The sequence below is a fragment of the Mogibacterium sp. CM50 genome (genome assembly GCF_000293155.1).
Lineage (GTDB): Bacteria > Bacillota > Clostridia > Peptostreptococcales > Anaerovoracaceae > Mogibacterium > Mogibacterium timidum.
The window spans coordinates 1-57,671 of the sequence record NZ_ALNL01000044.1 but is presented as its reverse complement, the minus strand read 5'-3'; the positions used below and the strand labels follow the sequence as shown (position 1 = coordinate 57,671).

Here is a 57,671-nt window from a genome sequence, read left to right as displayed (position 1 = left end):
GGACCGCGAATCTTAGGTATCGCACAAAAGGCGCAGGTGTTGTTACATCCCTCCGCAATTTTGAGCACTCCGGAATATGATTTACCAGGTAGCACCCTCTCCTTATATGGTAACACTTTACCGACTCTACCCTTTACGCTATCAGCCATGACCTTATTGTCGGACAACAGCAAATCCGGAAGCTCATCGTAGTCATTTACACCTGTAAAAATATCAACTTCCGGAATTTCATTCACCAAATCCTCGTGATATCTCTCAGAAAGACAACCTGTAACTACCAGCTTCTTGGTCTTACCCTTGAGCGATGCCATGCTGAATATATGCTCTATCGACTCAATCTTAGCTGATTCGATAAAGCCACAGGTATTCACTATCAAGATGTCCGCAGCCTCCGGTGCTTCGGTCAAAGTGCAGCCGCGCTGCATCAGCAGAGCGGCGAGCACCTGAGAGTCATAGTCATTCTTGGCACACCCAAGAGTATCTATATAGAACGTCTTGTTCGTCTTATTCATCAAACATTGTCTCCATCATTATCTAATCGTTTTCTATAGGCTCATCACCATCTAAATTTACTGCTTCTGCATCAATTGATTCATCTACAAAAACAGTCTGATCCGGCTGACCATAGTACTCCTCTTCTGTTGTTAGTACCTGTCTTGGTCTTGACCCGTCAGATGGTCCGATAATTCCCATCTCCTCGATTTCATCGATGATACGTGCAGCCCGATTATATCCTATTCTGAATCTTCTTTGCAGCATCGATACAGATGCTTGCTTCTGCTTGAGAATAAACTCGATCGCGTCCTCTGTCAGTTCATCAGAAAGGCTGTCACCTTGAGCGGCAGGCTTGTCAGAGACCTCAATCGTTCGGATTACATCATCCCTGTACTCGGTTTCACTCTGCGACTTAACGAATTCAATTACTGCAGCACTCTCAGCTTCAGAGATAAACGGTCCCTGTATTCTAATCGGCTTATTGGCATCTACAGGCGAGAACAGCATATCTCCCTTGCCTAGCAGTTTTTCTGCACCGGCAGTATCGAGGATTGTACGAGAGTCAAATTGCGATGATACACTAAATGCAATTCGTGATGGTATATTTGCCTTGATAAGTCCCGTAACTACGTCAACCGAAGGTCTCTGCGTAGCGACGATTAGATGCATCCCTGCAGCTCTAGCCTTCTGAGCCAGACGGCAGATTGCCTCTTCAACCTGCGAAGAGGCTGCCATCATGAGGTCTGCAAGCTCGTCTATTACAATAACAATCTGCGGTAATACATTATCGTCCTCTCCGTTCGTCGACACAGTGTGATTGTACGACGCAAGATCCTTTGCCCCAAGCTCAGCGAATTTATTGTATCGTTGCTGCATCTCGTTGACTGCCCAGTTAAGCGCCGCTGCTGCTTTCTTAGGATCTGTAACAACAGGTATGAGCATGTGAGGGATGCCGTTGTAGCTTCCAAGCTCGACTACCTTAGGGTCGATAAGAACAAGTTTAACTTCATCGGGAGATGCTTTGTAAAGAATACTTGTTATTATCGTGTTAATGCACACACTCTTACCTGAACCGGTCGCTCCGGCAATAAGCATATGAGGCATACTGTGTAGATCTGCGACAATATTTCGTCCTGATACATCTTTGCCGACAACAAAGCTGATCTTGGATTTAGCGCGTCTGAAATCGTTAGACTCAATGAGCTCGCGAATCAGAACCGGCGCCGCCTTTTCATTCTCTACCTCGATTCCGACAGCAGCCTTGCCCGGTATAGGCGCTTCAATACGGATGCTTTTAGCACGCATGTTGAGTGCTATATCATCGGCAAGCCCGGTAATCTTGCTGACCTTTACGCCTGTAGCCGGCTGAACCTCATATCTTGTAACCGACGCCCCCTGTGTAACATTGAGAACTGTCGCCTCTACATTGAAATCATTTAAAGTCCGCTCCAGAAGATGTGCTTTCTCCTCAAGCTGTTGCCCGCTCATTAGATTATTGCCGGGTTTAGGTCGATTGAGCAAATCTACCGATGGGAATACGTAATCATCATCCCTCCTTGACTGCCCTGCCAGAGCCTGTTTAGCGATTTCATCGTGATCCGCCTTGGTCGGTCTGTTATCCTCTTTCTGCTCGTGCAGAGCTTCATTAGAAGATGTGGAATATGTCATATTGTCGGAGCTGCCAATTGCGTCCGCACTACGTTTATTGGCAGCAGCAATTGCTCCTGCTGCAGTGACTCCAACACCGGCTCCAAAGTCTCGAGAAGCACCTGCGCCATATAAATTATTTGAACCGGGGGACGAAATAAATGCTGAATCACCGCCACCTGAAGCGCGTCCGCGGTACTCCGCGACCTTTGATTTCCCGGAAGGCTTTCCGCCGTCCAAGCCAAATCCCCTTCCCTTTGGTGCAGCTCCATCTTCAGGAGCACCGTCATATCCACCGAGACCTGTTGTTTTCTCTGTACCGGCTTCTCCTGATTTGCCATCCAATCCATAGCCGGTGCCTGTAACAATACCATCATCAGAGCTTCCTAATCCAGTACCAATTTGTCTGGCCGCTCTACCTCTATACCCATCATATATTCCTGACTCATCTTCTTCAAAAGGAGCATTGCTATCCAGCATACTTGCAATTTCACGTCTCGTGCTCTCATCAGGGAAACCCGTTGCCGTTTTTTTCTCTTTATAAGCTGCATCCACAGATGAATATGCCGAACCCCCTACATCGGTTGTACGATTACCAGCAGCGGCGTTAACAGGATTTGCAGTAACCGTACCAATTCCCGCATCTGTTACAGACTTCTGTTTCTTGGAATTAAGATGCTTTGCCAGCATTCTTCCAAACAATCCTGAGGTTGGTTCTTCGTCCTGCACATTTGGGGAATATCCCACATAGCTGTCATCCACCGAAGCTATGTGCGCATTAGAAGTAAAGCTTGTCCCGGAAGCAGGATTCGGTGAAGTAGCTTTCGTACCCATTCTGTGATCATGCAAACCAAATTCCATCTGCTCATTTACACTTGGACGAGCAGATGAAACGGCTGTATCCGTAGATATATTTTCGTATTTAGAAGCGACAGGGCTCACTGTTCCTCCTGAACGCTCAAATTCCTTTATGAGCCTCTTTTCTTCACGAGCCTCCTTAAACGCCTTGATCTGCTTGGAAATAGGAGTATTCGCAACTAACAGAATTGAAATTATTATCGCTGCCAAAGCAAAGATAATCAGCCCCGGACGTCCGATAAACTTGACCAGAATGTTGGCAAGCTCCATTCCAACCGCACCTGCATTGTTTCCTCTGACACCGCCTCTGTAATACAGCAGTATATCTCCAAAACCGAACTTAGGCTTACCTGAATTGACAAATCTGTATCCATTTAGAGCGCACATCATCAAGTACACGAGAGCTGTAAGTGAAGCGGTCCTCGCGTTGAGATGTTGCAGCTTCTGAAAAAACAAGCATACAGCAACAACAATCAAAAAATAAGGCAAGACATATGACATTCCCCCAAATAAACCTCGAAGGACATTGTGAATCCCATGTCCGAAGCTTCCTGTGCTGTTGTTCTTCATAGTGAATACTAAAAAAATACCTATTGCAAATATGGCAATTCCCCATATCTCGTCAATAAGCTTTCTATTTGAGTTGCGCTTCTCCTGCATCTCGCGAATCTGCTTCTGTTCGGCAGTCTCCGCCTTGCTGCTGTTCCTCTTATCAGACGAAGAAGTGCTATTCTTCTTGGATTTATTCTTGCTGCCGGGAGGCCTTCCCGGACCGCGCTTTTTCTTTTCCTCAGCCATAATTCCCCATATATATTATAATTCAATCAACCGATATACTGATTAATTATACTATTTACGCCGTTTTTTTGCAAAAAAGAAAAAAGACCCGAGGAATCTCGGATCAATGGCTTAACTGATTTACTCAACATTAACAACGTCTTTGCCGTCATAATAGCCACAATTAGGGCAAACTCTGTGTGGAAGCTTTGGCTCATGACACTGAGGACAAATTGAAAGTCCCGGAGCGCCCATCTTCATGTTAGCAGCCTTTCTGCCAGCAGTCTTTGCTTTCGATGTTTTCCTCTTTGGTACTGCCATTGTCGACACCTCCTTACAAATGTGATTATCTTAAAATGTCTGGATTGCATTTTACGCACTACAGGATGATAGTATATACGCAAAACCGTAGTATGTCAATGAAAATTACAGTAATATAGGTCTTTTCACATGATCCGACTCTTCGTACATATCATTCATCGTCAGAATATTGTATGTATCTGCCGCCCTAATGTCAAGGAGAAGCTGACTGTTCGCAGAATCAGACAACTCATTTGCCTCTCTGTTGATATTGGTAATGATCGGAATATCGTTAAGACTATTTTTTTTTGCTTTTTTGATTAATTTCCGCCCAGTCTCATTTGCTGCCAGCACTCTGAGGTACCCCGGTTCGCAAACTCCCGGTTCATCGCGCTTGATATTGAGCAATAACTGCAGTAGCAGTCGTGAAATCCTGGTATAAGTGTAGCGCTTGCTCTTCGCATGCATGACGAGTTCGTCAAAGCTCTTGCACCTTGACACAGCTTCAATAAGCCTTGTTCCGATGCCTTCGCCGCCTTGCGGAGCCTCATCTACCTGCGAAGCGTTAAGATTAAGAAGCACATATCTAATCAAATCGAACAGCTTATCATCGATCGTATCGGCGCGTTCTGAGAAACATGAACTGATCAGCTTCGCCGATTCATCAGGAACGAACTCGGATACATCAATCCCCTGTCTCGCTGCCTGTCTTATGCCTGAAGCACTCTGAAATTTCCGACTGGTATCGAACCTCGCAGAATACTCGGCAGCCTCACGTTTAATAGTGTGAACTTCAAGCTCATGTTCTGTACATTTATTAAATTCCGTAATAGCTCTTATATATTCGATAGCGAGAGTATCATTGGCTCCATGGAGAACCGATTCTCCATCGTCACCAAAAAATTCGCTGTAAGCTGCCGCTCTGGACCGGGGATAACTGTATCCCTCTCTGGCGAGCTCCACCATCCTATCTGATATTCTCGAATCCGAAAGCCTTTCCGCTACCATAGTAAGCTTGTCTATGTTACCCGATTCACTCCCGAACGATATCACATCTACAACCCCTATTGCAGCTAACAGTTTAATTGCCGTAGACGCATAAACAGACGCATTGCCGAGACACGCAAAAGCCGGTATCTCAAACACTGCGTCTATTCCATTCTTAACTGCGGACTCTGCTCTGTCCCACTTACTTGCGAAAGCAAGCTCTCCTCGCTGCACAAAATCGCCGCTCATCACAGCGATTACAGCATCGGCACAAGCTTCTCTCTTAGCTCTATCTATGTGGTAAAGATGTCCGTTATGTAGAGGATTGTATTCTGCAACAATTCCCAGAACTTTCATCGGTAAAGGTTTACTCCTCAACGCCCTCTGCATGTTCATCAGCTGTCTGTTGCTCTTCAGTATATGTGGAGCCGCCCTGAACACGCTCTGCCAAGGCCTTCATTTCCTGGCGATTGCCATTTACTCTGTTGTTCATCTCGCCGACCATATCGGTGAAATAATCGTTCATTGGCTGAATGAACTCCGTAGCAACCTTAGCAATATCATTTTGCATATCGTACAGAAGCTTGTCTACGTATTCATAAGAACGGAGCTTAATGTATCTGCTGTGATTCTCTGCCTCAGAGATAAGAGCGTCAGCTCTCTTTTCAGCCTCCTTCTTGATGATGTCGTTCTCAACTAGATACTCAGCCTGCTTCTTGGCAGCTACGATAACCTTATCGTATTCGCTTCTAGCTTCGTTTAGGATCCTATCCTGCTCATCCTTAACCCACTTTGCCTGCTGAATATCCTTAGGCATGCTAAGTCTTATGTCATCAACGATGCTCCTAATCTCATCGCTGTCGACGATTGCCTTCTCTGAAAAAGGCACCTTCGAAGCGTTGGATAAAATTTCTTCGAGATCGTCAAGTAGTGTCATAACTCTAATCGATGCGTCGCTCATAACGATTTCCTCCTAGTTTATTGATTATCAAATTTAGTTTTAATCATCTCGTTAGCACACTCTGGTAGCAGGCCATCGACGCTGCCGCCATAAGAGACTACTTCTTTGATGAGAGATGAACTGATAAACGAATACCGAGGGTCTGTCATCAAGAAAACAGTCTCCGTCCCACCCGTGTATAAGCGTGCATTCATCTGCGCCATCTGGATTTCATATTCAAAATCGGTAGTAGCCCTAAGTCCTCTGACTACCGTGTCAAAACTATGTTTATTGACATAGTCAGCAAGTAGTCCATTGAACACATCGATTTTGATGTTCGGGATATGTTCAGTCACCTTAGCAATGATGTACTTGCGTTCTTCTAATGTGAACAGAGGTTCTTTGGAGCTATTAACGGCTATGCCGACAGTTAAGCTGTCAAACATATTAGCTGCGCGTTCAATAATATCCAGATGACCATTGGTAACAGGATCAAATGAACCCGCATAAATTGCAGTCCTCATCATACTAATCACCATCTCTCCAAGGTATTTTAACAAACAGATATTGTATTTGCAAGGCTTTAAGGTCTTGCATAAAAGTCTACAGCTACAGTTCCATACCTCTTTTTCTTGAATTTGACGAATTCCGACAATGCATCAGGTAAAGGATTATCGTCAAGATGTTCGACGATAATCACACCGTCGCGCGTCAAAAGCCCGTAACCATCAACGAGTTCAAATACTTCACCATAATATCCTGCACGGTAAGGAGGATCTACGAAGATGAGGTCAAACTCCTTATTTGCAAGCGTTAGAGACTTTCTAAAATCATTATTAAAAGTTGAAGATTTTTCTTGCGCTTTGCAATTTTTGATGTTTTTCTGGAGGATTTTATAATTTTTTCTATCTCCTTCGTTGAATACACAGTGCTTTGCACCGCGGGAAAGCGCCTCGAGACCAAGCGAACCCGAGCCGGCAAATAAGTCCAGAACCAGCGCTCCTTCCACTTTGCCAATGAGAATGCTGAAAACGGCTTCACGAACCTTCTCCGTAGTCGGTCTCGCGTTCTCGGGAACCTCTATACTTCTATATTTATATTCTCCTGAATTTATCCTCGTCATTAATGTACCTCATACTCGCTTCTCGGCAGTTTAGTACCGCGAGCAAAACTACCCGAGCAGGTAATTCCTTCTATATTATATTGCTGTTATCTTGGAATACCGCTTTTGCTGACCTAAATTTAAGCTGAGATATATCAACCGTGCTCTTATCTTCTCTATCTGATGCAGTTGCTATCTCCTCCGCGTCATTAGTCGCAAGCTTAAGTATCCTCTCGTAGCCAAACAGATCATAAAAGCTATTTCCGGAATACCCATGCTGCATTGTTCCCATCAGATCTCCGGCGCCTCTCAGCCTATAGTCTTCTTCACTTATCTCAAACCCGTCACTCATGGTGACCATAGCATTCATGCGATTTACGGCATTCTCCGAATCACTATAGCATATCAGGTAACAATAAGATTGTTTATCACTTCTACCGACCCTGCCTCTGAGCTGATGCAGCTGGGCTAAGCCGAAGCGCTCTGAATTCTCAATCACTATAACCGTAGCTTCAGGCACATCAATCCCTACCTCTATGACTACAGTTGATACAAGCAACTCGATTTCACCAATGGCAAACTCATTCATAATGCGTTCTTTCTCCAGCCTGTCAAGTCTGCCGTGAATAAGACCAAGGTTAACGTCATTAAACCTACCTTGCAACTCCTCATATAATGATGTTACGGAAGCTATATCACTATCATCGTTCTCATCAATAGCAGGTGCAACTACATAAGCACGATATCCGCGTTTTATTTCCTTGTAAACCTCTGTATAAGCCCGTTCACGCGATTTGTCGGTAACGTATCTGGTGATAATTTCTTTTCTATTTGAAGGCTTGCTCTTGATAACAGAAAAATCCATATCTCCAAATACCGTAGCTGCCAGCGTTCTAGGGATTGGAGTTGCCGACATAACAAGCACATTTACGGCCTCTGCCTTACCGGCGAGAATCTTTCGCTGATTAACACCAAACCTATGTTGCTCGTCAGTTATAACCAGTCCGAGCCGTTTAAATTCGACATCATCCTGTATAAGAGCATGTGTTCCGATAACCACGTCGACATCGCCATGCGCTATTTTCTCAATCAAATCTCTACGTTCAGCTGCCTTTAGTCCGCTTACCAGCAACACCACTCTGATCCCGTAATGCCCCAGCTCTTCGCTAAGCTTATTGAAGTGCTGTCTAGCCAATATTTCTGTCGGTGCCATAAATGCAGACTGCCATCCTGCGCGAGTAACACGAAATATTGCAGCTTCCGCGACTACTGTTTTACCACAACCCACGTCTCCCTGAACCAGTCTATTCATAGATATCGGGCTTGTCAAATCCTGTTCTATATCTTTTATTGCGATCTGTTGACCTTCAGTTAGAACAAAAGGCAGCTTTTCATAAAAGCTGTGCATATCAACCATGTCTATAGCAGAATCGCCATAAGCGTTATCCCTGAGCATCCTGTTACGGATTATCGAATACTGAAATGACAGCAGCTTATCATAAATCAGTCTAAAACGAGAACGGTTGTATGCAGCTGCATTTTCCGGAAAATGTATATTTTTGTATGCGTAGGATTCCTCAACCAGCTTATTGCGCTCTATGAGCTCACGCCCGATCCATTCGCATGATTCATCGAGTTCATCACAGACGCTTCTTATAAGCTTAGTCAGTTCATTAGAAGTAATACCGGCAGAACGTCTGTATAAAGGAACTATGCCTCGGACGTCTCGAGCACTTCCGGTTAGAGCCATCTCCGGATTGACAACGGTTTTGGCACCATTTCGCCATTTCATCTTACCGAACAACGTATATTCCGCACCGAGTCTGAGATTTTTGTCTAAAAAGGGCATATTAAAGAATATCGCATGGAATACCCCGCTCTCGTCTCTCAAAGAGCACTCGAGCATAGTGCGTCCACCACCTATCGAACGTAAACGTTTATTTACCAGAGAACCGCCGATTAAAACGTCTTTATCCTCCTGAACATCCATAAATGGTACGCGCTCTATCCTATTCTGATATCTAAACGGGTAGTGCTCCAGCAGATCATATACGTCGACAATCCCCATTGACTCTAGAATTTGCTGTTTTTTGGAACCTACGCCTTTAATTTTTGTCACGCTGTCGCTTAATTTCATAAACTATCCATTTGTTCTGACCAGTTCTATATCACGTTTCACCAAACGGTCAGACATTACCCCTTTTATGCTCGCTTTAATTTCTGTTGGCTTATCGAGAGCCAATATCGCAAAATCACGTTCTATGTTGTCAAACACCGCATTAGCGACATCGTTAATGCTCTCCCCAAATTTGACTATAATATAGAAGACAACCTTGATCCCTTCATCTGTCTCCTGCACATCAACCGAGGGCAGCATATCGCTTATGCCTGAAAAAAAGCCTCGCTTTAGCTGCTTACCATTACGACTGCATGGATATATGATATCACTGTATTTCAGTATCTCATCCAGGATCAACTTGCTAAGCACTTGCTTACCGATATTAACTGATCCATATTCAGACTTTGTGAGTAGAGCCATCTCCGCCTCCGTTATAATGCTTGTAAAGCTTCCCGCATTTAAAATGCCGCACATCTTTATTACTTGTTACCATGAGATTATATATTAATATTGATACGTTAGCGATTGGATTACTCAGTTTTTCATAAAAAAAGTCTTAAACGGCGAGCCGTTTAAGACCAAATCTCGGGTATATTGACTAAATGGCACGGTTTACTTTGCCAGATCTCAGGCAACTCGTGCAAACGTTTGCCTTTCTGACCGTACCGTTCTCGTTAATTCTTACAGACTGAATATTAGCATTCCACTTTCTTTTAGAATGTCTGTTAGAATGAGAAACAGCGTTTCCCGAAGTCTGACCCTTACCGCAAACTTCACATTTTCTGGACATTTGCCGCACCTCCTTGTTTATAAAATAGTCGCGTTCATTTGTAACGCGATGAGAATTATAACATAATAGTTGCACTGCGTGCAAGGCTTTTTTGTATCATTAACATGACCCGGACGGCCTGTTTATCATACTAATATTATGATTCACTTTACTTCATTTCTATATATAATATATAAGTAAATATTTGCTTAAAACATTTCTATAACATTTGACATCACGTGACTAAAATAACTCCAATCACCTTGCATATCTGCTTTGTATACAAGAACAGTTCCTTTTCTTGTTCAAATCTTCACAGTTTATCTGTATAATAGGCAACGCATAAATGTATACATACAACAAATTTTGAGAGGATGATAATGCATAAATCTAACACGAAAACCACTGCGATTGTGCTGGTAATAATTATATTATTCGTCGGTATCATCGCATATTATAAGATGAATAAAACTCGTCTAGTCGACAAGAGCAACTACAGAAGCTTTCGAGAAGCGCTGATTGATAAATCTAAAGGGTTTAAATCCAACAAGGCTCTGCAGCACTTCATCGAGGAAGAAACTACTAAGGACAAGGTTATATACATTACCGATGAAAACGGAAATATAATCGTGACCAAGACAGCAACTGATGTTACAGCTCCTGCAACTGTCGTTGTTGCCGAATATAACTATAAAACGGCTGCTATGGATGCTGATACCCTTTCCACAATCCATGAAGTATCAACTTCAAATACTAAAGGTGGAAGTGTTATCGCTATCTTTCTTAATAATGACAGGAATGAACATTCTGGCGCACTTAATATCAATAAGTCATATATTCCTGCAAACTCTAACGTTATCTACGTGAGCAGCGGCAAGAAGCTGTATGTGTCAAATACCTCATTCGCAAGCGGCATGAGTAATCTTGCCATTCCGTACAGCACTGAGCCCAGGACTCAGAATACAGGTATAAAAATTAAAATTACCGGCATCAAGACTGATAGTCCAAGCTCCTACATCTCCCAGCAGCCAGATGTGTTCAACATACTAAACGGAATCATCTCCAAGTACAAGAATAAATCTGTTTCATACCAGATTGCAGATCTAAAAGTTGGAAACAACGGTAATATGTATCCGGATTCGATTGAATTTACAATGCTTGTAGATTCATTTAACCTCGAGGATACAAAGAAGTATTTTGATGGTCAGGTCGAGAGCTTTAAAAAGGCCAATAAGAAGTATTTTCCTGATGCCAAAATGACTTACTCAATAATTTCAGACGAAGCCAAACTGCCTGATACTGCAATAGGAGCGCAGACAATAAATGACCTCAGCACCTTTCTTTATATAGCTAAGAATAGCAATTACAGATTTAGTGACGATGATAAAATCCCCGCTAAGTATTCAAAAGGTGACGTTTACGCTACAAACACAATCGAGGAACTATATGTCGACGGCGATACACTCCATCTCAAAATGAATACAACCGGTGTAACTGAAGCGTATAGAGATCAAGTTATGCAGGAAAATGCATCTGCCGCATCACTTGCCGGCCTCACCATGACGACATCAGAGCTATATGGTTCATTTAAGAACAAAAACGACAAACTGTCCAGCGATCTGAGCAAAATATATTCTACCGCTAATGACAAGGCGGCTAAGACGATTGCTATTCCTGTGGACTCAGACAACAAATTTACAACGGCCTCTATCCTGAACAGTATTCAGGACAAGGCCAATATCACCCACATCAATCTTGATGATGACGATGAGTATGCAGGCATCAAGGTCACCAATACTATACTCAATTATATAAACTCTTATGTTAAGTCAGGTCTGATCAACTTCTGACACACGTCTAACTATAGGCACGATCTGGCACTTAAAAATATACAATAATTCGACCATGCTGCGAACAGCACTACGGTTCGTGTAAACCCTTATAAAATCAACGTTCACCATTGTTCATGGCTCCGCTCCGAGCAATGGTGAAACGCTTTTACAGGTAAATAGAATCAGCAAAATAAATTAAGCGTCTATTAATAATCACATAAATAATTTATGTGATATAATGTAAAAATCTACTATGATATGTGTAGGTGTGACCAAAGACAACAAACAATTCCTGATTGGAGGTTTCTTATGAAGTCTGATAAAGACAATATTTCTAAAAACGAACGTGAGATAGATGAATTTCTATCCAAGTTTGAAGCACTTGATGAAGATGATTCCGCGAATGTTCCTGTTGAGCATGGAACAGCTGACAGCAGCCAATCTTCGAAAGGCCATAAGAATAATAAGAATAAGAGGAACAACAAGGGTATAAAGCGTTCAGCATCAAAGTCTTCTAAAAAGAAGAGCGGTGCGTCTCTTTCCGGTTTAATAAGGGGGAATGGTGAACCACTGAAGGATCGACTGTTCCTGAAGGATAATCCTTACTACAACCCCAGTCTGGGAGCTGACGTTATAGTAAACGGCAAGAAAATCAAAAATACACCTAAGGTTGTCAGCAAAGGCAAAATTGCGAAGGACATCGTAGGTTTATTCGTGATTTTGTTTGTTTTGGCGATTTTATATACATTTATAATCATCAGTACTGCTCCAAAAATCGATCCTGAGAACATCTATGATTCAGTTGCGCAGAGCTCTGTAGTTTATGACGATCAAGGCAAAAAAGTAGATACTGTATTCTACAATCAGGATCGTCAGCTTATCTCATATAAGCAGATGCCCAAAAACATGATAAATGCATTTGTTGCGCTTGAAGACAAGACCTTCTGGAAGCACCACGGTTTCAATTGGACCAGAATGGCCGGAGCTGTAGTCCAATCATTTACAGGTTCCGGTCACATCAGTGGAACCAGTACAATCACTCAGCAGCTCGCTCGTAACGTATATCTGCCTAAAATTAAGAGCCAGCGAAGTGTTAGGCGTAAAATTCTGGAGATGTACTATGCAAGTCAGATTGAACGCACACTATCCAAGGAGCAGATTGTTGAGGCATATCTAAACACAATCTATTTGGGCTTTGGAAGCTACGGAGTATACTCTGCTTCGCACGCTTATTTCTCCAAAGACCCTAAGGATTTGTCACTGGAGGAATGTGCTGCGCTGGCAGCACTGCCACAGGCGCCGGACACATACGCTCTTGTGAAGCTTGCCGGCAAAGACTCTGTCACAGAAGGCGATACAAATATCATTCTGCGCAATCCTGATACCTATATCGCAAATGATATGTCCAAGAATCGTCGTGATACAGCACTCAAGCTTATGCACGACCAAGGATATATAACAGACAAGGATTTTAAGGCAGCTTATCACAAGAACCTTATCGACTTTATCAACCCATCTGTAAAGAGCAACAAGGGCGTCAACTCTTACTTCAATGAATATTTAATTGATGAGGTATCGCGTGACCTGCAGAAAAAATATGATATTTCACCACAGGAAGCTGAACGAATGATTTACACCGGTGGTCTGCAGATTCACTCAACCATGGATTCGACAGCACAGAAGGTTGCTGTCGAGGAGTTTAAGAACAGCTCTAACTTCCCTTCCCTGGTCAGCATACGCAAGGATTCATCAGGAAATGTCATCAGTTCGAGTGGAAATATAATTCTCTACGATTACAATGATAGCTTCAATTCTGAAGGAAACTTTACGCTTGGCAAAGACGAAGTGTCGTTTGGCAAGGATGGCTCAGCAACAATCAAGAGAGGTAAGAGACTCAACATTTATACTACCAAGACCGGCGGCAAGGTTAATTACAGCTTAGAATTTAAGAAGCAATATGTGCAGGAAAAAGGAACGTTATATATCTACTCCGGTGGATATATCAATGTTCCCAGCAAATACAAGAAGCTGGATTCAAGCGATGATCTGGTCATAGATAAGAGCTATTTCAAGGACTTCCCCAATTCAATGGTGAAATCCGGAAACACTCTGGTTATTAAACCTGATGCTTACTCTCTCAACGAGAAGACTATACAGCCTCAAGCTGCCATGGTTATCGTAGGCGTAGGAACCGGTGAGATAAAGGCTATGGTCGGCGGCCGCGGACAATCCGGCAGCAGATTGTATAACCGTGCGCTGAACCCCAGACAGTCGGGCTCATCTATCAAGCCTCTATCTGTATATGGTGCAGCCCTTCAGAAGAGCTATGAATATGCCGAAAAAGGTGAAACATGGCCGATGGTTGATTACAAGCACGATAAACAAGGGACTAGAGGCTATGGAGATTACCTAACGGCTTCATCGACAATTGTCGACGAACCAATGACATTTAACGGTAAGACATGGCCTAAGAACTCTAACAATAGATATTCCGGTGCTGTATCAATGCGTAAAGGTATCCAGCAGTCCATCAATACTGTAGCCGTCAAAATCCAGCTTCAGGTCGGAAACGAGTATTCGGCTGATCTGCTCAAGAAGTTTGGACTTACAACGATCGTTACCGAAGGTGCGACGAGTGACATGAACTCCGCTGCTCTTGCACTCGGAGGCCTTACAAAGGGTGTAATTCCTCTTGAGATGGCGCAAGCATTTGCGGTATTCCCTAACGGTGGCGTCAGACAATCATCTATAGCATACACAACGGTTACAGATAGACACGGGAAGGTTCTGCTTAAGAGCAAGTCCAAAAAGACAAAAGTTCTGGACGAAGGTGTGGCCTTCATCATGACGGACATGCTAAAGTCGGTTATCACTCAAGGAATCGCCGGTCCTGCTGCTGTAAGCGGCACACAAGCCGGTGGTAAAACTGGTACAACAAACGATAAATACGATATCTGGTTCGATGGGTTTACAGCAAAATATGCGGCTTCCCTCTGGATTGGAACCGATGTCAACATCAGGCTGTCCTCTATGTCCGAAATGGCTGCAAGACTGTGGGGCAAGATTATGAACCAGATTCCGGCTGCCAAGACAGGCAAATATAATGCAGCGCCTGATAACGTGATAAGGATAGGAAACGAATACTATACAAAAGGCACTGAAAAAGGCCGCTCCAGCTATGTAAGAAGAGAGGCAACGACGCAAAGACAGACGACTGGAGAAACCGAAGCTGATACATCAGATTCTGAGCAACAATCTTCGACAGATTCCGGTAACTCATCACCTAGCACGCCACCATCCGGTCCCACTATCCCCGGTGCATAAAAAATATTAGTACACGCACAAGGTGGATTTATTTTTCTAAACAATGGTTACAGCTAACCCGGGCAGGTCACACATAATATGCGGGACCTGCCCGGGTTTATAGCAAAATTCCATCTAATTTCATCGGCTGCGTTTAAGAATTCTATTCTAAATTTTATTTTTCCTCCAACGCATTTGATAGTATTGTCAAAAAATTTCATTTGTTTATTATTTGGCAAATCGCGTGTATCTGCTCAAATACAAGGCGTTGAACAAATTGTGACAAAAGGTGACAAATTTGTGACGATGCAGTCATATTGACAACACAAAATGTCGCTTTTATAATCAGATTGTACTTGTAATAAGACTTTGATTATTCTATGTATGGAGGTAGAAAAAATGGAACAGGAAAACAACAAAGGCCAATTTAATTCCAATTTTGGATTTCTGATGGCTGCACTCGGTTCCGCTGTAGGTCTTGGTAACCTATGGTCCTTCCCTTATAAACTAGGACTTGGCGGCGGATTCGCATTCCTTATTATTTACACTATTCTTGCTATCGTAGTAGGTTATCCTCTGATGCTATCCGAGATTGCTCTTGGACGTAAGACTCAGAAGGCTGCTATCGAGGCATACAAAGAAGCTGACCACAGATTCAAGTTCAACGGTATTCTTCAGACAATCGTACCTTGGTTCCTGATCTGCTTCTACTGTACTTTCGGTGGTTACATCAGTAAGTACTTATTTCAATCAATTACAGCACTATTCAGCAAGAGCGCAGTTCTTAACACCGGAGACCCGGGGGCACTGTTTGGCGGAATGGTAGGAAACGTTGGCAACTCCGTAGCTTGGATGGCAGGCTTCCTGATACTTACAATGATTATTGTATTTGGTGGAGTTTCCGGCGGTATTGAGAAGTTCTGCAAGATTGCTATGCCAGCTCTATTTGTACTACTTGTTATAGTTGTAATCAGATCTTGCACACTTCCCGGAGCTACTCCCGGCCTAAAGTTCCTCTTCTACCCTGACCTATCGATGTGGAAGAAGAGTTTCTTCAATGTAGTATCCCTGGCCGGTGGACAGATGTTCTTCTCACTGTCACTAGCATCCGGCTGCATCATCGCTTACGGTTCTTACCTAGGTAAGAAAGAGAACCTCGAGTCGAACGCTGCAATCATCACATTAGGTGACTCCCTGGTAGCTATCCTCGCAGGTATGGCTATCATGCCGGCCGTATTCGCATTTGGCCTCGAGCCAGGCGGCGGTCCCGGACTGCTCTTCGTGTCGATGACAACAGTATTCCAGTCTATGGGTGCTGCAGGAAAGATCTTCCAGCTTGCATTCTGGCTACTGGTATTCTTCGCAGCTCTGTCTTCCTCAATCGGTATGATGGAGGCCGGTATCTCCGCTATCCTTGACTCGAGAGTTAAGGCCGGTAAGCCGGCAAGCAGAGTTAAGGTATCTGTCGTGATGGCTCTAGCAGCTTTTGTTGGTAACTTCCTGACAACTGCTGATGCTCTCGGCGGAAACCCTAAGATGAACTGGTTCCACCTATTCGGACAGGCGGATGTATTGAGTGTATGGGATTGCCTCGCTGAAGGTATCTTGATGCCGCTAACCGGTCTGATTATGGCTATCCTGCTTGGATGGTTTGTACCTCACTATCTCGATGATGAAATCGAGAATGGCGGTGAGCGCATATTCAAGACAAGAGGATTCTATAACTTCTGCATTAAGTGGATAGGACCTCTCTTTATGGCAATGATCGTTTACGGACAGTTCACATCATTCTGGGGCGGAAAGTAAAAAATCTCGCAACGAGATAATGAACGGTATGATCAAAGTCTCAAGGGCCCTCCCGCCGGGAGGGTCCTTGATTTATTCATATTCCGATTTTTTCATCATATTATTCACATTCGTCCAATTTACTTTTGACAAAGGACGCGAACAATTCCTCGTATTTTGACTTGTTTACAACATATGAACACACGTGCCCTGCCCCTTCAAACAGATGTATTTCCTTCTCGGTAGAGCTACACGCCTCATATATCCGAATAGAATTTGCATATGGTACAAATTTGTCTTTTTTACCGTGAATAAACATAAACGGTATGGATATTTTTCCAGCAACAGAGATCGGAGATGCAGAGCTTGCCTTAGCACCTCCTCTAAGCCTCATATTTGCCTTAAATAGCTCCATATACGCAGTTTTGATAAAAGAGTGCGTATCTCCTATCAAATACGAAATTTGGTCCATTATATCGCTATATGCACTGTCTGAAATGCAACACTTTATGTTATACGGGTTTTTATTGCCATCCAGGACCTCTCTATTTCCCGCAGCCAAAATTACCGTAGCTGCGCCCATCGACACACCGTGCAATATTATCGGGATCGTAACCGGGTAGAGTTTTCTGATTTGGCGAATCCAATCGATTAAATCGAAAGATTCCTTTGCACCAAAGGTCAGATAATTCCCTTCTGATTCCTCATGACTTCTCTGCGATATAACCAAATAATCAAAGTCGTTTCTGTAGTACATATCTGCAAATCGACCCATGTCCCTCAGACCGCCGCTGTGGAACCCGTGTACAGCGATGACAATAGCCTTAGGATGCTCGCGTTTGCGGTATAACCTGCCTGCAAGCTTTAAACCATCCCGAGCTGTTATACTTACTTTTGACGAATTCTGAAGCGATTCCTCTGTTAACGCTTCCTCGTATTGCAGCAAATATGCTCGATCTCGCGGCTTACATGTAGTTGACGTAAGCTTGAGGGCTTTATCGCTGCGTTTCATGAATTCAAAAATCCCACTACCTCCAAATATTTTCTATAAATAATAACTTTTTCAAATGCGTAATACCACCGATTATTTGGTATAATATGTTGGTGTATTAGCAAAGGAGTTAAATATGATTGTATTTCTACAAGCTGTATTCTTAGGTATTGTTGAGGGTATCACCGAATGGCTGCCTGTGTCCAGCACCGGCCACATGATTCTTGTCAATCAAATCTGGCCAATGCGCGTCAATCCGGACTTCATGAGCATGTTCCTCGTTGTAATTCAACTCGGAGCAATTATGGCCGTCGTAATAACATTTTGGAACGACATTTGGCCTTTTACCAGCGACAAATCCAAGAAATATATTCGCAAGGACGTATGGTCAATGTGGTTCAAGGTTATTGTGGCATGTATTCCTGCAGTAATAGTCGGTCTCAAGTGGGACGATGCGATCGAAGAGCACTTCTACAATTACAAAGTAGTGTCGATAATGCTCATACTCATCGGAATTCTATTCATTATCGCAGAGAACCGCAATAAGCACTCTAAGCCGGAGACTAACAGTATTGATGACCTTTCCTATAAGCAGGCCTTCATCATCGGGCTATTTCAACTCGTATCAGCAGTTTTCCCTGGCACATCGCGCTCCGGATCGACGATTCTAGGCGCCCTGCTGCTTGGAGTCAGCCGCAAGACTGCAGCTCAGTTCACATTTTTTCTCGCGGTTCCGGTGATGTTTGGAGCCAGCCTGCTCAAATTACTCAAATATGGATTAAACTTCACCGTTAGCGAGGCGGCAATCCTGCTCGTGGGAATGATAGTTGCCTTCGTAGTATCGATGTTCATCATCAAATTCCTTATGAACTATATCAAAAAACATGATTTCAAAGTGTTTGGTTGGTACAGAATCGTGCTTGGAGCCATCGTACTACTGTATTTCTTCTTCGACTAGCTTGTGCAGTGACGTCAAATTGAATTAACTTGTGCAGTGACGTCAAGATCGCCTGTCCTTATTGAATAGAATTAAGGATAGGCGGTTTTATGTTTTTAATGCGGCTTCATACAGCACACAAGTCTAAATACCGGCTAATTATCCAGGAAAGAGTACCCTGTTGTTTTTACCCCTGCAAGAAATCGTCTATAATTTCGTTAAAAGCCTTATAGCTCCGGCGTGCCAATGAATGATTTCCCTTTACAAACTCAAGTCTGGAATTTGGAATTTTGGAAGCAATCAGCTTGGTATGACTGCCGTACATCAAATCCATCGTCCCAGCTATGACCAGTGTTTCCGCCTGTATCCGCTCCAGCTCATCCACGCCGGTTACCGGCTCACCCTTCATCAGCTGTAACAGCTCCGAACGCCTGGTTTGATTATCCTTATCTCCACTAAAGGTCGAATTTGCCTTCTCAAGCAGTCTAATTGCCATACGAACCGAAATTCTAAGCGAGCTGTACTTGAGATTAGCGCCACTTAGAATCAGTTTATCCACATACTCAGGATAGTCGATGGCAAACCTGATACCTACATTGGCTCCATCAGAAAAGCCGAGTATGTGAGCCCTCTTGATGGCATGCGTATCGAGGAATGCATGCAAATCCTCGGAAAATTGCAGTAATGTAAACGGCTTTTCGCCACGCGGAGTTTTTCCGTGTCCACGAGAATCTACGGCTATCACTCTATATTTTGATGAAAAATAATTAATCTGGTGAATAAAGTAGCTGCCGTCCGCACCATTGCCATGGAGCAGGATCAGCGGTTTACCCTCACCTATATCAATATAGTTGTGTCTAATCATAGCACTCACATTGTATCAAATTGCTTTGCATAAGGGTGGTTTTTTTGAAGAAATTTTGCTTGCAGAAACAAGATTGTTTTTATTTAAATCATGTTATTGTCAATATGTCGACCTGCACCTATGCTAGAATATATATCCGTAAAGTGCTATATAGCATACTGGGATATTTAGACCGGAGCTACAGGAATGTAGTTACGGAAAAATCCTTCGGTTTCAAGGAATTTGAATACTACATATTAAAATTTATATGAATTATATGAAAAAAAAATATCTAATCAAATTTATATTATCCATGATAGCAGTATCGATATTGTTCATGTTGATATTAAACAATTCGAGCATGTATAAAACAACTGTTGCAAAAGTAACGGATGTCACTGACAGGGATAACAATCAATTACTCGAATTAAGAATAGAAAATGGACATAATAAAGGCAAGGTTATCCATCTAAAAAACAAATATGACAAGTCGAGGACTTATGATGAAAAATATTATCGCAACGATTACGTCTTCCTTAATGACGATTATTCAGGGATTACAGGAGTAAAACGGGATTACTGGGTCGCTGGTGTTTTTTTATTGCTCATTGCAGCACTAATCACTATCGGTGGTCGTCAGGGAGTTTTTACTTCTATTTGCATAATCGGGAATATTGCGCTTTTTGGCATTGTTATTTTCATGAACATCCATGGAAATGACATCCTTTACATGACGATATTAAGCGTGCTGATTTTCACGTTTTTCGTTTTGCTGGTTACTGATGGCTTCAACAAGCACATGCTCCTATCATATGCGTCCACACTACTCACCACCTTGCTCCTATCTCTCTGCATCATGCTCCTGATATGGAGAAGTGATATTGATTATGATTTTCTGCATTTTCTACCGGAACCGTTTACTGTTACTGACGCCAGACACTTCTTTTTAGCACAGGTAATCATAGGCTGCCTCGGTGCTGTTATTGACGTATCTGTAACCGTCACAGCTGCTGCAACAGAACTGATTGAACGAACCCGTAATCTGAAGTTCAAAGGTCTGCTGCAGTCTTTACACGAGATTGCTGATGATATAACCGGAACAATGATAAGTGTAGTCCTTCTAACAAATATCGCACCAACTCTGCCTATTTTCCTTATCTCCATGTCAAATGAGATAAGCTTTAGGACTGTAATAAATCATGACGCTTATTTTTATATAGCACGCTCATTTTCCGGAATGTTGTCAATAGTTGTTGCCATACTGGTCTCTATCTTTGTAACTTCGTCAGTGGCGCGAAAGGAGCTAAAGCATGATTAAAATACTTATCATAATATTTGTACTCCTCTCACTTGTTGCGGGGGGCAATAAAACCGCTAAAGCCATAATGACGACTGCTATAAACATTTCTATTTTCGCACTGTTGATTGAGTTGATTTATTTAGGCTTCAATATTTCCATTTCAACGATTATAGCAGTATTGCTCATAACTGCAGTAACTATCTTCTACCAGAATGACAGGAATATTAAAACAAAATCCGCATTTATGTCAGTCATTTTGGTTCTATCCATCTCTGTAATACTTATAGTATTCATCATTAAGCATGCGCATCTACAGGGATTCGGTACAATTGGAGATGTCAAGATTCACGAATCTAACGGTTACTCCGGAGCCATTGGGATAAATATGCTTCTAGTTGAAATCGCTGTGTTTGTAGTAATTCTTGTTGGAGGACTCATAGATACGGCCATGGCAGTGAGCTCAGGAGTCTATGAGATTGCCCGTCATAATCCGGACTCACGTAGAGCTGAGCTATTTGGTGCAGGAATGAATATCGGCTGCAAAATATTAAGCTCTAACGTCAACACGCTCTTCTTTATATTTGCCGGGGAATTTATGATAATGTGCATAAGCTTTCTAAAGTTCTATTCATGGAGTACGCTTATTAACTCGAAGGATTTCACACAGGAGCTAATTGCGATTATGATAAGCGCCATCGGAACTGTTGTTATAATCCCTGTTTCATCATATATATCAGCTAGACTGATGTCCTGATGGAAGTGCCTGTCCGCCTTAATACAGAAAATTTAGTCGTATCTGCCATTTACAATTACAGCTACTGTTACAATTATTGAAATACAACATTATTATTTACAAATTTCAGCTCTTATGTAGAATATAAAAGTATGAAGTACACGGTAAAGAAAAATAAAATTCAATTATCAGATCATTTCACCTATGTTAGGCTTCTCAGATTTGTCATTCCATCAATAGGAATGATGGTTTTTACGTCTGTATATGGTGTTGTAGACGGTCTATTTGTGTCTAATATAGTCGGGAAAACAGCATTTGCGGCTATAAATCTTATTATGCCTGTGGAGATGATTGTCGGCGGCATAGGCTTCATGATTGGCACCGGCGGCGCCGCACTGGTGGCGAAAACGCTCGGAGAACAGAGACAAGAACGCGCAGAACAATACTTCTACATGATGATATCAGCAACCGCTGTCGTCGGCATCATAATCTGCATATTTATATATATCTTTATGGAACCAATCTGCATTGCTCTTGGTGCAAATTCAGATATGATCAATGATTGCGTTACGTATGGACGAATAAGCATGTATTTCAATGTATTCTTCATGCTCCAGAACAGTTTTCAAGACTTTTTGATTGCTGCAGAAAAACCTCACCTCGGTCTTTTGTGTACGGTGTTTGCAGGTCTTTCAAACATCATTCTTGACGCACTTCTAATCTACGTATTTCACATGGGAGTTGCCGGTGCCGCATACGCAACCGGAATCAGTGAATTTATCGGAGCTATGATTCCGCTGGTATACTTTATACGCCCTAATTCAAGTTTACTCAATCTAAAGCGATGCAAGCCGGAGCTTCGTCCAATTGCCAAAGCCTGCGGTAACGGAGTTTCCGAAATGGTTACCAGCATTACATCATCCTTTGTCAGCATGTTCTACAATGTGCAGCTTCTAAAATATATAGGTTCTGACGGAGTAGCTGCATACGGCGTGCTCATGTACGTTCAATTTATATTTGCAGCGATTTTTATAGGATATGCGATGGGCTGCTCCCCGGTTATCGGTTATCATTACGGAGCACGCAATACGAATGAACTAGGAAATATTTTGTCAAAAAGTTTTAAACTTCTGTTTATCACCGGTACCGTGATGCTCGCAATTGGAGAGTTTTTGGCAAAACCGCTTTCAAGCTTTTTTGTGGGCTATGACACCTCACTTTTAATTTTGACAGTACACGCTATGAGGATTACCACGCTGTGCTTCATAATCGTCGGGATCAACATATTTGCCTCATCATTCTTTACTGCCTTGAATAATGGTTGGGTTTCAGCAATAATATCGTTCCTGAGAACGTTTGTATTCAAGCTGTCGTTTGTAATTTTACTGCCTATTTTGATTGGAATCGAAGGAATCTGGTGGTCAAACACCCTATCAGAGATAGCGGCATTTATCATCTCCATGATTACACTGGCTCTGATGCGCAAACGGTATGATTATTAGTCAATAGAATACCGGACAATATATTCGTATATTATCAGACAATCGGTATCAGCTGTGAACAATCTTGATTTAAATAATAGCCTAGGAATATGCTTGCATGTAAGCAGTCCTAGGCTATCATATTATTTTACAGTTATTAGTTCGCGAGAGAATTAAACTGCCACGCGTTATCTAACGCTCTTTCTTCTCCTTGCGATAACTACCACTATCACAAGCAACACTGCTGCAGCCATGCTGAATGCATAAGCAATTATAGCGCTTGAATCTCCGGTCCTTACTATTCCTGACCTCTTTATGAGCCTAGTTTTTTTAACATTTGATTTACCGGAATCAACAGCTGCTGTTCCGCCACTATTATTTCCATTATTTGGCGTTACGTTGCTGCCTGTTCTGTTAGCAAAGATAAATGTTGAGAATTTATCTGTCTCAAACTCAATCTTTTTGCCATCAATTACCTTATAATCTTTGATCTTTTCGAGCACCTTATTCCCCTTATCATGGAAAATCTCAAGCTTGGAAGGCTCTCCCTTGCGCAGCTCAATACGCACCTTGACCTTTTGTCCTGCTACCGGTTCAACAGCATTATCAGTAGCATCTCTATACGAGATGTCATAAGCTTCGTATTCGTACCCATTTAGATTATAGCCATTTAATTTGTAGCCGAGGAATGACATTTTAACTGCATGCTCAGAATCAGCAGCATATGCCGTTACTTCTTTTGTTCCGGGTGCGATCACCATGCTCTTAACACTTGGATACCCCTGCGACACGAGTTCAATAGTATACACTCCTGCTGCACCCTTTGTGAATAGCGGAGTTTCCTTTCCATCCCTGCCCTTGAGCTTGAGAGCGAAGTTAACGGAACCATCCTCGTTAAACAGATCCTTCATGAGATTATTAGCTCTTACTCTCTTGCCATCAATGAGAATGTTTCCAATTGAATCAGCATAAGCTTCTCTGGATAGGCCTTCAGGTAATGTCAGCTTGTTATCAACGAGCTTAACCTCTCCATCCTTATACTTTGATCTAAGGATGAAGGAGGCATTGATATCCTCGTATTTATCATCACTGTAGGTTACAGAATACCGACCTATGCCGGTTTTACCTGTATCCTTAATGACGATGTTATTGCCCTCAACAGTATAATCTATGTCCTTATCAAGTGTAGTTCTACCCTTTTTGACAGAAACAAGCTTATAATTGCTGCCAGCCGGTGTCTTGAGTACTGGCTTAACAACAACTCCATCCTTGAACTGTTCATCATTGACGGTTGCCCCCTGCCCTTCACTCAACAGAGTCTTGCAGAGCACGTTTGTGTTAATAACGAGGTCAGCCTTATTTCTAATCAGATAACGAATCTGAGTGATGGTTGCTCCCTGCAGACCCTCGTGACGCTTGTAATCAACAGTGTTACCGTGAGGCTCGACAAAACCGGGCTTTACAGCAAATGAAAACTCATTTGCACGAAGCCAAATGTTTTCAAGATGTTCCATTCCGTACTGTTTCCCATCGCTAGTCTTGACGATGATACCCTCAATATCGTCGGAGCTGGGAATCTTCTCAGACTGTACATTCACAAGATAGTTACCCCATGGGCTGCCAGTCTCAACCTCTACCCTAGCAGCTTGATCCAATATTTTCTGTGTAGTTGTAGCATTGAGAGTGCCATCCCCGTTTAGAATCTTGTACTCAGGAGTAGCCTGCCCTGGATTCTCATTAAGTCTAAACTTCTTGACCATCTCAAGTAATGGATTATTGGATGTCTTACCATCCTTGATAGCCTGCATGGCTTCCAGATACAGACCCTTTCTGATGGCTACAGAAGTGTCCTTGATTCCTAGAATCTCAACTGTTTTAGATGTTTCCTCATAATACGTTGTCGGAAATCTCTTGGCCTTATTCTTAGTAGCACTCGTCACGGCGTCGTACCGCCCTGCGTCTCTCATTCCTGATGCCTTGTCAGCAGCGCTTAAATCCATCGTCTGAGTGCCACTATGCAGTTCCTTAAGCTCGCCGTAGTAGAAATCTGCATATGGTACATCCAGCTTGCCATAGATATAATCATTGTCACCGATACCATCTAAGCTGGGTGTTGTAGTTCCTGTGTTGCCGCCCGGATTAGTGGAGCCTCCGGGGTTTGTTCCCGGATTTGTGCCGGGATTAGAACCGGATGCATCTGCAGCTTCTGCATTCTGCATTATCTTGGCTGCAATTTTCTTCGCACTCTTTAGTGAATACGTTGCGCCTGTGTTAGTGTCGACTAACTCATTGACAGACTTAGCCGTAGCCGGCTTACCAATAAGCGAGGCCAGCTGCATCCTTGTCAAATCGACATATCCTTTGTTCATTTTATCCATGTTGGCTGCAGGTGTGCAGGTAACAGACTTGATGACACCGCCCTTAACCTCCATCTGCAAGGTGATATCGTATCCGGACCACACAGAATTAGGATCCGCCTCAACAGAACCGGTTCCTACATAAACCTTATCCTTGGCAACCTGGTCGCCAGTCACCGCAAACAAATTGACGGCGCACATGCTGACCATCATGCTCGATGTCAGAGCCGCGGTCAGTAATTTCTTCGGCCATGTTTTTTTCATCTACCTATTCCTCCTTAATGAATAAATACATGCAATGTAAAAGCGTGTTAAATAATACTGCAAGCTAGTAAATCTAGATAGTTAGACTATACTAATTCAAGCTGATTGTATCATTATGTATTGGAAATATCCACATAAAATATGATGATAATCAACATAACCTTCTAAGAAAATGTATTATTGTTAGTTTTCTCTAACTTTTTAATTGATTCTAAAGACTATTGTTCGTTTTTATAAAAAACCTGAAATCCAGGGAGATTATTTCTCTACTCAGATTTCAGGTTGCATAAATTCGCCAAAATTCTTGATTTGCAACGTAGCACACATTCGGCACTCACTTTATCACGCTCTCACAACTCTACCACAACCCCATCATGCGCTGCATTATCAGGCCGACAATCGTGATTCCCACCCAGCACACTGCTCCAAGTACCAGAGGCTTCCCTCCGGTCTTGATTAGCTTCACTATATTGCTGTTCAAACCGATAGCGCCCATTGCCATTACTATCAGGAACTTGCTCAGAGTCTTGAGCGGTTCAAATGCCTCAGCGTTAATTCCTATTGATACGCATACAGTTGTTATTATCGATGCAATTATAAAATACAAGATGAACATCGGGAAAGCGCGCTTAAGGCTGAATGAATTTGTATCGGTTGCATCAGCGCTCACCTCACTCTTCTTTTTGGCCGAGAAAATTGCCAGCACCAACGTTATAGGGATGATTGCCAGAGTCCTCGTCAGCTTAACCGTCACCGCTTTGTCAAGAGCCTGAGATCCGAGATGCCACATGCTGTCCCATGTCGAAGCAGCCGCAGTTACAGACGATGTATCATTTACAGCAGTTCCTGCAAATATTCCAAAGGCTTCTCCACTCGTCGTGCTCATCCCGAGTAAGTGACCGAATATCGGGAACACGAGCGCCGCAATGACGTTGAAAAAGAATATTACTGAAATCGCCTGCGCAACCTCGTCATCCGAAGCATCAATTACCGGAGCTGTAGCTGCGATAGCAGACCCACCGCATATTGATGACCCCACGCCGACAAGCGTAGCAGAATTGGCGTCGACCTTCATCACCTTATGTATGATGTACGCGAGAATAAGTGACGTGGAAATCGTACAGATAATTATTGGGAGCGACTGAGCTCCGGTCTTAAGAATTACATTAAGATTGAGACCAAAGCCAAGGAGAACTACAGCCATCTGAAGTATATATTTGGATGTGAATTTTATTCCTTCGCTACATATGCCCTTATTCACCCACACCAGTGTGATAATCATACCTAAAATAATGGAAAATACCGGTCCGCCGACAACCGGAACGAGCTTCCCAAGGAACCATGCCGGCAGTGCGATAATAAAGCAAGCTGCAATACCCGGCAATTTGAATTTTAATGAACTCATGTGACGCTCCTTTAGCAATTGTTCTTATAAACTATTAATAAATATTAAAAATATGTATTTTTCGGTAATAAAGCTGCATGCTTTACGCATACCATTCCGACAAAACAATATTAATATAACATAAAATACGAGCTGCGTCAGTAGCAGACGGAGCTCTTTGTCAATGCGAAGTAAGGCTTAGTTGATACAAAATTTTATAAAAAAGAGCAGGGCTAAACCCGGCTCTTAATAACTGTTAGTATATCTGATTGACATGATATATCTCAATCCGACTACAGAACACGCGCCTTATAGAACTAGCGACGGTGCAGCGTAAGCTCTCGCCAGCAGCTCCTGATTGAGCGCATAAAGCCCCTTAGGATCTCTTCCATACAGCTCAAACTTTTTAAGCAGATCATCAGCAGACTTTTCTTCTTCTCCCTGCTCCTTGACGAACCAGTCAAAGAACTGCATAGTGCGATAGTCGTCTACCTCGTTGGCAGCCTTGTAAATCTTGTTGATGAGGCTTGTCACATACTGCTCGTGTTTGAGACTGAAATTTAGTGCGTCATAGATCTCCTTGCATTTCATATCCGGCTTATCAATCTCGGATAGAGTTACCTTTTCACCGTTGTTGAAGAGGTATGTTCTCATCAGCATCGCATGGTCACGCTCCTCCTGAGCCTGCACATCGAAATAGTTTGCGAATCCGTCCAAGCCTGCATCATTGTAGAAGTTAGCGAAGTCGAGATACAGATATGCGGAATAAAACTCCTTGTTAATCTGATTATTAATTAGCTCTGCTACTTTCTTGTCTAGCATGTCAGTACCCTCCTACATCCATAATTTTATAATATCATCTATTTCATATATTATACCACGTATTATATCCACTTGCCATTAAAGTGCGCGCAATATAATTGCATTTTAATTTGAGCTTTCCATAATATTTAGAATACCTTGTTCTCCATAATGACGGCGTGGCAGTGCATACGAGCTTGCTCGCGAGAACATTGCCTGTACACGCGAGTAAGAATTTGTAAAAAAATAAGCTGCGCACTGAGAGCAGCCTATTATCTATATATCGTATTACCGGCGTTGACCAATTGCCGTCCTACTTGGATGGAGATGGAGTTGGCTCACATACTGCTGTGTAATGTGCCTTGCGCTCCTTAAACTTCTCATCCTTGAAGAGGTTCATGAGACGGCCTTCATTCTCGAATATGTCCTTGCCGTGCAGCGCCTTACCGGACAGCAGGTCATGAGCATGATGAAGAGTTGCAGGGTCGAACTTGAGTCTAAGCGTTCCGCCTTCCATAACCAGCTCTCCTTTAAGACCGCAGAGCTCACACTCGGCTTCATTAGTTCCCGGGTGAATGTAGAAGTTATTGCCGTGACAGTGCGGACATGCGCCCTTAGGGCCCTTGAAGTAATCGAGCTTATCGTTGTCAGGCTCCATAATCATGAGGTTTCTGTCAGCGATGTCCTTAGCAGCCTCTACTAGATTCTTACCAATCTCCCTGATACGAGCAACCTTGTCGTCCTGAACGATAACGTCCTTCGACCACGAGAAATAATCGTTATCTACAACCTTCCAGCCAGGGCTCATTGCGAGCATTGCGTGGTCAGTCTCTGTGCGTACAGCCCAGTCTGAACCTCCGATTCCTACAAAAGAGATTGCTCTCTGCTTGAAATACTTCATCGGCAGTGGCTCCTTGCCGGCCTCCATCAGCTTTTCCTGGCACCCGAGCATCATACCTGTATCGTGTCCGGGACCCATTCTGTCCATGAGGTTGTGAAACATACCTGTACCACCGGACTCAAAGATTGGGTCAACGATGAGTATTCCGTCAGAATCCGTCATCTTGTCATATAGTGCAGCAAAATCATCCTTCTACGAACATACCATTCCCTTACCCATTACAAGAGCTCTAGAACATGCAACACACCCTGTACACGGTTTGATATCCCAGTCGAATAGATGGATAAACTCGATATCGCATCCCATCGCCTTAGCCTGCTCAAGTACAACGCGGCACATGGTATCGTTGTTGCCGTTTTTTGTCCCTAGCGAAATACCTAAAATTTTCATACTCAATCCCCCACAATCAATTAAAATCATCCATAAGAAAGCTCTTGTTAAAAACAAGACAGTATTTTCAACTAAATATTACATTAGAGACTTTGTTTTGTATAATCGTTTTATAATCATAAGCTACATAACTGATTTGTTATGTTTAGCCGTACAAAAATACGGCAGATGCGAGTGCATCTGCCGCTTCGCTAATAGCTACTTCCCCACAAACCCGTCTGACTTTGTCCATATCAGCTTGGAAGAATTCTTAATTTTTTCAAATCTCTTATCGTATTTGTCTAGCTGTAATCTTTCTGTGGGTATTCCCAATTTAAGTAAATCATCCGTCTTCTCGAAATCTTTCCAACCGCTCTCCGAAATATAATATACTTTATCAATATTAGCAACCAGTTCCTTGCCATCCGTATCATAGTATGTTGTCTCACGTTTCGGGCCATTCCACAGCACGCTTTCATAACACATCTTCTTATAATCATGCGCACTTCTATGAGTTGTCGAAATTACAACAATCATAGTTTTAAGATCAGACGATAGTATCCGCTCATACGATGAACCAGTACTACCGGAATAAAGCATATCATCCCTATACGTAATTTCTGCTTTATCATAAGGAAGATACAATTCATACTGATCATAAAAATACCAACCAGTCGCCCCTATGATCACTATCACGGCTACAGTAATTAATACAGTAAGCTGCTGTCTAAGGCTCATACGTCGCCTAATCTTCCTTAATGAATCATATAAACTTATGTCCTCATCAATGGTCTCGGCTACACTGTCCGATAACTGGGCTCCCGCTAACCGTTCCAGCTCGGTGCGACAACTATCGCACTCTCGAGTATGATCCAATACAAGGGCCACACTATCCTCTGAAAGAACGTCATCAACATACAAAGGCATCAAATCCCTTGCCACGTCACAGCTTATCTTCATCCCTTATCCTCCAAATCATCTATTATCTTAAGGCGACTACGATGATAGGTCACGCGTGCCCAGCTATCCGACTTTCCGAACAGTGTCCCGATATCTCTAAAATGCATTTCAGCATACACTCTGAGCATAAACACTTCTTTGTACGGTTCATCAAGATTGTGGATTGCGTATCTGAGCTCATGAGTTTGTTCATTACTGAGTATGGTAGCTTCTACGCCGTCATCTATCAGTTGTTCCTCATCCAATTTATCGATATCAACAGTATGTCGCTCTTTTTTAAGATATGTAAAATATAAGTTCTTGGCGATTTGACACAGCCAAACTCTCATACTCGATTCACCGCGGTACGAATCGATAGACTTTACCGCCCTAAAGAAAGTCTCCTGTGTAATCTCCTCAGCTATGTGCGAATCCCTGCACATAGAGAAGATGTAACGATAGACTGAACTAAAATATTCGTGATATATATGTTCTAAATCCATTGTTACCCCTTTTCTTAACAGCTGTTTCTACATATATGACTCAGATAATAAGAAAACGTTACAATTACTTTTCTAATTTATCAAGCAGCTGCAGTACTGTCTGCCCCAAAATTGGATGCTTAGCATATGGTGCGATTTCCGCCAATGGTCTAAGCACGAAATCCCTCTTATGCATCTCTATATGAGGAACAATTAGATTATCGGATTCCACGACTTCATCATCATAGAGGATAATGTCCAGATCAAGAGTTCTAGGACCCCAGTGGATATTGCGCTCTCTATGCGCTTCTATCTCTATTCTCCGGAGCTCAGCTAGGAGTTCATCCGGTGTTAGCAGCGTCTCAACCAGCAGTGCGCCGTTGAGGAAATTGTCCTGCTCAACTCCTCCGTAAGGTACAGTTTCGATATAGGACGAAACACGCTTAACTCTGCAGCCCTTGATCTCATCCATGCGTTTAACTCCGAAATCCAGATACCCAAGTTTATCTCCCATATTTGATCCAATTGCCACGTATGACTTGTGCCAGAAGCGCTCAATCTTGACTGATGCGTCTCGCAGCGGCAACCCAATCGGCGCCCAAGGCTTCTTGATTTCAACAGATACTCCCTTGACCCGCGCATATCTCAGGAGCAACGCCTCAGCAAGTTGTTCCGCCGCCGATTCGAGTAGCTTTACTGTGTGTTCCTTGGCAAATTCAGTTACAAAGGTTGCTACGTCACCGTAATTAATGGAGTTCTCTAATTCATCAGTCCTGCCGGCAAGCTTGGTATCCGTATACAATTTTATCGTAAATACGAACTTTTGCCCCAGAGCATTCTCCTCCGGGAACACTCCGTGATTAGCGAATACCTCCAGATCGGTTATTCTTATCTCATCGTACATCTCTCACATCTCCTGGGGTACATTCATCTGACACGGCAATAGATTTGGAAGCGCCGCATCACTGCATACTATATGTGTTCACGCAGGATAGCCTGCATAGTCTTCATCGCACGGTAGTTCTCCTTAACATCGTGTACTCTAAATATCGATGCCCCCTGCGCGACACCGTATACCGTAGTTGCCACAGTAGCCTCTATGCGCTGGTCCACCGGCAAATCCAGTATGAGTCCAAGCGTCGACTTTCTCGAAGTGCCCAGCAGCACCGGCATCCCAAGCTCCTGCATCCTATCCAGATGGTGCATAGCCATCAGGTTGTGCTCCGGCAGCTTGCCGAAGCCAAATCCGGGATCCATAATAATTCTGTTCACGCTGACTCCATGCGATTTAGCGATTTCGATACAACCACTCATATCATCCAACCACTCTGATACAAAATCCCCATACACCTTATCATCTCTATTGTGCATAAGACAAACCGGCACCTCATACTTGGCAGTTGCAGCTGCAACTGTCTCATCATATTTGAAGCCCCAGATATCGTTAACCATATCTGCACCCGCAGCAAGCGCAGCTTCTACAACGGAGCCCTTGTAGCTATCGATGGAAACAGGGATGTCAAAGCGTTCCTTCACAGCCTCAATAACGGGAATAATCCTTGCAATTTCCTCATCTTCAGTTATCCGGATATGTCCCGGCCTGGTTGACTCTCCTCCTATGTCAATTATAGCCGCTCCGTCACGAATCATCTCGGCTACATGATGCAGTGCGCTGTCCATGTCATTCCATCTGCCGCCATCCGAGAATGAATCAGGGGTGAAATTAAGTATTCCCATGATGTAGCAGTCATTTTCAAGGTCAAAATTCTTATTGCCGATTCTCATTTTATTCCTCAACCATTCTTATTAATCCTCAACCATTCTTAACTTTATGAAATTGTTCAAGTGCCATATCTGTATTACGGATACTTACCATTTATACCGAGAGCACATTTATCTGTATCGCAACAACCTTAACAGTTTATCAAGGTGTATCAATATTCGATGCTGTGATTCTTCTTTTCCTCCGACCAGTTGCAGGTTTCCGAGGCTTCACAGGCAAAGCAAAGCCTTGACTGTTTGTCTGCTCTCTTTATGATCACCTGCAAAGCATTTGACGAATCCTCCGAAACGCAATTGCTGCCGCGGTGATTGCGAATTGAATTTATAATAGCTGCACGCTCATTCTCCGTGAAATGTGACCTGCTTAGTATCTCAGCGGCAGCTATCGCTCCCGCCTCATCGTGAGATACCCCCGAGCGATACTCGGCGCTCCTGCCAATATCATGCAGCAGAGCGGCAGCGTAAATCACATCCCTGGCCAGCTTTAAGTCCTCTTCCAGAGAGTATATGTATGCGATGCGAGCAACATCCATCAAATGAGATATATCGTGTTTGCAGTACCTGCGCTCATCCTCTGCAGCTTCTATCTCGGCCATGCAGCTGAGCCACATCTCATCACGATAGATTGCTTCAAGTCTCGCCATACTCTCCGGTATACATGGAGCTGCATCGTGCTCCTCATTTGGAGCTGTCACATCCATATATGGTTCTATGAAATCTGTGCTATATGCCATAGCTATCTTCTCTCCAGCATCCTAAAGAATTTGTTCTGTAGCTGCTCATTGCCGTCAAATGCACCTCGAGCTATTGATGTTACCGTCTTGGTTCCCGGCTTCTTGATGCCGCGCATAGTCATACACATGTGCTCTGCTTCAATGAGAACCATCACACCCTTTGGCTTCAGCTCATTCATAAAAGCATCTGCAATCTGCGCCGTCAGTCGCTCCTGCAGCTGCAGTCTCTTGGCAAATACCTCGACCGTTCTGGCCATCTTGCTGAGCCCGATAACCTCTCCGTTCGGAATATATGCGATTGCAGCGCGTCCATAAAACGGTAGAATGTGGTGCTCACACAGCGAATAGAACTCTATGTCCTTTTCCATCACAATATCGTTATTTTCAACGGCAAAGCGTTTTTCAAGATGTGTACCGGCTGAATCGTTATACCCACACACCAGCTCTTCATACATCTTTGCGACTCGTTCAGGGGTCTCGATTAATCCCTCTCTGACCGGATCTTCGCCAATCCCTTCGAGTATGAGCTTGACGCCTTCAATAATCTTGTCTTTATCCATTATTTCTCCTTCTATCTACAAACTGCTTCACATCGCCAAGGAACGACAGCGATCCGCACACTAGGATTACATCATCCTGTAACGCATAGCTGTGCGCGGCCTCCATGCCCTTGCAAATACTTTCCGCCGCCTCGACATATTCCGAATACCGAAACGCTTTCTCCATTAGCACATCTGCCGGTAATGCCCGGTCGCTGTTAGGCGTTTCAATTGTTATAACCTGCTTGGCAAGTGGCACCAGATGTGCAAGCACACTCTCATATTCCTTGTCCTTAAATATTCCAATAACCAGTATTACTTTTTTATCTCCAAAATATTGCTGTACGGAATCCTCCAGCGCTATCGCAGCTCCATCATTATGAGCTCCATCTATTATCACTGCAGGGGCCTCTGCAATTTGCGTAAATCTCCCTACCCAGCGAGCGGCTTTTAATCCGGCATATACCGCCTGATCCGATATATCGCAGCCTTTGTCTCTTAGCGCCTCAGTAGCCATAATAGCAAGGGACGCATTCTTAAACTGATACGTACCGGCCAGTGAAATATGCACATCATGCCAGTCTCTGTATTCAAAGCTCTGATCTCTTAGCCCTAACGAGCACACTTTGATTTCAGTGTCCGCAACCGTCCTAAGCTCACAGCCTAAAGACTTGCATCGTTCAGATAACACCTTCTCGGCATCTATGTGCTGCTTGGCGCTGACAACAATAGTGTTAGGCTTGATTATTCCGGCCTTTTCGACAGCAATCTCTGCGATTGTATCACCCAGGATTGCCATATGATCCATCGATATTGGCGTGATTACCTCAATCACCGTCGTGGTTACAACATTCGTAGCGTCTTCGCGGCCGCCGAGTCCGGTTTCAAGTACCACATAATCACATTTGGATGCTCTAAAATACAGCATAGCTAACGCTGTCTCTACCTCGAACAACGTTGGAGATCTGAGTCCATCTTCCTCCATATGTCTAATCTCAGCTGCAAGCTCGGTTGTATACCTTGCCAGTTCCTTTTCGCCGATATGGTGACCATTCACCTGAAATTGTTCGCCATACTCAAAAAGCCACGGAGAATAGTAGCTCCCCGTGGTGTATCCTGCTTGAATTAGAATGTTGGATAGATACGAGAGAAGCGATCCCTTACCGTTGGTGCCCGCGACGTGTATAAACCTTAGCTCGTCCTGTGGATCACCCAACCTATGGAGTAGTTCCCGCATGCTGTCCAGGCCAAGTACACTTCCGTATCCGGACAGCTCGTCCAGATATACTCTTGACTCTTTGTAATTCATTTATTGCTCCTATCTTAGTTAATCATACGACCTTATTGTAATGCACATGGTTGATAGTAGCAAGGAATATTAACAGTTAATTCATTAAAAACACCTGCCATCGCCTGATTAGCAAAAGGCAGGTTGATCTCCGAACGCAGTTCACTCACACATCAAATCTATTGTATTTATCGCAGCAATCCAAGCATAGCTTCTTGCCGCCTTCGAGCCTTATCCAATTTGCCCCCGTTACTTCCCCGCAGCACTCGCATGTATACGACTCAAAGATTTTTGCACGATCAGGAACAGCGATGTGAGGTTTCTTAACATCAAACATATCACGAGGTTCGGATCGCTGATAATATTCAAACGATTCAGCTCTAGTCATTCCATCCGGTTTATCCTTTAGTACCAACCTTATAGCTCTATTGCTTGTCCTATTGTAAAAGGAGAAAGCTTGCTTTCCTCTCATGTGAAAAAGCAGATTTCCTTTTCCGATGCTGCACCCGAGCATCGTCTGAATAGCATCTACTCCGCAGGCATCGTTCTCTGAAATACACACTAATTCTTCATCCTCGGAGAATTTAATATCCAGTAATTCGATCGCGTAAAGTGATGCTTTGTATCCTATCGTCAAGCCCCCACATTCATGCCCATGAAAGGCTACACAGTCTTCCCATGTTTTCATGTCAACCTCCTTGTCAACAAAAACTTGTGTTATACAACATTCCTTATAAATCCGTTTGATTTATCTCCTATAAATCTAGTCCATCAATATAATTTTGTGACCTCTTACCTCGACTATTTCCGCGTCGATTCCATACACAGCTTTTAGGTGATCTGCTTTAAGTACTTCAATTCCGCCATCAGCATATACTTCTCCGTCTTTGAGCAGCAGAAAAGAATCACAATATCTTAGCGCCAGGTTAATATCGTGAATGACAATAACTGCGGCGAAGCTGTCCTTATCACAGAGCTCTCTGACAAGCTTTAGAACGTGATGTTGGTTGGCAAGATCAAGAGAGCTGGTCGGTTCGTCAAGCAGAAGCACCTCGGGCTGCTGCGAAAGGGCTCTCGCCAACATAACCTTCTGGCGTTCTCCTCCGGATAACTCCGAAATAAAGCATCCCTTCAAGTGTTCTATCCCGAGCCTGTTCATAGCCGAATGAATGATATTATGATCTTCCTCTGTAAAGCTCCATTTCATATATGGTCTTCTTCCCAGCATCACAAAATCATGAACCGTAACCTCCGTACTTGGAACACTTTGTGACACGAAGGCAATGCGTCTTGCAACATCACGATTGCACATCTCTAAAATATTTTCATCATGTAATTGGACTGAACCTTTCTCAGGTCTGAGAATATGATTAAGACATTTGAGCAAGGTACTTTTACCGACACCGTTATTCCCCAGAATTGCCTTGAATTGCCCGGGATTAACCGAAAATCCGACATCATGCAAAATCTCCCTTCCACATTTGTAATGAAAGTACAGATTGTTTATTTTCAGCATCTTCGTCTCCCCCTTTTGAGTAACAGAAAGAGGAATAACGGACCTCCAAGGAAGGATGTAATTGCACCAATTGGCAATATTATCGGCGAGATAGCCATTCTTGCAAAGAGATCACTTAACAGTAAAATTAACGATCCTGCAATAGTGGATCCCGGAATCAGATAAATATAATTGTTTCCAACTGCAAGTCTCACAATATGTGGTGCTATCAAGCCGATAAAATTTACAAGTCCTATATTTGATACAATTACAGAGCTCGTTAGACAACAGATAATCATACTGGTTAAAGTCAGTCTTTTGACATTGATACCCAAGCTTATTGCAGTTTCTTCGCCACTTAATAATGCATTATAATCCCAGCGGTGCAGTACGCTGAATAAAATCAATAATAATACTATCACCATTATTTTTCTAATATCTGACCATGTTGTATTTCCAAGATCTCCAAATGTCCAGAAAACTATTGTTGCTAACTCAATGTCATTTGCAAAATACTGTATAAGAGTCGTTGCCCCTGTCAGCATCGCACTTATAGCCACACCGGCAAGCACAATTCCCTCAGCAGAGATTTGTCTAAATCTCGATAGCACAAGTATCAAAGCTGCAACTGCAACTGATCCGGTGAAAGAAAGCAGGGTTATCCCGATGATCGAGTGGTTGCCTAATCCAACAACTACAATAGCAACAGCAGCTCCAAAGGTCGCTCCTTGTGATACGCCGAGAGTTGAAGGAGATGCAAGCGGATTGTGCAGGACTGCCTGAAGTATGCAGCCAACAAGCCCGAGCCCTGCACCGGAAACAAGTGCCGTACATATTCTTGGAAGTCTATTATTTCTTACAATGAGATTAATTCTGTTGTCATCTGATATTCCTACAATCCCCTTCAGGATTTCAGTAGTCGAAGTGTCATAAAGACCAATCCTAAGAGAAACAAATACGAATATTATCAGAATTGTTCCCAGAATTATAAGAAATCCGATCGAATAGTTCTTCTTGCTGTTATAAGAGGTTGATGAGCAATTATTCTCCAAGCTTGAGAGAACGGAATTCATATCCTTCCTCCTTCATATCATCGTAGATATCCTTGCCTAACAGTTTTTTGAAAGCTTCTCTCGCCTTCTTCTCATAGTCTACGCCCTTAAACTCCTTAGGGAATACTTTACATCCGGCATAGTAAGAGTCGGCTATTGATGTCTCCAGATTAGTAGCACAGTAACGGAATGAAATCTGAGAGAATATCTTGCCTTTCTTTACCGCCTTTAAACTATCATATAGCCCCTTATTCTGCCTGTACTGCTGTTTAATAATCTGTATTCCGTTAAAATCCAAGAATATTATGTCAGGATCTGCTGCCACAACTTTTTCAATGTCCATATTAAATGCACCCTTTTGCCCGGTTGTATTTGCAAGGTTATTTGCTCTTATCAACTCTAGTGGTCCGTAGAGAGCTTCGGTCCCTTCAAATCCGTGATGACCTTTAAAGGACACACCTCCGACGTAAACAAGCGGTTTATTTTTGTTTTTTATTCCCTTCGTTCTATCCTTCAGGTCCTTCTTAACGTCGTCGAAGTATTCCTTTAATTCATTGGCTCTGTCCTCTTTTCCATAGAGCTTACCCATAATTTCTATTGTCTTATATGCTTTTTTATCAAGAGTAGTATCACTTCCCGGTATCACTACAACCGGAATCCCGGTTTTCTCAGATAGTTCATCGGCGTTAACTGATGCGAAGGAACTAAGAACAATCACCTGAGGATTTGCCTTAACTATAGCCTCCGTGTTTGGAATTCCGTTCGTACCCGTTACAGGCAGCTTTTCAAACTTTGAATGATTGACATAATTATAAGGTAATGCCGTAGTCTTATCTTTCTTCTCATAATCCTCTACTCCGACAACAAGATCTGCAGCATCCATATATGAAGTGTATCTGAGGGATCCGACGCCAACGCAAACAACACGCTTGACCTTATTCGGAACCTTAACCTCACGACCTGCTCCATCCTTGATTATACGAGTCTTGCTATCATTGCCATTTTTACCGCTACATGCGCTAAGACCGGCTGCAATAACGACTACCATCAACATCAATACCACAAGCTTCATCCCATTATTTTTCTGCATGTCCGTATATCCTTTCTGCATTAGTCATAATAAACTCATCCGTAAAAGTCCCAAGCCTAGGGTAACATAATCCCGATCTTAAGCTGCCCTATGCTATCAATAAATTGTATAGAAACATATACAACACTTATTTAATGATTACGCTACACAAAAACTCAAAAACACTCTTAAACATTCAAAAATACTCAGGATTTATATATAAAGGACAGTTTGCTGCTATACAAATACCGCACCTTCATCGATATGATGCAGGTGCGGTATTTGTTGATATTTTAATCTATATCCGTATTCTGAACAACTGGTATTCTTCATGCTCAAATCGCAGATTTCTCATTCAGATAATTTGCTCGTATATTCACCGGATTCACAGCTACCGGTTAATGTACAATCTTATAATATCTGCGCGATGTAAATTTGAAAATTACAAAGTAAACTGCGAAGAACATTGCAATTACTATGCCGAAGAAGGTTCCGTATTGCACGAAGCTGTTTACGCCAAACAGTCCCAGTAATTGATATACTATCTTTGATGCAACCACAGAATGGATAATTGCAACTGCGAGCGGAGCAAAGAACATCCATACTATCTGAGATGCACCGGTCTTCTTAATCAGCTCATCAGAAAGACCGATTTTTTTCATTATCTGATATTTCTCCCGATCCTCATAGCCCTCGCTTACCTGTTTATAGTAAATTACAAGGATAGTACCTGTCAGGAATATTAGCCCGATTATAACTCCAAGGAAGAGAAACCCTCCGTTCAGCTCATAAACAGATTTTAAATATTCGGATTTCACAGCAACTTCATATTCTTTTTCTTGCTTCAGCTTATTAAGCTCCTTCGTATAGGCCTTGTCCGAGATACCTTTAACATTCCAATCCGCATTGCAGTTTATGATTGAATCTTCCATCTTTGATTTTTTCATATTCAATGTTCTTATCGACCTGCTGATATACTGCATTGTAGAAAAATCTTTTGCAATAACACCGTAAACCTCTGCAGCGTAGTTTGACGGAACTATATTTTCAATCTTTCTGACCTTGAATTTGCGTCCGCCTATTTTGAGACTGTCCATATCAAGCAAACGCTTCATATTAGCGCAGACAAGGATCTCGTCATCCTTTAATTTAATATTTTGATGAGTTCTTGCGTTATAGCTGTCCAGGTCATAAACCATAACGTAACTGGGCACACCGCCGGAGCTATTATATTCTTTTAATGAATTACCCTTTTTAATTGTAGCCGCAATTATATTATAACCTACAAATTCATCCGAAATATGCGCATTGGCGCTTTCCGTCTTCCTAACTCTTTCAGCAAGCGCTTTGGAAACATCTTTATAATTATTTTCGTTCAAAGGCACATTACTGTTAATCTGATACTCTCTCGGAAGTACATTTTCCGCCATCGATTGAACATTCGAATACATTGTTGCAGTAGCGGACAGGGTAATTATAATACCTACACTCATAATCGAGATACTTGCCAGTGACACAGCATTACTCTTCATTCGATATAGGAGCCCGCTGGTGCCTAAGAATCGCGTCGGTTTAAAGTAGCTCTTTTTTTTCTTTTGCAACTTCAAAATTATAACTGAAAATGACACGTACAGAAGATATGTCGCAAGCATAACCAGCAAGGCAGCAACGAAAAAGTATAATAAGGATGATACAGCTCCTTTTGTCACTAAGGCAATGGTATACCCTCCTGCCAATGCTGCAAACCCCAGAAGTGAAATAAACACTCTGGATTTCGATTCACCTTCTCCACTATGCTGTTTACCAAGCAGCTGAATCGGAGTAGTCAAATAGATCCTATAGCTGCTGCGCAGAACCGTAATTACATATAGTACTACTGCAATTATCAGGGTTATAAGCATGGCCACGGCACTGAAAGGATAGTCCATAGGTCTTCCCGAAACATCGTGCATCAGATGGTTAAGTCCGAGAAATGTAAGCTGCCCAAATACGTAGCCGCCCACAATTCCGATAAATGCAATTATAGCAAACAGCACGAAAAATTCTATGCTGATGATTTTTCGAATATGTTTCTTTTCCAATCCCAGGATAGCGTACAATGCAAACTCTTTGTTTCGCCTTTTGAGTAGGAAATTCGTAGTGTATGTCACAAAGATTAAAGCAAAAATTCCAACTACCGCTGCTCCCATTGCGATAACAGTAGGAAGACTTGCATGTCTGGTCTGAACGTATTCGTTATTGATCAAGCTTGCCATGATGTTAAACATGATAAGCATTATACCTGAAGATAATACAAATGGAGTTTCAAACAATCTGTTTGCCTTCAGATTCTGAAAAGCAAACTTTCCGGCCATTGAGAACGTCATTACTGCTCACCTCGATTCAACATAAATTGAGCTTGATTTATACGCTCCACAAACTCCGATTGTCTCTCATTTTCACCACGATATATTTCGTGATAAACGACACCGTCTTTGATAAATAATACCCTGTTTGCATACGACGCCGCTCTCAGCGAGTGTGTAACCATTATTATAGTCTGTCCGGTACTGTTAATTGTACGGAACATCTTTAGCAGTGTTTCCGAGGACTGTGAGTCAAGTGCACCTGTGGGTTCATCAGCAAGAAGCAGAGCAGGATTGGTAATCACTGCCCTCGCTACAGCAACCCTTTGCTTCTGACCTCCCGATATCTCGTACGGATACTTTTCCAGTAGCTCACCAATTCCGAGCGGTCCTTTAAGACCACTTAACCTTGACCTCATAACAGCTTCTTTTTCATTTGAGAGAACAAGAGGCAGATATATGTTGTCGCGATTGTTAAACTGATCGAGCAGGTTGAAGTCCTGAAATACAAATCCAAGCTCTCTTCTGCGGAACTTTGAAATCTCACTATCCTTTAACGACGTGGTATCCTGACCATTTAGAACAACTGTGCCTGATGTCGCCCTGTCAAGAGTTGCTATGATATTCAACAGCGTCGTCTTTCCGGCACCGGACTCGCCCATAATAGAGATAAACTCCCCTTTTTCTACGGAAAAGTTCACTCCCTTGAGAGCTTCAGTCGTTACCTTTTTTGTTTGGTATATTCTCTTTACATTTTTTAATTCTAAGATTGCCATATTTTTAAGTTACTCCTTTCCCAGATAATCTAATTTTATACAACTGTATTGATTGCTGCATTTATCTAATATGACAATCCTTACTTCTAATCTTACAACTCTGAAAGGTGGGACGGAAAACGCACTGTAAACACGCTGCCGACATTTAAGGTAGATTTTACACTCACTTCAACATTTATCAATTCTGAAATGGTTTTAACCAGGTAAAGTCCGAGGCCGCTGGATTTCTCGTTTATTCTTCCGTTAAAGCCCGAATAGCCTCTGTCAAATATCTTTTTTAAGTCTTCAGAGCGTATTCCGATTCCCGTATCTTGAATACTCAAGGTGTTCGTCTCTTCCTCATAAGAAATCCGAATACTCCCTTTTTTCGTATATTTGAGGGCATTGGCAAGAATCTGCTCTATTAATACAGATAACCATCTTGCATCAGCAACAACTTCATTTGGAATAGGTTTATATTCCAGTGAAATTCGCTTTTCTATAAAAATCATAGAATATTTCTTCAGCAAGCTCTTTATTATGTCATCCAACCTCACTGACGTTATGTCCATATCTGCCTGTCGGTCTTTAATTTTCAAATAATTAATTGCCATGTTCGTATATTCTTCAATATAGAACAGCTCTTCTTTAAGCTTCTTTGCATACACTGTTTCTTCCTTTTGCAGAATAAGCTTAGCAACTGTAATAGGCGTCTTGATTTGATGTACCCACAGCAGAAAATACTCCTCCAGATCACGTCTGTCATTTATAGCTTGACTTTGCAATTGTCTGTTTTCCACCTCCAATTTCTCTGCAATTTCCCGGGCGCCCTCTCTTCTCTCGTAATTAAAATACTGGATAAATAAGTATATTACATCAGAAAAAGCAATAATTTCAGCTCCGAGTATAAAATATTCTTTGTTGAGATTAGCAAATGCAAAGATCAATCCAAACACAGCGACTGAACAAAGGGAAACAATTATTGCCTTATATTCACTTCTTAAAAAATCCGCTACCTTATGCATATTCACCCTCATTGTAGAAAATATCCTATTCCCTTCTTGGTCTGTATCAATTCTCCCAGACCTACGCCACTTAATTTTTTTCTCAGTCTAGTCATATTGACTGCCAATGTGTTGTCATCTATAAAATCATCCCCCTGCCAACAGTGGTTCATAATTTCCTCTCGCTTGGCAATCTGATTTTTCATATTGAACAAAATCTCTAATATCAGCAATTCTGTTCTTGTCAAATCTACAGAAAAGTCTTGTCCTTCCAGCTTTGCCGAGGATAGATTCAGTGTCAGAGCTCCGTATGACAATTTATCACTTTCCAACGTATAGTCATATGTCCTCCTCAAAATCGCCTGTATCTTGGCTCTTGTTACCGCAATATCGATAGGCTTCGTAATATAGTCATCTGCTCCAAATTGTATTGCCTGCACCATGTCCATCGATTCGGCGTGTGATGAAATGAATACAATTGGGACATTTGATTCCTGACGAATCTTCTGTGTCCAATAGAAGCCGTTGTAATGAGGCAGACTGATATCCATCAAGACAAGATCGGGATTAAAGCTTTTGAAGGTTTCATACACTGTTGTGAAGTCTCCGATGCTTTGCGTATGATATCCCCACTGATTTAATTCTTCGCTGATAATCGAATCTATTGTTCTGTCATCCTCTACAATTAATATTTTCAATGTCTCCTATCTCCTTACACTTAAACATTATCTATATTAATAATACCAGTGTTAATTTTACTCTTTTTTATATACTAATGACAAATAAATCCCTGCAACCATATTGCGATCACAGGGATTTATCGCCTTAAATTCTGTATTAGTATATTACAAATATATTTCTTACCGGCAATTTCAAACACCTAACTTATAAATTTCTACCCAGATACGAAACAGCAAGCATCAGAAAGAATAAGGCATAAAAAGCAATAAACACCCACTTGATTTTTACGCAGATCGCTATAAATTCGCGAATGAACGCGGAAGGAATATAATAGCTTGCGGTATTGCAGCCAAGCCCGTCTCCAAGCATCCCTATCGTCTTTGCATAAGCCCCGGTTCTGTACACATGATAATTGTTGGTCACAAATAAGAACCTTGGACTGTCAACCAATGCTTCACCTAGTTTCTTTGAAAACAGCAAATTCTCATACGTCGTTGTTGACTTATCCTCCAGAATTACTTTATCCATAGGAACATCGGTTTCTTCGGCTATATAGTTTGCAATCGCTTGTGCTTCAGAGATTTTCTCATCAGAACCTCTGCCTCCGCTCGCGATGATTTTGATGCCGGGATTGCTCGATTGCCTAAACGCGTCAATTGCCTTGTCAATGCGCTTCTTCAACAGGGGAGTCACGGATTCCCCGTTTTTCAGACCTGCTCCATGTATAATTATAAAATCATAATGCTTATTCTTTGGAATCGCCAAGTACAGGATAGAATAAAGTATAAACCCTGCAAAGGCTGTTCCGAAAAGCATGTACGAAAATACAACTATAACAACCATTATACTTATCGGAGGATTTGTAATAAACGCACTTCCTGCACCTGTTACGTAAATAAACATTAAAGCGAAAAACAATAGAATAAGTACGCCCAGTGACAAAGATAATAGATTTGTCTTGGACATTCCTTCGCGTTTCAGCAAAATACAGCCATTATAAATTAAAAAGACTGCACTTATAAAAATTACAAGAGGTAATGCAAAAAGCATCATAAACAGCAACAAATTATGAGCAGCAACAAGCCCTAAATCATAGAAAAGCTTTACGATAGATATGTATCCCAATATAAGACTCGAAATCAATAATGCAGGATTCAAAAAACTCCTTCTGTCTCTTAAGAAAGAGCAGATAAAAGCAATTATAGAAAACAGAGTTATTATATACATTCAGTCCCACTTCCTTAATCAAACAAAATCCCAAGGTTGTGTGTTATTATATCACTTATCAATCCCGTGCATTATACACCTATTAGGAGAAAATGTGACCCATAGCCATCTATCTTCAAATGTGCACAATCTCAACTTCACCTTCATGTGATACTGTATTATCCGATTTGTTATATGTATACGTTCCTTCTCCGTACTTCGCATCCAGATACGAAGAAATGCTGTCTTTATACAGCTTATCCCACTTAGCTGCCTCTGTGATGAACTTGTACATTGGGAAATTTCAGTTTACCTATTTCAGAATCCAAGATGATGTCAGTGGACTTGGAAAAGTATATAAAGCACTCCCGAGTCGATATTTAAAAATTTCTTATTTTTTTAATATTGCGATTCATTAAATGCCTTCCCAAGTGTCTATACGTAAAAGCTTTGATTTCTGACATCTCTTGATGATGATTTTTCAACAATTCATCCGGAGAATCATATACACCGAAGTCCTGCGTAATTCCCTCACTTTGAATGTATGTATTGTTTCTATCAAAATCAATTACGGGATGCCGGAAATCTTTAACCGCAACACCATAACCACAAAATGAGCCGCTACAGCTTGCAAATTTTTTCTGCAAATTAGATAAATATTTCTGATCCAATATAAAAGCTTCAAGCTCATACCATGTGTTTTCAAAGTATACTTCAACCCAGCTGTGAAATATATTTCGAGGCGCATTTTTATAAACAAGTCCGCGCATTGCACCTTTTTGTAGTCGTTTATCTATGGTAAACCCATGAATCCGACAAGGGATTTCGCAGGCACGCAGCAGTGCCATAAAAAGAGTTCCTTTCGTATTGCATTGACCATATCCATCCCTAACAACCTTAGATGCGGGGATATTATCATCAACATTATATCCAAACGGAATATCATCCTTTACAAAATTATATATGGATTTAATACAGTCAAATTCATTTTGTTCCTTCCAATGCTTCATTTCTATTAAATTTTGAATACTCGGATTTGAAAAGTCCAGCATTTCAGTTTCCTGCAAATATTGATTTATTTTATGTTCCTTCACAGCTTCTGAATTATTTAATGTATTATGTCCTTTTATCCATTTCCTTCTTAATTCTCTGGGTATCCACGGCCAACAGCGGTTAACCTTCCTGCAATACACTGTATATTCGTTGCCATACGTATCTATAAGCCATTTTTCCTCAGTATGCTTTATAAGCACAGTCAGCATCCACCAGTAGATAAAAGGAAGTATCAACAACCAGGCATTGCCGACAATCAAAAGCACACCCGTACAAAGAAGCATAAAGGCGGAGTAAACCGGATTTCTGACCCATGCATAAACTCCGGATGTAACAAGATGATTCTTTTTAATATTCTCATCCAGTTTAGATATAATGACAGCCTGGATCCACATAACAACAAATAGAATGATGAAAAGAATCCCCATAACGATAAGGGGTATACGCAGAATCGTCAACCTTCCCGTTGAAAGAACAGTAAGATTTCTCAAAAGCACCGCAGCGACCGTCAGCAATAAAATGGAAATAACGTAAACAGGTCCTATTCCATAAACAGGTAAATGTTCATATTTTTTCATTCTCTGTCTCCCCTTTGTCTCGGTTTTCATAGATCAGTTGACACTATCTGAACTAATCGACAATATCACCAAAACTACAATCAAGTACATTGCAGCTTCTTATAAGGATGTGCAAATGAACAGGCTCATCTTTACGAACTTTTGTCATAGTATCGGAGCAATTTAAGCTGCTTTCCTCAGATCTGCTCTGCTCATCTTTCTGTCGATAAGAGTTTTCCGTAATTTATTATATGAAACAGTCGTGCTGACTCCTTTACCGCATAATACACTGCACCGGCATTGTATTATCATTCTTATTAATTTTCAAGAAAACATCGCAAGCTTTGCGTCGTTTTGTGCCGCATTCTTGTTCCAAGCTATTACAATGAGGGATCGCTGTTTACTTATCCGAAAATATTTTTTTAGTATGTAATGAGTATATAAGCTTAAGTACTATGAAGCCGACTATCATCACTATTACTGACATTATTGTACCTTCAAGTCCGAATCCTGTGTTATAAGCGAAACTATTAAGGTCATGCTTTGTGTCCAGTTTAAATATTGAATAAGTGGGTACAGCCCCGCTATTGGGAAGACCCAACAAAATGTTCTGGGTGAAGTTCCATGCAGTATGACAACCCATTGCCATCCAGATGCTGTCAAAATATCGGATCATAGCGCCAAACAGTATTCCTGACAAGAACAAATCGAGAAGCGGAAGGAATGATACGTGATCGTTTCCAAGGTGAAAAATCATAAAGAAACAGGACGTTATTATAGTCGGCATCCAAGAATTTCCGTATCTATAGGCAATTCTCTGAAGCATAAAGCCTCTGCATACCAGCTCCTCAGCTGATGATTGAATGAATACGGCGATAAACATAAATAAAACAGGAACAGGTTCAAACCTATAGAAGCTGAGCTTTATGTCACCATGCAGATAGGCACTCAGAGCACAAGCGCCATTCATGAGAAAGCCTGCAGCGAATCCAATCATGAGATTATTAAAGGTGTTCCCGCCATTTCCGTGTTTTAGCTTATCCAGTATATATCTGTTTTTACTTATACCGACGATTGCAACTACGAAGACAACCCACATCGTCCAGAAAGATAAATACATGTTAAAGGTAGCAGCATACTCTTTACTGAATACCGCAAGGTTGATATGGAATAGTGATAAGAAATCGCTAGCCAATAATAGCAGCAAGGTCAGTACAGTGATCCAGAGGATATTGTCTCTAAACCCGAACTTTTGATTATTATTCGATATCATATTCATTTCTCCGTATCTGTTAAAATTAAACCAACGCTTCTCAGAACACGCTTGCCATAATTTCATCCGGTATTTTTACATCACTATATTTCCTTCTCTTCCGCCGCATTCCGGACTATTCATTCGTCAATGGATCTGTATCAAGCCTCTCGTTCCCGGTATAGCTAATTCAGGAGGACTGATCCGGAACCCCCTGTCTTTTCTTCGGCTGTTCAGGTGTTTATCAGCAGTTCAATTATATCGCTCTTTGTATCCTTTAGAATCTTATGGCTGGTCCTCAGATGAATCGCTGCATTCATGTCCTCGCGGTTATTTAATATATATGCACTTTTAACCGGGCTATTTCCTCTCAACAGGTATGCATATCCTTCAACCCACACGTTAATTCCATTTTCCCTTATGTAACTGGCAAGTATATATATTTGTCGTCTTACCTGCCTGATTGGATTTTTGACAGGATTCCGGTACAGCTTCCCACCACGACTGCATTTTATTCTAATCCAGTTGAAGTCATACGCCCCGCCAGTCAATGTGCCGCTGTAATTCTTCACTTCGATTATAAATACGCCATGCCTGTTAATTATTACATTGTCGAGTTCTGTCTCCATGTCGCCATATGCAATTTGAACATTTGTAAGTAATACATCTTCACTGTCCAACAGCTCGCTAAGAATCCGACTCGTCAATTGTTCGCCTCTGATTCCTGCTATTTTCTGTCCGGATTCAGCAGAATTCCGTTGATCTTCAGAAACGTACGCCAAAACGACAATAACGCTTAGTACAGCAATCGAGAGAACGATTGCTGTGATAATATTTTCGCTCATTTTACCATCCTCTTGCAGGTCCCTCTTTTTCCTTCATCTTGCCTGAGAACTCATCATAAGCTTTCGCATCAATCGGCACTCTGAATTCACACTTATCAACACTGATATCAGCACGTGACATAACAGCTTTCCCACACAAGCCCCTGTATTATACCATTTCATCGAAAAGACATCATATATATCTGAATAATATTTTTTAATTATCGGAATAATATTAAATGAACGATAAGCATACAATCTTGCCTAACCAGAAAAGCCTTGCCTTACAGACACACTTATCTACACCAACAAAAACAAAAGGAGTTGCCATATCATAGAACGGTAAACCATCATCTGTAGACAACCCCTTTTAGAGGATTCTATTTATTCAACTTATTTTTCCAAAGCCTGATCAACATCAGCAATGATATCGCGAATATCCTCGATGCCTACGGACATTCTGACAAGATCCGGATACACTCCGGCTGCTGCCAGCTCTTCATCATTCATCTGCCTATGCGTGGTAGATGCAGGATGAAGTACGCAGGTCCTCGAATCAGCTACGTGAGTAACAATTGAAGCTAACCTCAGGGAATCCATGAACTTAACCGCAGCCTCTCTGCCGCCCTTTATACCGAATGCGATAACGCCGCAAGACCCGTTTGGAAGGTATTTCTCAGCGAGTGCATGCTGGCTATCATTTTCCAATCCTGAGAACGAAATCCACGCTACCTTAGGATGATTCTCAAGGTGTTTGGCGAGAGTCATCGCGTTTTCAAAGTGTCTTTCCATTCTGAGGTGAAGTGTTTCCAGCCCGATTCCAAGGTAGAAAGCATTCTGAGGAGATGGAATAGCTCCAAGGTCGCGCATCAGGTTAGTTGTTATCTTTACGATATATGCGGCCTTACCAAAGCTCTCAGTATATACAGTGCCATGGTACGTTCCGTCAGGAGTTGTAAGCCCGGGGTATTTTTCGCTGTACTTTGTCCAATCGAAGTTACCCGAGTCTACAACTACGCCACCGACTGAATTTGCAGTACCGTTCATGTACTTTGTAGTTGAATGTGTAACGATGTCAGCGCCCCATTCAAAAGGCTTACAGAAGATTGGTGTAGGGAATGTATTATCTACAATTAGCGGTACACCGTGCTTGTGAGCTGCATCTGCGAACTTTTCAATATCCAGTACGCTCAGCGAGGGATTGGATAAAGTTTCGCCGAAAACCAGCTTAGTATTAGTCCTGAACTTTGTTTCCAACTCCTCTGCGGAAATGTCCGGCTCAACAAATGTAGCTTCGATACCCATCTGCTTCATAGTATTAGCAATGAGGTTATATGTTCCACCGTAGATAGCAGAAGTTGAGATAATGTGATCTCCTGCGTTAGCGATGTTTAAAATAGCGTAGAAGTTGGCCGCCTGACCGGATGATGTCAGTATAGCTGCTGTACCGCCTTCAAGCTGGCAAATCTTGTTTGCTACTGCGTCATTGGTAGGGTTCGAAAGTCTAGTATAGAAATAACCTGACTCCTTTAAGTCAAACAGATTACCCATCTGCTCCGAAGATTCATACTTAAAAGTTGTAGATTGTACTATTGGAACTACTCTAGGTTCCCCGTTCTTCGGTTCGTAGCCACCCTGTACACAGATTGTGTTGGTATTGTAATTTGTCATATAAGTCCCTCCTCTTTTACCAACTAACTATATATTGTTTATCGGTGAATTGAAAGCTACTTGATCGGTAGTTAAAGAATAGACACTGTACGCTAGCCGGAAATTTCAATTGAATTTTAAATGCAGAATCAATGTCCTCTTCCATCTATCCGCAAAGTACATATAGACTTTTGTAATCAGCTTTAATCCATCGCAATCCTTCAATGCTCCTTGAAAAAATCCGTCAACTTCTAAAAGCTTCGTCCCCGTAATCTTTACAAACGACTGTGGATTATCTACACTAAAATACATTTGCGCATTGGCATTTCCCGTTTTCTTTACATATTTATTGGCGAGTTTTAATCCTTTTGAATTTGTAGCATCAAAGACTAATTCACCTTTCGGAAATAACACCTTCATTTTCCTAATCATGTCTACGATTTTAGTTTCATCGAAATACTGATACACGCCTGCAACAGAAACAAGTGTTGGTAAGGTAGTATCGATTTCCTTAACCCAATCAAGTGAAAACATATCTCCTGATATTAGCTTTTCATTCTCCCCGTTTCCAAGCAGTCTTTTCCTAATTTCCATCACCTCCGGCAAATCCACCTGATAGAAATTAGCATGATAGTCATGAATACGATGGTAAGCTGTTTCTAATCCCGCACCTAAAAACACAACATTACTCTTACTATTTACGCTAAGGAATTTTCTAATCTTTTCATCTATTGTTTTTTGTCTGCAAACACTCGCCATATAAAAATATTCGCTACTATTCTTGTCTATACTGCCTGCCGGCATGTGTGCATTCAACGACAAAGCTTTGTCATCATAAAAAAATTTCGGAAACTTTTCAGATGCATATATTCTCGCTGACAACGGAATATACAGAGTGTCTTCCACTCCATCAAATATATTTTTTTCACCCATTCTCATATACCTCCCGTTCTTTCATCGCAATATCCAAGTGGATGTGGAACTGTGACACCTAACCTATATCTTTTTCTTTCGGTCTAAAACAGCCTTCAAAGTCAGAATGTATGCCGCCGCAATCAGCACAATGTACATCATGATCGGAGGATATACCGTAACGGCAAGGATAAGCCCTAACACCTTGATGACTATATCGGGTATGAGCAGTTTCCGGTATCCTGCCGTAGCTTCGGGCAGTTCCCTGTTATCCTTATTCGGCTTATCCAGTTCCTGGCGCAGAAACCAGTTGCAAACAGTCGTTACGATTACGATTATTCCATAGAACGCCTGCATTGTTCTGTTGAAAAAATAAGCGCTAGTGAGTCCCGTGGCGTAGGGCATAAAGGATGAGCAGAAAAGCAATCCAAGGTTCCATCAGATCACCGATGCGGATATGTTTTCAACCTTCTCCCACAGGTTGTTCAGTGCAATCCAAAGAGACCCCAGCCAGAAGGAAGATAGGAAATATGCAAAGAAGTTCTGTCGAAGTTCCCAAAACGCCTCAAGCGTAGGTGCGTCCGGCTTTTCCAATTCCAGCACAAGTATGGTCATAATGATTGCAAGCACCGCATCCGTGAATGCGATTAGTCTTTCCTTTTTCATTTCATTCACTCCTTATAAAATGTACTCTTGCCGCTGCACGCCCATTCATCAAGCTCCGAACGCTTGAACCTTAACCGCCTTCCCATCCGGCTTTGTCTCATTGATATAGTTTTGTACATTCGGCTAAAACAGCTGTAAATCTAATTCTTTTATCAGAAGTAAATTTGTCTTTTTTCAAATCAATATATGCTTTTTCTAAATCTTTTCTCGTAAGGTTACTACTACGCTCTCTTTCGGTTTCAATGTCCTGTATCATTTTACTGGTTGAATCTGGCATCATTTCCCTTTCTATCTCTATATAGCTTTAATGATCATTTATAAATACCCGTTAACAGTGTACCATCTTTTAATATGCTGTGCCACATCAAAGATCGCCATTGAAAACTCAAAGGCATGAGATACTAACCATACAGCAATCCACATCTTGATGATATACTTGAAAAATTCAAAGGTATCTGTATCGTGCATATTGTTCTTTTGCATTACCATGTTGATAAGCTCGATACAAAGTACTGCTGTGATGATTAGTCGTATAATATGTTTTACCGACACATTTTCTTATGAAAAAGTGTCATACAATAACTTGTTCAACTTTGGATATCCTGATGGTAAAATATCTTTAGCAGACATCTTACAAATGGTACGTCTATATCCTCCTTACAGCACTTTATGTGACTGTTTAGATAGTATCATTCAATACCATACAACAATATAAACACCTACAACTCGTTTAATGACTCAAAAGCTTTCTTGCCCAGTCAAAGCTTCACATCAAAACAAACATTCTTTTTGACTTCAAAAAATATATCTATTTAACATCCTTCCAACGGAATTGCTTGAATTATCTGAGGAGACATCTTCCTCTCTCATAATTATTATTTATATACCCTATTTCAGTATTTGTGCAAAAGACTCTCAACAAAATTATAGAAGGTTTCCTAAACAATACACCTATATTAAACTTCTCCATTATTCAATGGATTTTAACGCTTCAACCATGTCAATCTTTCTTATTCTCATGGATACAATCAAATTGACTAAAACAGAAAATCCTATAACGCTGAATATAACTATCAAAAAATGATCTTTAGTAATAATAGGCACCCATTCCATGCTATCCATGGAAACAACTCTTATATATAATTTCAAGAACTGCTTGCTCAAAGGAATTCCGATAACAAATCCAATCAAAAGATTTAGAAAACTCTCCTTAAGTACCATTGCCATAATTTCACTATGTTTAAACCCTATAACCTTCATTGTTGCATATTCACGATAACGTTCAAGGTATGACAAGATACCAAGATTATATAGAATAACGACACTTAATACAAATGCTGCCAAAATTAGTATATACATGATTGAATGAACACTATCCATCATTTCTTTCATATTGTCTTGTTGCTTTTTTATAGATATTATATTGCTTATTGATTCTTCTTTTTTTGCTTGTTCATAAGCTTCGTTGTTTCCTATATAAATTGTGTTTGGTTCAAAGTTTTTCACCTTATCTTTGTGTATAAAAATACCTTGAGGCATCTTTGCATCCACGATTGCCGTGACGGTAACCTTATGTTGTTTTAACGAACTTTTCGTCTTATATGCAATCTTATCTCCAACTTTAACATCAAGTTGTTCTGCCAGCTGAGAAGCAATTGCCACTTCATCTTTTTCTATCTTGATTTTCTTTTTTGATTTTGCATCAAAAATTCTGATTTTGTCACCTGAATCAAGCACTAAAAGAGAACCTGATTTTTCAGCTTCTTGAAAAGAAAAGTCAGCAGTTTCAGTCTGTGCAAACTGCACATCAAAAGAATTCAATTTGCGACTTAAATCATTATAAGATTCTCCGTATACCTGCCCAATATACTTATAACAAAATTCATTATTATAAACATCTTGATAGGAACTGTAAAGAGAATCACACACACCAATACCGGCAACCATCAATACAATACTTCCCACAATTGCCGTTATGCTCACAAATGTTCTGATTGGATGAATTCGAATGCTCCTGATCGTCCAAAGCCAATCATATGACAATCTTGATTTTTTGTATATTCCAGGACCACTTGACTTTTTATCAAGCATCCCTTTGATTGTAAAAGAAGGATTGTTTTTAATCACCTTTCTTGTAGTAATGATTGCAGCCAAGGTACAAACCGTAATAATCAGCACAATCAAGATCATACTATCTATTCCAAAGGATTTTTTCCATATAGGAAGTGTCAGTGTCGCCTTTTTTATATTCATAACAAGATTTGCCACCACCGTATATCCAAAAATCAGCCCAACAAGACTTCCTATGGTAGCTACCAAAAATCCATATGCCCCATAGTGAATATAAATTTGTCTATCATAGAATCCTAAAGATTTAAGTGTACCAATCTGAACCATCTGATTGCTTATAAGACGGCTCATCGTAGTATAAATTGATAAAATTGATAACAAGATAAATACAATTGAAAACAGCATTGCCATTTTGTGAATTTGATTTATTTCCTCATCAACCTGAGTGATAGAGATTTTATCTTCTTTCATGACTACTGATGAAAAAGAATCTCCCATTATCCGTTTAATATCTGTTTCCAGCTTTGACTTGGAAACAGACTTTTCTGGTAAATCAAGTCTCACCTGATTATAAGATACTGTTCCCAAAATTTTATTTATATATTTTTCACTTATATAAGCATATCCGTGTCTTTTATGATCTGGAACTGTTTCTGCATAAGAAGTGACAAAATATATATTTTCTGCATCGAGAACAGTCCCCAAAATCTTTACTTTCTTCTTAATCCCCTTAAGCTCGAGTACAATCTTATCCCCCTCTTTCAGATTGTGTATCTTAGCGTAATCTTCGTCAATCCATATACCTTCTTCATCATCCTTTAGGGGGTGCCCGCTTCTAAGGAGCGGATTCATGAGTTTTTTAGTGCTATTTGTAAATGAATTGATATAAAGCTCTGAATCTTCATTGTCAATTCTCGTATTAAACTTAACGAATATTGATCCTTCAGCCTGATTTACATAAGACAATTTTTTTATATTTGAGATGTTTTCCCCGCTTATATTTATGCCATTGATATAAGCATCTGCCAAGTTAGTTTTTTCTTTGTAATCAGTATATGATTCTTCCATCCCCGTCCATACTGAACTCATTCCGCAGTAAATTGAAACCGAGATGAGAGCCATAACAAGTACCGACACAAACTGCTTCCATTGTTGCAATATATCTCTGCCAAATTTTTTATTTAAATATTTCATTACCAGAAAACCTCCTCCATAGAAATAGGATTTTCCTGATCCATAACTTCACTGACTTCACCATCTCTAAGTCTGATAAGTCTGTCTGCCGCAGGGGCCACTGCAGCATTGTGAGTTACCAAAACTACTGTATGACCATAATCTTTTGCCATGGAACAAAGCGTAATTAAAACTTTTTTCCCGGTTTCACTGTCAAGAGCCGCCGTAGGTTCATCACAAAGAAGCAGCTTAGGATTTTTGCAAAGAGCTCTTGCTATGGATACTCTCTGAAGCTCTCCTCCCGATAACCGAGATGGCAAGTTTTCCGCTCTGTCTTTCAATCCTACCGCTTCTAATGCTTCTTCAGCCGAAATGGCAACATCAGATAATTTGGATACCATATCTACATTTTCATAAGCTGTAAGAGTCGGTATAAGATTATAAAACTGAAAAACAAAACCAATATCTTTACGACGATAAAGAGTACGTTCTTTATCGGTAAATTTTGATATATTGTTCTCTCCTACATAAATCTCTCCTCTCGTAACATAATCCATACCTCCAAGAAGATTTAAAAAAGTAGATTTTCCTGAGCCGGAAGGACCTAAAATTACTGTAAAATCACCTTGCTTAATTTCCAAATTCACATCATTCAAAGCCTTTATTACATTGTTCCCAACCTTATATTCTCTCGTTACATTTTGAAAACGAATAAAACACATTTTTTTCTCCTTTCCACATAAATTTTTATGTTATATATTGAATTTTCCCATTAATCTTAATCACATCAGGTGTCTGTTGTGAAAAGTATATATGCTAAAAAAAGTATATTATTAATGTGAGTTATGGCTCATATTGATAATATACTTTTTTTATTGCCTTGTCAATACATTATGAGCAAGTACTCGCATTTTACCTTTAAATTTTTTTGTCCATATGTTATACTTACGTTGGAGTTTTTTATTTAGTCTAAAAAATCTAGATTTCTACAAGATTTTAATTGAAAGACTCATCGTTATTACAAAAAATTCAATACCCACCGTTGTATATTGGAGATGTTATGAAAAGTAAAGAATCAAAACATAAAAATATTAGAATACCGAAACAAAAAAGAAGCATCGAAAGAAAAAATCTCATAAAAAATACTGCTCTTCTCCTTTTTTCAGAGAAAGATTATGCAAATGTAAGTACAAATGAAATTGCAAAGACTGCAGGCGTATCCATTGGTTCGCTTTATAGCTACTATCCAAATAAAAAAGCAATTTATGATGAGCTTGTAAAAGATCTTTATTCAAATATTTTAGAAAAAATTATTCCGGAAGATTTATCGCAATTTTCATTCTTTGAAATAATTAAAAAATATATTAAATTTGTCTTAGATAGTCACAGTTATCTAACATCGTTTCAAAAGAAAATTACGGCTCTTTCCTATCAAAATAATGATTTTCGTGAACTTGAAAAGCCATATCGTATATTTGCTACAAATAAAATCCTCTCATTGCTTGAATTTTATCGCCCAAATCTCAAGATAAAAGACCTTTCCACAGCGTCATTTATAATTCATACAACTGTGGAAAGTATAGTTCATGAACTAGCTTTTTATCCTGATGAAACACAAAACAAAGAAAAAGTAATTAATGAATTTGCGGAAATGTTGTATAACTATCTCTTCAAAGAACCTCTTGAATAAATATCATTACACCATTTCAACTCTTAAAAGGGTATGTAATTAATTTCCTGTATTAACCTATACCCTAATACTGGTTCTCTTTTTCCCTATACCATGTGTTCTCCTTTCCACTTTTAGGCAAAAACCATCCACGCGTCGAACGCGTGGTTGTTAAGTAGGCGGGCAAAGCCCTCTGCTCCTCGCGGACGCGTCAAACGCGTAAACGCGGTCTGTCAGTTGCGTTTTGCCTTAACCTACTTTTTCTTTTTCCTGAATGCTCCAGCTTCGCTCATGGTTAGCCGGTCTCCCATTTTGTCTTCTTCCAGTTGTTTTGATATATACTCGGATATTCTTGCTTCGTTTTTACCTACTGTATCTACATAATATCCTTTGCACCAAAATTCTCGGTTTCTGTATTTATACTTTAATTCCCCAAACTGTTCATACAACATTGTACTGCTCTTACCTTTTAGATATCCCATGAATTTGGATACCGAATATTTGGGTGGTATAGATAATAGCATGTGAATATGATCCGGGCATGCCTCAGCATTCAGAACCTCTACACCTTTCCACTCACATAGTTTTCTTAATATTTTTCCAATCTCATTTTTCTTTTGTCCATAGAACACCATTCTTCGATATTTTGGTGCGAAAACTATGTGATATTTGCAGTTCCACTTTGAATGCGCTAAACTATTTATGTCATTCACTCCCATGTGAATGCACCTCCTTCTGTTCCTTTTGCGGCTTATAGGACAAAAAACGTGTTACAAAACCGCTATAGCCATTGAAATTTCAATGGCTATAGCGGTTTTATCTTTTTTGAAAGAAGATAGAGGGTGGACAAAAAACGTGTTTAGAATGCTTGTTAACAGTTGAAATTTCAACATGTATTGGCGTTATATCTTTCTGAGAATGAATTATCGGGAGGATACCGAATGAAGAGCGTTAATTGTCCATATTGTGGAGCCAAATGTATCAGACATGGAAAGAATAGTTCAGGTACGCAGAGATGGTTTTGCCCTGAGTGCAAGTCATCATTTACACCTAAAATCGATAACTCGTCAAAGCAATTAAATATGTTCCTGAAGTGGTTGTTTGGACGAAGCACTCAAGCGAATATGCCGGGTGGAGGCAGAACATTTCGTAGAAATACGGTAAAGTTCTGGAACCTGTGGCCTATGCCTCCTGTCAT

General features: G+C 41.2%; 52 protein-coding genes and 2 pseudogenes (1 of these 54 running past the window's edge). 9 read left to right on the top strand and 45 right to left on the bottom strand.

The window, feature by feature from the left end:
• The 10 genes from rimO to rpmB all read right to left on the bottom strand — a co-directional run.
• Window positions 1–512: the 5' end (the start) of a 30S ribosomal protein S12 methylthiotransferase RimO gene (gene rimO / locus HMPREF1152_RS07660; protein WP_009644741.1), read on the bottom strand. It extends 811 nt beyond the left edge of the window; 512 of the gene's 1,323 nt are visible here — the first part of the coding sequence; the start codon lies at window positions 510–512; the stop codon falls past the left edge of the window.
• Between the two features lie 22 nt (window positions 513–534).
• A complete protein-coding gene (locus HMPREF1152_RS09090; protein WP_009644680.1) occupies window positions 535–3,798 on the bottom strand; it encodes an FtsK/SpoIIIE family DNA translocase in 3,264 nt (1,087 codons plus the stop codon).
• Window positions 3,799–3,918: 120 nt separating this feature from the next.
• Complete coding sequence (gene rpmF, locus HMPREF1152_RS07650; protein ID WP_009644811.1) at window positions 3,919–4,098, bottom strand: 50S ribosomal protein L32; 180 nt, start codon at window positions 4,096–4,098, stop codon at window positions 3,919–3,921.
• A gap of 105 nt (window positions 4,099–4,203) precedes the next feature.
• Window positions 4,204–5,421, bottom strand: a complete 1,218-nt coding sequence (locus tag HMPREF1152_RS07645) for a tRNA(Met) cytidine acetate ligase (protein WP_009644788.1) — start codon at window positions 5,419–5,421, stop codon at window positions 4,204–4,206.
• Between the two features lie 10 nt (window positions 5,422–5,431).
• Window positions 5,432–6,025, bottom strand: a complete 594-nt coding sequence (locus tag HMPREF1152_RS09085; protein WP_009644712.1) for a hypothetical protein — start codon at window positions 6,023–6,025, stop codon at window positions 5,432–5,434.
• Window positions 6,026–6,042: 17 nt separating this feature from the next.
• Window positions 6,043–6,531: a pantetheine-phosphate adenylyltransferase gene (gene coaD, locus HMPREF1152_RS07635; protein ID WP_009644644.1), complete on the bottom strand. Its 489-nt coding sequence runs from the start codon at window positions 6,529–6,531 to the stop codon at window positions 6,043–6,045.
• Between the two features lie 56 nt (window positions 6,532–6,587).
• Window positions 6,588–7,127: a 16S rRNA (guanine(966)-N(2))-methyltransferase RsmD gene (rsmD, locus tag HMPREF1152_RS07630; RefSeq protein ID WP_009644596.1), complete on the bottom strand. Its 540-nt coding sequence runs from the start codon at window positions 7,125–7,127 to the stop codon at window positions 6,588–6,590.
• 70 nt (window positions 7,128–7,197) lie between these two features.
• Window positions 7,198–9,243, bottom strand: a complete 2,046-nt coding sequence (gene recG / locus HMPREF1152_RS07625) for an ATP-dependent DNA helicase RecG (protein WP_009644819.1) — start codon at window positions 9,241–9,243, stop codon at window positions 7,198–7,200.
• Window positions 9,244–9,246: 3 nt separating this feature from the next.
• Entirely contained in the window at window positions 9,247–9,645 is a 399-nt protein-coding gene (locus tag HMPREF1152_RS07620) for an Asp23/Gls24 family envelope stress response protein (protein WP_009644649.1), read from the bottom strand.
• Between the two features lie 178 nt (window positions 9,646–9,823).
• Entirely contained in the window at window positions 9,824–10,015 is a 192-nt protein-coding gene (rpmB, locus tag HMPREF1152_RS07615) for a 50S ribosomal protein L28 (RefSeq protein WP_036381550.1), read from the bottom strand.
• 359 nt (window positions 10,016–10,374) lie between these two features.
• On the opposite strand from rpmB, the gene HMPREF1152_RS07610 reads away from it, so the two are divergent.
• The 3 genes from HMPREF1152_RS07610 to HMPREF1152_RS07600 all read left to right on the top strand — a co-directional run bounded on the left by HMPREF1152_RS07610 (window position 10,375) and on the right by HMPREF1152_RS07600 (window position 16,935).
• On the top strand, window positions 10,375–11,844 hold the full coding sequence (locus HMPREF1152_RS07610; RefSeq protein ID WP_009644848.1) for a hypothetical protein: 1,470 nt from the start codon (window positions 10,375–10,377) through the stop codon (window positions 11,842–11,844).
• A gap of 291 nt (window positions 11,845–12,135) precedes the next feature.
• Window positions 12,136–15,150 carry a transglycosylase domain-containing protein gene (locus tag HMPREF1152_RS07605; protein ID WP_009644652.1) on the top strand — a complete coding sequence of 1,005 codons (3,015 nt, stop codon included), beginning with the start codon at window positions 12,136–12,138 and terminating at the stop codon, window positions 15,148–15,150.
• A gap of 378 nt (window positions 15,151–15,528) precedes the next feature.
• Complete coding sequence (locus HMPREF1152_RS07600) at window positions 15,529–16,935, top strand: sodium-dependent transporter (protein WP_009644731.1); 1,407 nt, start codon at window positions 15,529–15,531, stop codon at window positions 16,933–16,935.
• Window positions 16,936–17,035: 100 nt separating this feature from the next.
• Here the strand turns inward: HMPREF1152_RS07600 and HMPREF1152_RS07595 are convergent, their stop codons facing one another.
• Window positions 17,036–17,926: an alpha/beta hydrolase gene (locus HMPREF1152_RS07595; protein ID WP_036381199.1), complete on the bottom strand. Its 891-nt coding sequence runs from the start codon at window positions 17,924–17,926 to the stop codon at window positions 17,036–17,038.
• A gap of 115 nt (window positions 17,927–18,041) precedes the next feature.
• Here HMPREF1152_RS07595 and HMPREF1152_RS07590 point away from each other — a divergent pair, with 115 nt between their 5' ends.
• The gene (locus HMPREF1152_RS07590) at window positions 18,042–18,863 is read left to right on the top strand and encodes an undecaprenyl-diphosphate phosphatase (RefSeq protein WP_009644672.1); all 822 of its coding nucleotides are present in this window, start codon (window positions 18,042–18,044) and stop codon (window positions 18,861–18,863) included.
• A 166-nt stretch (window positions 18,864–19,029) separates the two neighbouring features.
• On the opposite strand, the gene HMPREF1152_RS07585 is transcribed toward HMPREF1152_RS07590, so the two are convergent.
• Window positions 19,030–19,707, bottom strand: coding sequence for an alpha/beta fold hydrolase (locus tag HMPREF1152_RS07585; RefSeq protein WP_009644820.1), 678 nt, complete (start codon window positions 19,705–19,707; stop codon window positions 19,030–19,032).
• A gap of 340 nt (window positions 19,708–20,047) precedes the next feature.
• Between HMPREF1152_RS07585 and HMPREF1152_RS07580 the strand changes: the two genes are divergently transcribed.
• From HMPREF1152_RS07580 to HMPREF1152_RS07570, 3 genes are all read left to right on the top strand, one after another.
• On the top strand, window positions 20,048–21,004 hold the full coding sequence (locus HMPREF1152_RS07580; protein WP_198004089.1) for a YibE/F family protein: 957 nt from the start codon (window positions 20,048–20,050) through the stop codon (window positions 21,002–21,004).
• Window positions 20,997–21,740: a YibE/F family protein gene (locus HMPREF1152_RS07575; RefSeq protein WP_009644829.1), complete on the top strand. Its 744-nt coding sequence runs from the start codon at window positions 20,997–20,999 to the stop codon at window positions 21,738–21,740. The genes HMPREF1152_RS07580 and HMPREF1152_RS07575 overlap by 8 nt, the downstream gene beginning before the upstream one ends.
• Window positions 21,741–21,871: 131 nt before the next feature.
• Window positions 21,872–23,221 carry an MATE family efflux transporter gene (locus tag HMPREF1152_RS07570; RefSeq protein ID WP_009644783.1) on the top strand — a complete coding sequence of 450 codons (1,350 nt, stop codon included), beginning with the start codon at window positions 21,872–21,874 and terminating at the stop codon, window positions 23,219–23,221.
• Window positions 23,222–23,388: 167 nt separating this feature from the next.
• Here the strand turns inward: HMPREF1152_RS07570 and HMPREF1152_RS07565 are convergent, their stop codons facing one another.
• The 32 genes and pseudogenes from HMPREF1152_RS07565 to HMPREF1152_RS07420 all read right to left on the bottom strand — a co-directional run bounded on the left by HMPREF1152_RS07565 (window position 23,389) and on the right by HMPREF1152_RS07420 (window position 55,526).
• The gene (locus HMPREF1152_RS07565; protein WP_009644710.1) at window positions 23,389–25,821 is read right to left on the bottom strand and encodes a hypothetical protein; all 2,433 of its coding nucleotides are present in this window, start codon (window positions 25,819–25,821) and stop codon (window positions 23,389–23,391) included.
• A 358-nt stretch (window positions 25,822–26,179) separates the two neighbouring features.
• The gene (locus tag HMPREF1152_RS07560; protein ID WP_009644599.1) at window positions 26,180–27,226 is read right to left on the bottom strand and encodes a YeiH family protein; all 1,047 of its coding nucleotides are present in this window, start codon (window positions 27,224–27,226) and stop codon (window positions 26,180–26,182) included.
• Between the two features lie 288 nt (window positions 27,227–27,514).
• Window positions 27,515–28,027: a ferritin gene (locus HMPREF1152_RS07555; RefSeq protein ID WP_009644615.1), complete on the bottom strand. Its 513-nt coding sequence runs from the start codon at window positions 28,025–28,027 to the stop codon at window positions 27,515–27,517.
• Window positions 28,028–28,319: 292 nt separating this feature from the next.
• Window positions 28,320–29,297 (bottom strand): annotated as a pseudogene (locus HMPREF1152_RS07550) (flavodoxin family protein).
• Window positions 29,298–29,495: 198 nt separating this feature from the next.
• On the bottom strand, window positions 29,496–30,236 hold the full coding sequence (locus HMPREF1152_RS09075; RefSeq protein ID WP_009644709.1) for a zf-HC2 domain-containing protein: 741 nt from the start codon (window positions 30,234–30,236) through the stop codon (window positions 29,496–29,498).
• Complete coding sequence (locus HMPREF1152_RS07540) at window positions 30,233–30,718, bottom strand: RNA polymerase sigma factor (RefSeq protein WP_036381186.1); 486 nt, start codon at window positions 30,716–30,718, stop codon at window positions 30,233–30,235. Before HMPREF1152_RS07540 ends, HMPREF1152_RS09075 begins: the two co-directional genes overlap by 4 nt.
• A 64-nt stretch (window positions 30,719–30,782) precedes the next feature.
• Window positions 30,783–31,601 (bottom strand): 2-amino-4-hydroxy-6-hydroxymethyldihydropteridine diphosphokinase, encoded by an 819-nt coding sequence (gene folK, locus HMPREF1152_RS07535; protein ID WP_009644737.1) that lies wholly within the window; start codon window positions 31,599–31,601, stop codon window positions 30,783–30,785.
• Between the two features lie 68 nt (window positions 31,602–31,669).
• Window positions 31,670–32,482, bottom strand: a complete 813-nt coding sequence (folP, locus tag HMPREF1152_RS07530; RefSeq protein WP_009644793.1) for a dihydropteroate synthase — start codon at window positions 32,480–32,482, stop codon at window positions 31,670–31,672.
• Window positions 32,483–32,631: 149 nt separating this feature from the next.
• Complete coding sequence (locus tag HMPREF1152_RS07525) at window positions 32,632–33,213, bottom strand: HD domain-containing protein (RefSeq protein ID WP_009644664.1); 582 nt, start codon at window positions 33,211–33,213, stop codon at window positions 32,632–32,634.
• Window positions 33,214–33,215: 2 nt separating this feature from the next.
• Window positions 33,216–33,773: a GTP cyclohydrolase I FolE gene (folE, locus tag HMPREF1152_RS07520; protein WP_009644593.1), complete on the bottom strand. Its 558-nt coding sequence runs from the start codon at window positions 33,771–33,773 to the stop codon at window positions 33,216–33,218.
• Complete coding sequence (locus tag HMPREF1152_RS07515; protein ID WP_009644661.1) at window positions 33,766–35,061, bottom strand: bifunctional folylpolyglutamate synthase/dihydrofolate synthase; 1,296 nt, start codon at window positions 35,059–35,061, stop codon at window positions 33,766–33,768. Before HMPREF1152_RS07515 ends, folE begins: the two co-directional genes overlap by 8 nt.
• 145 nt (window positions 35,062–35,206) lie before the next feature.
• On the bottom strand, window positions 35,207–35,728 hold the full coding sequence (locus HMPREF1152_RS07510; RefSeq protein WP_009644725.1) for an FmdE family protein: 522 nt from the start codon (window positions 35,726–35,728) through the stop codon (window positions 35,207–35,209).
• Between the two features lie 75 nt (window positions 35,729–35,803).
• The gene (locus HMPREF1152_RS07505) at window positions 35,804–36,556 is read right to left on the bottom strand and encodes an ABC transporter ATP-binding protein (RefSeq protein WP_009644794.1); all 753 of its coding nucleotides are present in this window, start codon (window positions 36,554–36,556) and stop codon (window positions 35,804–35,806) included.
• Window positions 36,550–37,608 (bottom strand): FecCD family ABC transporter permease, encoded by a 1,059-nt coding sequence (locus HMPREF1152_RS07500; protein ID WP_009644639.1) that lies wholly within the window; start codon window positions 37,606–37,608, stop codon window positions 36,550–36,552. The genes HMPREF1152_RS07505 and HMPREF1152_RS07500 overlap by 7 nt, the downstream gene beginning before the upstream one ends.
• Window positions 37,577–38,677 (bottom strand): iron ABC transporter substrate-binding protein, encoded by a 1,101-nt coding sequence (locus HMPREF1152_RS07495; RefSeq protein WP_036381173.1) that lies wholly within the window; start codon window positions 38,675–38,677, stop codon window positions 37,577–37,579. The genes HMPREF1152_RS07500 and HMPREF1152_RS07495 overlap by 32 nt, the downstream gene beginning before the upstream one ends.
• Before the next feature lie 377 nt (window positions 38,678–39,054).
• The gene (locus HMPREF1152_RS07490) at window positions 39,055–41,022 is read right to left on the bottom strand and encodes an FtsX-like permease family protein (RefSeq protein ID WP_009644636.1); all 1,968 of its coding nucleotides are present in this window, start codon (window positions 41,020–41,022) and stop codon (window positions 39,055–39,057) included.
• A complete protein-coding gene (locus tag HMPREF1152_RS07485) occupies window positions 41,022–41,777 on the bottom strand; it encodes an ABC transporter ATP-binding protein (RefSeq protein WP_009644847.1) in 756 nt (251 codons plus the stop codon). Before HMPREF1152_RS07485 ends, HMPREF1152_RS07490 begins: the two co-directional genes overlap by 1 nt.
• A 92-nt stretch (window positions 41,778–41,869) precedes the next feature.
• Entirely contained in the window at window positions 41,870–42,781 is a 912-nt protein-coding gene (locus HMPREF1152_RS07480; protein WP_009644694.1) for a sensor histidine kinase, read from the bottom strand.
• An 8-nt stretch (window positions 42,782–42,789) separates the two neighbouring features.
• Window positions 42,790–43,458 carry a response regulator transcription factor gene (locus HMPREF1152_RS07475; protein WP_009644637.1) on the bottom strand — a complete coding sequence of 223 codons (669 nt, stop codon included), beginning with the start codon at window positions 43,456–43,458 and terminating at the stop codon, window positions 42,790–42,792.
• A 187-nt stretch (window positions 43,459–43,645) separates the two neighbouring features.
• Window positions 43,646–44,284 (bottom strand): YdcF family protein, encoded by a 639-nt coding sequence (locus HMPREF1152_RS09910; RefSeq protein ID WP_242822290.1) that lies wholly within the window; start codon window positions 44,282–44,284, stop codon window positions 43,646–43,648.
• Between the two features lie 499 nt (window positions 44,285–44,783).
• Window positions 44,784–44,942, bottom strand: coding sequence for a hypothetical protein (locus HMPREF1152_RS09640; protein ID WP_156791990.1), 159 nt, complete (start codon window positions 44,940–44,942; stop codon window positions 44,784–44,786).
• 85 nt (window positions 44,943–45,027) lie between these two features.
• Window positions 45,028–46,278, bottom strand: a complete 1,251-nt coding sequence (locus tag HMPREF1152_RS09985) for a transglutaminase domain-containing protein (protein WP_009644603.1) — start codon at window positions 46,276–46,278, stop codon at window positions 45,028–45,030.
• Between the two features lie 379 nt (window positions 46,279–46,657).
• Window positions 46,658–47,530 carry a CPBP family intramembrane glutamic endopeptidase gene (locus HMPREF1152_RS09635; RefSeq protein ID WP_009644658.1) on the bottom strand — a complete coding sequence of 291 codons (873 nt, stop codon included), beginning with the start codon at window positions 47,528–47,530 and terminating at the stop codon, window positions 46,658–46,660.
• A 212-nt stretch (window positions 47,531–47,742) separates the two neighbouring features.
• On the bottom strand, window positions 47,743–48,354 hold the full coding sequence (locus tag HMPREF1152_RS07455) for a nuclease-related domain-containing protein (protein ID WP_009644729.1): 612 nt from the start codon (window positions 48,352–48,354) through the stop codon (window positions 47,743–47,745).
• Between the two features lie 372 nt (window positions 48,355–48,726).
• Window positions 48,727–50,004 carry an O-acetylhomoserine aminocarboxypropyltransferase/cysteine synthase family protein gene (locus HMPREF1152_RS07450; protein ID WP_009644623.1) on the bottom strand — a complete coding sequence of 426 codons (1,278 nt, stop codon included), beginning with the start codon at window positions 50,002–50,004 and terminating at the stop codon, window positions 48,727–48,729.
• A 105-nt stretch (window positions 50,005–50,109) separates the two neighbouring features.
• Window positions 50,110–50,916: a class I SAM-dependent methyltransferase gene (locus HMPREF1152_RS07445; RefSeq protein ID WP_009644690.1), complete on the bottom strand. Its 807-nt coding sequence runs from the start codon at window positions 50,914–50,916 to the stop codon at window positions 50,110–50,112.
• 63 nt (window positions 50,917–50,979) lie between these two features.
• On the bottom strand, window positions 50,980–51,300 hold the full coding sequence (locus HMPREF1152_RS09425; protein WP_156791999.1) for a hypothetical protein: 321 nt from the start codon (window positions 51,298–51,300) through the stop codon (window positions 50,980–50,982).
• A 33-nt stretch (window positions 51,301–51,333) separates the two neighbouring features.
• Window positions 51,334–51,561, bottom strand: a complete 228-nt coding sequence (locus tag HMPREF1152_RS09420) for a TMEM175 family protein (RefSeq protein WP_009644647.1) — start codon at window positions 51,559–51,561, stop codon at window positions 51,334–51,336.
• A 97-nt stretch (window positions 51,562–51,658) separates the two neighbouring features.
• A complete protein-coding gene (locus HMPREF1152_RS09780; RefSeq protein WP_036381143.1) occupies window positions 51,659–51,838 on the bottom strand; it encodes a hypothetical protein in 180 nt (59 codons plus the stop codon).
• 77 nt (window positions 51,839–51,915) lie between these two features.
• Window positions 51,916–52,098, bottom strand: a pseudogene (locus HMPREF1152_RS09415) (VirB6/TrbL-like conjugal transfer protein, CD1112 family); the annotation flags it as partial.
• Window positions 52,099–52,530: 432 nt separating this feature from the next.
• The gene (locus HMPREF1152_RS07425; protein ID WP_009644606.1) at window positions 52,531–54,825 is read right to left on the bottom strand and encodes an ABC transporter permease; all 2,295 of its coding nucleotides are present in this window, start codon (window positions 54,823–54,825) and stop codon (window positions 52,531–52,533) included.
• Window positions 54,825–55,526, bottom strand: coding sequence for an ABC transporter ATP-binding protein (locus HMPREF1152_RS07420; RefSeq protein WP_009644621.1), 702 nt, complete (start codon window positions 55,524–55,526; stop codon window positions 54,825–54,827). The genes HMPREF1152_RS07425 and HMPREF1152_RS07420 overlap by 1 nt, the downstream gene beginning before the upstream one ends.
• Before the next feature lie 338 nt (window positions 55,527–55,864).
• Between HMPREF1152_RS07420 and HMPREF1152_RS07415 the strand changes: the two genes are divergently transcribed.
• Window positions 55,865–56,494, top strand: a complete 630-nt coding sequence (locus tag HMPREF1152_RS07415) for a TetR/AcrR family transcriptional regulator (RefSeq protein WP_009644840.1) — start codon at window positions 55,865–55,867, stop codon at window positions 56,492–56,494.
• A 233-nt stretch (window positions 56,495–56,727) separates the two neighbouring features.
• Here the strand turns inward: HMPREF1152_RS07415 and tnpA are convergent, their stop codons facing one another.
• Window positions 56,728–57,186 carry an IS200/IS605 family transposase gene (gene tnpA, locus HMPREF1152_RS07410; RefSeq protein ID WP_039883894.1) on the bottom strand — a complete coding sequence of 153 codons (459 nt, stop codon included), beginning with the start codon at window positions 57,184–57,186 and terminating at the stop codon, window positions 56,728–56,730.
• 228 nt (window positions 57,187–57,414) lie between these two features.
• On the opposite strand from tnpA, the gene HMPREF1152_RS09630 reads away from it, so the two are divergent.
• On the top strand, window positions 57,415–57,671 hold a 257-nt coding region (locus tag HMPREF1152_RS09630; protein WP_198004068.1), incomplete at its 3' end, for an IS1 family transposase.

Coding starts and splice junctions, on each gene's coding strand:
- HMPREF1152_RS07495 (WP_036381173.1), bottom strand. CDS start 38,677: ATGCAGAAAAATAATGGGATGAAGCTTGTGGTATTGATGTTGATGGTA.
- HMPREF1152_RS07490 (WP_009644636.1), bottom strand. CDS start 41,022: ATGACGTTCTCAATGGCCGGAAAGTTTGCTTTTCAGAATCTGAAGGCA.
- recG (WP_009644819.1), bottom strand. CDS start 9,243: ATGAAATTAAGCGACAGCGTGACAAAAATTAAAGGCGTAGGTTCCAAA.
- HMPREF1152_RS07565 (WP_009644710.1), bottom strand. CDS start 25,821: ATGAAAAAAACATGGCCGAAGAAATTACTGACCGCGGCTCTGACATCG.
- HMPREF1152_RS07525 (WP_009644664.1), bottom strand. CDS start 33,213: ATGGCATATAGCACAGATTTCATAGAACCATATATGGATGTGACAGCT.
- HMPREF1152_RS07570 (WP_009644783.1), top strand. CDS start 21,872: ATGAAGTACACGGTAAAGAAAAATAAAATTCAATTATCAGATCATTTC.
- folP (WP_009644793.1), bottom strand. CDS start 32,482: ATGAGAATCGGCAATAAGAATTTTGACCTTGAAAATGACTGCTACATC.
- HMPREF1152_RS07595 (WP_036381199.1), bottom strand. CDS start 17,926: ATGAAACGCAGCGATAAAGCCCTCAAGCTTACGTCAACTACATGTAAG.
- rpmF (WP_009644811.1), bottom strand. CDS start 4,098: ATGGCAGTACCAAAGAGGAAAACATCGAAAGCAAAGACTGCTGGCAGA.
- coaD (WP_009644644.1), bottom strand. CDS start 6,531: ATGATGAGGACTGCAATTTATGCGGGTTCATTTGATCCTGTTACCAAT.
- folK (WP_009644737.1), bottom strand. CDS start 31,601: ATGTACGATGAGATAAGAATAACCGATCTGGAGGTATTCGCTAATCAC.
- HMPREF1152_RS07445 (WP_009644690.1), bottom strand. CDS start 50,916: ATGGGTGAAAAAAATATATTTGATGGAGTGGAAGACACTCTGTATATT.
- HMPREF1152_RS09420 (WP_009644647.1), bottom strand. CDS start 51,561: ATGAAAAAGGAAAGACTAATCGCATTCACGGATGCGGTGCTTGCAATC.
- HMPREF1152_RS07425 (WP_009644606.1), bottom strand. CDS start 54,825: ATGAAATATTTAAATAAAAAATTTGGCAGAGATATATTGCAACAATGG.
- rpmB (WP_036381550.1), bottom strand. CDS start 10,015: ATGTCCAGAAAATGTGAAGTTTGCGGTAAGGGTCAGACTTCGGGAAAC.
- HMPREF1152_RS09910 (WP_242822290.1), bottom strand. CDS start 44,284: ATGGTTGTTATAGTTGTATTTTCGTACATGCTTTTCGGAACAGCCTTT.
- HMPREF1152_RS07515 (WP_009644661.1), bottom strand. CDS start 35,061: ATGAATTACAAAGAGTCAAGAGTATATCTGGACGAGCTGTCCGGATAC.
- HMPREF1152_RS07585 (WP_009644820.1), bottom strand. CDS start 19,707: ATGATTAGACACAACTATATTGATATAGGTGAGGGTAAACCGCTGATC.
- HMPREF1152_RS07420 (WP_009644621.1), bottom strand. CDS start 55,526: ATGTGTTTTATTCGTTTTCAAAATGTAACGAGAGAATATAAGGTTGGG.
- HMPREF1152_RS09085 (WP_009644712.1), bottom strand. CDS start 6,025: ATGAGCGACGCATCGATTAGAGTTATGACACTACTTGACGATCTCGAA.
- HMPREF1152_RS07560 (WP_009644599.1), bottom strand. CDS start 27,226: ATGAGTTCATTAAAATTCAAATTGCCGGGTATTGCAGCTTGCTTTATT.
- folE (WP_009644593.1), bottom strand. CDS start 33,773: ATGGATAAAGACAAGATTATTGAAGGCGTCAAGCTCATACTCGAAGGG.
- HMPREF1152_RS07555 (WP_009644615.1), bottom strand. CDS start 28,027: ATGCTAGACAAGAAAGTAGCAGAGCTAATTAATAATCAGATTAACAAG.
- HMPREF1152_RS09425 (WP_156791999.1), bottom strand. CDS start 51,300: ATGCCCTACGCCACGGGACTCACTAGCGCTTATTTTTTCAACAGAACA.
- HMPREF1152_RS07500 (WP_009644639.1), bottom strand. CDS start 37,608: ATGAATTCCGTTCTCTCAAGCTTGGAGAATAATTGCTCATCAACCTCT.
- HMPREF1152_RS09780 (WP_036381143.1), bottom strand. CDS start 51,838: ATGCCAGATTCAACCAGTAAAATGATACAGGACATTGAAACCGAAAGA.
- HMPREF1152_RS09640 (WP_156791990.1), bottom strand. CDS start 44,942: ATGTACAAGTTCATCACAGAGGCAGCTAAGTGGGATAAGCTGTATAAA.
- HMPREF1152_RS07510 (WP_009644725.1), bottom strand. CDS start 35,728: ATGAAAACATGGGAAGACTGTGTAGCCTTTCATGGGCATGAATGTGGG.
- HMPREF1152_RS09985 (WP_009644603.1), bottom strand. CDS start 46,278: ATGAAAAAATATGAACATTTACCTGTTTATGGAATAGGACCTGTTTAC.
- HMPREF1152_RS07450 (WP_009644623.1), bottom strand. CDS start 50,004: ATGACAAATTACAATACCAACACAATCTGTGTACAGGGTGGCTACGAA.
- HMPREF1152_RS07600 (WP_009644731.1), top strand. CDS start 15,529: ATGGAACAGGAAAACAACAAAGGCCAATTTAATTCCAATTTTGGATTT.
- HMPREF1152_RS07580 (WP_198004089.1), top strand. CDS start 20,048: ATGTATAAAACAACTGTTGCAAAAGTAACGGATGTCACTGACAGGGAT.
- HMPREF1152_RS07505 (WP_009644794.1), bottom strand. CDS start 36,556: ATGCTGAAAATAAACAATCTGTACTTTCATTACAAATGTGGAAGGGAG.
- HMPREF1152_RS07620 (WP_009644649.1), bottom strand. CDS start 9,645: ATGGCTCTACTCACAAAGTCTGAATATGGATCAGTTAATATCGGTAAG.
- HMPREF1152_RS07645 (WP_009644788.1), bottom strand. CDS start 5,421: ATGAAAGTTCTGGGAATTGTTGCAGAATACAATCCTCTACATAACGGA.
- HMPREF1152_RS07415 (WP_009644840.1), top strand. CDS start 55,865: ATGAAAAGTAAAGAATCAAAACATAAAAATATTAGAATACCGAAACAA.
- HMPREF1152_RS07540 (WP_036381186.1), bottom strand. CDS start 30,718: ATGGATTTAGAACATATATATCACGAATATTTTAGTTCAGTCTATCGT.
- HMPREF1152_RS07590 (WP_009644672.1), top strand. CDS start 18,042: ATGATTGTATTTCTACAAGCTGTATTCTTAGGTATTGTTGAGGGTATC.
- HMPREF1152_RS09635 (WP_009644658.1), bottom strand. CDS start 47,530: ATGATATCGAATAATAATCAAAAGTTCGGGTTTAGAGACAATATCCTC.
- HMPREF1152_RS07575 (WP_009644829.1), top strand. CDS start 20,997: ATGATTAAAATACTTATCATAATATTTGTACTCCTCTCACTTGTTGCG.
- HMPREF1152_RS09075 (WP_009644709.1), bottom strand. CDS start 30,236: ATGAAGATAAGCTGTGACGTGGCAAGGGATTTGATGCCTTTGTATGTT.
- HMPREF1152_RS09090 (WP_009644680.1), bottom strand. CDS start 3,798: ATGGCTGAGGAAAAGAAAAAGCGCGGTCCGGGAAGGCCTCCCGGCAGC.
- HMPREF1152_RS07480 (WP_009644694.1), bottom strand. CDS start 42,781: ATGCATAAGGTAGCGGATTTTTTAAGAAGTGAATATAAGGCAATAATT.
- rsmD (WP_009644596.1), bottom strand. CDS start 7,127: ATGACGAGGATAAATTCAGGAGAATATAAATATAGAAGTATAGAGGTT.
- HMPREF1152_RS07605 (WP_009644652.1), top strand. CDS start 12,136: ATGAAGTCTGATAAAGACAATATTTCTAAAAACGAACGTGAGATAGAT.
- HMPREF1152_RS07485 (WP_009644847.1), bottom strand. CDS start 41,777: ATGGCAATCTTAGAATTAAAAAATGTAAAGAGAATATACCAAACAAAA.
- HMPREF1152_RS07455 (WP_009644729.1), bottom strand. CDS start 48,354: ATGAGCGAAAATATTATCACAGCAATCGTTCTCTCGATTGCTGTACTA.
- HMPREF1152_RS07610 (WP_009644848.1), top strand. CDS start 10,375: ATGCATAAATCTAACACGAAAACCACTGCGATTGTGCTGGTAATAATT.